The organism is Methylomonas sp. BW4-1 (assembly GCF_052474385.1).
In genome coordinates, this window is record NZ_CP184125.1 from 2350891 (window position 1) to 2408561 (window position 57671).

General features: G+C 51.6%; 49 protein-coding genes, 2 tRNA genes and 1 pseudogene (1 of these 52 running past the window's edge). 16 read left to right on the plus strand and 36 right to left on the minus strand.

Annotated features, from left to right (window positions below; all coding sequences use genetic code 11):
* The 3 genes in view from ACH5Y9_RS10890 to ACH5Y9_RS10900 are tightly spaced (each overlapping or abutting the next) and all read left to right on the plus strand, a layout consistent with a single transcriptional unit that may run on beyond the window.
* Window positions 1–1121, plus strand: partial view of an efflux transporter outer membrane subunit gene (locus tag ACH5Y9_RS10890; RefSeq protein ID WP_445369623.1) — the 3' portion only. The gene continues 310 nt to the left of window position 1, outside the view; 1121 of the gene's 1431 nt are visible here — the last part of the coding sequence; its start codon lies off the left edge, out of view; its stop codon occupies window positions 1119–1121.
* Entirely contained in the window at window positions 1121–2242 is a 1122-nt protein-coding gene (locus ACH5Y9_RS10895) for an HlyD family secretion protein (RefSeq protein ID WP_445369624.1), read from the plus strand. Before ACH5Y9_RS10890 ends, ACH5Y9_RS10895 begins: the two co-directional genes overlap by 1 nt.
* Complete coding sequence (locus ACH5Y9_RS10900; RefSeq protein WP_445369625.1) at window positions 2239–3903, plus strand: ATP-binding cassette domain-containing protein; 1665 nt, start codon at window positions 2239–2241, stop codon at window positions 3901–3903. The genes ACH5Y9_RS10895 and ACH5Y9_RS10900 overlap by 4 nt, the downstream gene beginning before the upstream one ends.
* Before the next feature lie 31 nt (window positions 3904–3934).
* Here the strand turns inward: ACH5Y9_RS10900 and ACH5Y9_RS10905 are convergent, their stop codons facing one another.
* Together ACH5Y9_RS10905 and ACH5Y9_RS10910 are read right to left on the minus strand one after the other, a co-directional pair.
* Window positions 3935–4975 (minus strand): IS481 family transposase, encoded by a 1041-nt coding sequence (locus tag ACH5Y9_RS10905; protein WP_445367679.1) that lies wholly within the window; start codon window positions 4973–4975, stop codon window positions 3935–3937.
* A 413-nt stretch (window positions 4976–5388) separates the two neighbouring features.
* On the minus strand, window positions 5389–6393 hold the full coding sequence (locus ACH5Y9_RS10910; RefSeq protein ID WP_445369626.1) for an SbmA/BacA-like family transporter: 1005 nt from the start codon (window positions 6391–6393) through the stop codon (window positions 5389–5391).
* A gap of 385 nt (window positions 6394–6778) precedes the next feature.
* Here ACH5Y9_RS10910 and ACH5Y9_RS10915 point away from each other — a divergent pair, with 385 nt between their 5' ends.
* From ACH5Y9_RS10915 to gorA, 7 genes are all read left to right on the plus strand, one after another.
* Window positions 6779–6964, plus strand: coding sequence for a CsbD family protein (locus ACH5Y9_RS10915; protein ID WP_445369627.1), 186 nt, complete (start codon window positions 6779–6781; stop codon window positions 6962–6964).
* A gap of 51 nt (window positions 6965–7015) precedes the next feature.
* Window positions 7016–7288, plus strand: coding sequence for a CsbD family protein (locus tag ACH5Y9_RS10920; RefSeq protein ID WP_445369628.1), 273 nt, complete (start codon window positions 7016–7018; stop codon window positions 7286–7288).
* A 189-nt stretch (window positions 7289–7477) separates the two neighbouring features.
* Entirely contained in the window at window positions 7478–7828 is a 351-nt protein-coding gene (locus ACH5Y9_RS10925; protein ID WP_445369629.1) for a four-helix bundle copper-binding protein, read from the plus strand.
* A 581-nt stretch (window positions 7829–8409) separates the two neighbouring features.
* A complete protein-coding gene (locus ACH5Y9_RS10930) occupies window positions 8410–8907 on the plus strand; it encodes a hypothetical protein (protein WP_445369630.1) in 498 nt (165 codons plus the stop codon).
* 45 nt (window positions 8908–8952) lie between these two features.
* On the plus strand, window positions 8953–9396 hold the full coding sequence (locus tag ACH5Y9_RS10935) for a DUF2383 domain-containing protein (RefSeq protein WP_445369631.1): 444 nt from the start codon (window positions 8953–8955) through the stop codon (window positions 9394–9396).
* Window positions 9397–9488: 92 nt separating this feature from the next.
* A complete protein-coding gene (locus tag ACH5Y9_RS10940; RefSeq protein ID WP_445369632.1) occupies window positions 9489–10016 on the plus strand; it encodes a peroxiredoxin in 528 nt (175 codons plus the stop codon).
* Window positions 10017–10026: 10 nt separating this feature from the next.
* Window positions 10027–11379 carry a glutathione-disulfide reductase gene (gorA, locus tag ACH5Y9_RS10945; RefSeq protein ID WP_445369633.1) on the plus strand — a complete coding sequence of 451 codons (1353 nt, stop codon included), beginning with the start codon at window positions 10027–10029 and terminating at the stop codon, window positions 11377–11379.
* 114 nt (window positions 11380–11493) lie between these two features.
* Here gorA and ACH5Y9_RS10950 read toward each other — a convergent pair whose 3' ends face one another.
* The 20 genes and pseudogenes from ACH5Y9_RS10950 to hemF all read right to left on the minus strand — a co-directional run bounded on the left by ACH5Y9_RS10950 (window position 11494) and on the right by hemF (window position 32436).
* Window positions 11494–12315, minus strand: coding sequence for a transglutaminase-like domain-containing protein (locus tag ACH5Y9_RS10950; RefSeq protein WP_445369634.1), 822 nt, complete (start codon window positions 12313–12315; stop codon window positions 11494–11496).
* Window positions 12316–12385: 70 nt separating this feature from the next.
* A complete protein-coding gene (locus ACH5Y9_RS10955; RefSeq protein WP_445369635.1) occupies window positions 12386–13141 on the minus strand; it encodes an N-formylglutamate amidohydrolase in 756 nt (251 codons plus the stop codon).
* A 7-nt stretch (window positions 13142–13148) separates the two neighbouring features.
* A complete protein-coding gene (locus ACH5Y9_RS10960) occupies window positions 13149–13775 on the minus strand; it encodes a peptidase (protein ID WP_445369636.1) in 627 nt (208 codons plus the stop codon).
* Between the two features lie 239 nt (window positions 13776–14014).
* Entirely contained in the window at window positions 14015–15256 is a 1242-nt protein-coding gene (locus ACH5Y9_RS10965; RefSeq protein ID WP_445369637.1) for a DUF1207 domain-containing protein, read from the minus strand.
* Window positions 15253–15861: a BON domain-containing protein gene (locus ACH5Y9_RS10970; protein WP_445369638.1), complete on the minus strand. Its 609-nt coding sequence runs from the start codon at window positions 15859–15861 to the stop codon at window positions 15253–15255. Before ACH5Y9_RS10970 ends, ACH5Y9_RS10965 begins: the two co-directional genes overlap by 4 nt.
* Before the next feature lie 461 nt (window positions 15862–16322).
* Complete coding sequence (locus tag ACH5Y9_RS10975; protein ID WP_445369639.1) at window positions 16323–18524, minus strand: EAL domain-containing protein; 2202 nt, start codon at window positions 18522–18524, stop codon at window positions 16323–16325.
* A complete protein-coding gene (locus ACH5Y9_RS10980) occupies window positions 18508–21138 on the minus strand; it encodes a chemotaxis protein CheB (protein WP_445369640.1) in 2631 nt (876 codons plus the stop codon). Before ACH5Y9_RS10980 ends, ACH5Y9_RS10975 begins: the two co-directional genes overlap by 17 nt.
* Window positions 21139–21518: 380 nt before the next feature.
* A pseudogene (locus ACH5Y9_RS10985) lies at window positions 21519–21662 on the minus strand (IS5/IS1182 family transposase); the annotation flags it as partial.
* Between the two features lie 960 nt (window positions 21663–22622).
* Window positions 22623–22699, minus strand: a tRNA-Pro gene (locus ACH5Y9_RS10990).
* 70 nt (window positions 22700–22769) lie between these two features.
* Entirely contained in the window at window positions 22770–23123 is a 354-nt protein-coding gene (locus ACH5Y9_RS10995) for a MerR family transcriptional regulator (RefSeq protein ID WP_020481982.1), read from the minus strand.
* Window positions 23107–23403 (minus strand): integration host factor subunit alpha, encoded by a 297-nt coding sequence (gene ihfA, locus ACH5Y9_RS11000; protein WP_026146839.1) that lies wholly within the window; start codon window positions 23401–23403, stop codon window positions 23107–23109. Before ihfA ends, ACH5Y9_RS10995 begins: the two co-directional genes overlap by 17 nt.
* Before the next feature lie 2 nt (window positions 23404–23405).
* Window positions 23406–25781 carry a phenylalanine--tRNA ligase subunit beta gene (pheT, locus tag ACH5Y9_RS11005; RefSeq protein WP_445369641.1) on the minus strand — a complete coding sequence of 792 codons (2376 nt, stop codon included), beginning with the start codon at window positions 25779–25781 and terminating at the stop codon, window positions 23406–23408.
* Between the two features lie 15 nt (window positions 25782–25796).
* Window positions 25797–26816: a phenylalanine--tRNA ligase subunit alpha gene (gene pheS, locus ACH5Y9_RS11010; protein WP_445369642.1), complete on the minus strand. Its 1020-nt coding sequence runs from the start codon at window positions 26814–26816 to the stop codon at window positions 25797–25799.
* Window positions 26817–26956: 140 nt separating this feature from the next.
* On the minus strand, window positions 26957–27319 hold the full coding sequence (rplT, locus tag ACH5Y9_RS11015) for a 50S ribosomal protein L20 (protein ID WP_020481986.1): 363 nt from the start codon (window positions 27317–27319) through the stop codon (window positions 26957–26959).
* A gap of 29 nt (window positions 27320–27348) precedes the next feature.
* Window positions 27349–27546, minus strand: coding sequence for a 50S ribosomal protein L35 (rpmI, locus tag ACH5Y9_RS11020; protein ID WP_033158016.1), 198 nt, complete (start codon window positions 27544–27546; stop codon window positions 27349–27351).
* Window positions 27547–27705: 159 nt separating this feature from the next.
* Window positions 27706–28230 carry a translation initiation factor IF-3 gene (infC, locus tag ACH5Y9_RS11025; protein WP_084153369.1) on the minus strand — a complete coding sequence of 175 codons (525 nt, stop codon included), beginning with the start codon at window positions 28228–28230 and terminating at the stop codon, window positions 27706–27708.
* A gap of 22 nt (window positions 28231–28252) precedes the next feature.
* Entirely contained in the window at window positions 28253–30160 is a 1908-nt protein-coding gene (thrS, locus tag ACH5Y9_RS11030) for a threonine--tRNA ligase (protein ID WP_445369643.1), read from the minus strand.
* 48 nt (window positions 30161–30208) lie between these two features.
* Window positions 30209–30285: transfer RNA gene (locus ACH5Y9_RS11035), tRNA-Val, on the minus strand.
* 74 nt (window positions 30286–30359) lie between these two features.
* Window positions 30360–31286 carry a hypothetical protein gene (locus ACH5Y9_RS11040; protein WP_445369644.1) on the minus strand — a complete coding sequence of 309 codons (927 nt, stop codon included), beginning with the start codon at window positions 31284–31286 and terminating at the stop codon, window positions 30360–30362.
* Window positions 31287–31521: 235 nt separating this feature from the next.
* Complete coding sequence (gene hemF, locus ACH5Y9_RS11045) at window positions 31522–32436, minus strand: oxygen-dependent coproporphyrinogen oxidase (protein WP_171695011.1); 915 nt, start codon at window positions 32434–32436, stop codon at window positions 31522–31524.
* A gap of 266 nt (window positions 32437–32702) precedes the next feature.
* On the opposite strand from hemF, the gene ACH5Y9_RS11050 reads away from it, so the two are divergent.
* From ACH5Y9_RS11050 to ACH5Y9_RS11075, 6 genes are all read left to right on the plus strand, one after another.
* A complete protein-coding gene (locus tag ACH5Y9_RS11050) occupies window positions 32703–33170 on the plus strand; it encodes a ProQ/FinO family protein (RefSeq protein WP_445369645.1) in 468 nt (155 codons plus the stop codon).
* Window positions 33171–33674: 504 nt separating this feature from the next.
* Window positions 33675–34421 carry a DUF5765 domain-containing protein gene (locus tag ACH5Y9_RS11055; protein ID WP_171695009.1) on the plus strand — a complete coding sequence of 249 codons (747 nt, stop codon included), beginning with the start codon at window positions 33675–33677 and terminating at the stop codon, window positions 34419–34421.
* A gap of 133 nt (window positions 34422–34554) precedes the next feature.
* A complete protein-coding gene (locus ACH5Y9_RS11060; protein ID WP_445369646.1) occupies window positions 34555–35298 on the plus strand; it encodes a TorF family putative porin in 744 nt (247 codons plus the stop codon).
* Window positions 35299–35421: 123 nt separating this feature from the next.
* On the plus strand, window positions 35422–35982 hold the full coding sequence (locus tag ACH5Y9_RS11065) for an RNA polymerase sigma factor (protein WP_205454103.1): 561 nt from the start codon (window positions 35422–35424) through the stop codon (window positions 35980–35982).
* A 4-nt stretch (window positions 35983–35986) separates the two neighbouring features.
* Window positions 35987–36694: an anti-sigma factor family protein gene (locus ACH5Y9_RS11070; protein ID WP_445369647.1), complete on the plus strand. Its 708-nt coding sequence runs from the start codon at window positions 35987–35989 to the stop codon at window positions 36692–36694.
* Window positions 36695–36700: 6 nt separating this feature from the next.
* On the plus strand, window positions 36701–37942 hold the full coding sequence (locus ACH5Y9_RS11075) for a S8 family peptidase (protein ID WP_445369648.1): 1242 nt from the start codon (window positions 36701–36703) through the stop codon (window positions 37940–37942).
* On the opposite strand, the gene ACH5Y9_RS11080 is transcribed toward ACH5Y9_RS11075, so the two are convergent.
* The 14 genes from ACH5Y9_RS11080 to ACH5Y9_RS11145 all read right to left on the minus strand — a co-directional run bounded on the left by ACH5Y9_RS11080 (window position 37936) and on the right by ACH5Y9_RS11145 (window position 57652).
* Window positions 37936–39081, minus strand: coding sequence for a glycosyltransferase family protein (locus tag ACH5Y9_RS11080; RefSeq protein WP_445369649.1), 1146 nt, complete (start codon window positions 39079–39081; stop codon window positions 37936–37938). The two genes, ACH5Y9_RS11075 and ACH5Y9_RS11080, sit on opposite strands and share 7 nt — an antisense overlap.
* Window positions 39082–39094: 13 nt before the next feature.
* A complete protein-coding gene (locus ACH5Y9_RS11085; RefSeq protein WP_445369650.1) occupies window positions 39095–40615 on the minus strand; it encodes an alginate export family protein in 1521 nt (506 codons plus the stop codon).
* 26 nt (window positions 40616–40641) lie between these two features.
* Window positions 40642–41469, minus strand: a complete 828-nt coding sequence (locus ACH5Y9_RS11090; protein ID WP_445369651.1) for a hypothetical protein — start codon at window positions 41467–41469, stop codon at window positions 40642–40644.
* Window positions 41459–42670, minus strand: coding sequence for a glycosyltransferase family protein (locus ACH5Y9_RS11095; protein ID WP_445369652.1), 1212 nt, complete (start codon window positions 42668–42670; stop codon window positions 41459–41461). Before ACH5Y9_RS11095 ends, ACH5Y9_RS11090 begins: the two co-directional genes overlap by 11 nt.
* Window positions 42667–44469 (minus strand): ABC transporter ATP-binding protein, encoded by a 1803-nt coding sequence (locus ACH5Y9_RS11100; protein ID WP_445369653.1) that lies wholly within the window; start codon window positions 44467–44469, stop codon window positions 42667–42669. Before ACH5Y9_RS11100 ends, ACH5Y9_RS11095 begins: the two co-directional genes overlap by 4 nt.
* A 20-nt stretch (window positions 44470–44489) precedes the next feature.
* Window positions 44490–45767 (minus strand): phosphotransferase family protein, encoded by a 1278-nt coding sequence (locus ACH5Y9_RS11105; protein WP_445369654.1) that lies wholly within the window; start codon window positions 45765–45767, stop codon window positions 44490–44492.
* Window positions 45764–46411 carry a histidine phosphatase family protein gene (locus ACH5Y9_RS11110; protein ID WP_445369655.1) on the minus strand — a complete coding sequence of 216 codons (648 nt, stop codon included), beginning with the start codon at window positions 46409–46411 and terminating at the stop codon, window positions 45764–45766. Before ACH5Y9_RS11110 ends, ACH5Y9_RS11105 begins: the two co-directional genes overlap by 4 nt.
* A complete protein-coding gene (locus ACH5Y9_RS11115; protein WP_445369656.1) occupies window positions 46395–47723 on the minus strand; it encodes a phosphotransferase family protein in 1329 nt (442 codons plus the stop codon). The genes ACH5Y9_RS11110 and ACH5Y9_RS11115 overlap by 17 nt, the downstream gene beginning before the upstream one ends.
* On the minus strand, window positions 47720–49852 hold the full coding sequence (locus ACH5Y9_RS11120) for an alginate lyase family protein (RefSeq protein WP_445369657.1): 2133 nt from the start codon (window positions 49850–49852) through the stop codon (window positions 47720–47722). The genes ACH5Y9_RS11115 and ACH5Y9_RS11120 overlap by 4 nt, the downstream gene beginning before the upstream one ends.
* Window positions 49853–51862 (minus strand): alginate lyase family protein, encoded by a 2010-nt coding sequence (locus ACH5Y9_RS11125; RefSeq protein ID WP_445369658.1) that lies wholly within the window; start codon window positions 51860–51862, stop codon window positions 49853–49855. It abuts the gene before it with no gap.
* The gene (locus ACH5Y9_RS11130) at window positions 51837–53192 is read right to left on the minus strand and encodes a glycosyltransferase family 4 protein (protein ID WP_445369659.1); all 1356 of its coding nucleotides are present in this window, start codon (window positions 53190–53192) and stop codon (window positions 51837–51839) included. The genes ACH5Y9_RS11125 and ACH5Y9_RS11130 overlap by 26 nt, the downstream gene beginning before the upstream one ends.
* A gap of 63 nt (window positions 53193–53255) precedes the next feature.
* Window positions 53256–54512 (minus strand): glycosyltransferase family protein, encoded by a 1257-nt coding sequence (locus ACH5Y9_RS11135; RefSeq protein WP_445369660.1) that lies wholly within the window; start codon window positions 54510–54512, stop codon window positions 53256–53258.
* A 930-nt stretch (window positions 54513–55442) separates the two neighbouring features.
* Window positions 55443–57188, minus strand: coding sequence for a M56 family metallopeptidase (locus ACH5Y9_RS11140; protein WP_445369661.1), 1746 nt, complete (start codon window positions 57186–57188; stop codon window positions 55443–55445).
* Window positions 57185–57652, minus strand: coding sequence for a hypothetical protein (locus tag ACH5Y9_RS11145; RefSeq protein ID WP_445369662.1), 468 nt, complete (start codon window positions 57650–57652; stop codon window positions 57185–57187). Before ACH5Y9_RS11145 ends, ACH5Y9_RS11140 begins: the two co-directional genes overlap by 4 nt.
* Window positions 57653–57671: the final 19 nt, after the last annotated feature.

Consider the following 57671-nt stretch of genomic DNA (forward strand, 5'->3'; position numbering starts at 1 on the left):
TTAAGGCCGGTGCGCAACGCCAGGACAACCCATTACCGGCCTTGGCGCCAGGACTTCGTTACAACATGTTCGAACTGGGTTTCGACGCGCTATGGGAAATCGACTTATTCGGCCGCCAACAACGGCGTCTGGAAGCGGCTTTGGCCGAGCTTGATGGTGCAAACGCCGGCTACCGGCAAACGCTGGTCACACTGAGCGCGGAGCTGGCCCGCGGTTACGTCGAATACCGCAGCACCCAGAACCAACTACGCATCACCACTTCTAATCTGCACACCCAGCAAGCCACGCTGTCACTCACCGAAAAATTGTTTAATGAAGGCGTGGTTGCCCGCCATGAAGTGGTGCGCGCTCGCGCGCTGACCGAAACCACGATGGCGCAAATTCCGGCCTTGCAAGCCAAACTGACCGGCTTGCTGCGGCAACTGGAACTGCTGATTGGCGCGCATCCCGGCACGCTGGCGCTTGAGTTAAGCGAGTTGGGCGCGGTACCGCAGGCAGCGGGCATAGACCTACTAACCTCACCGGCAGCAACGCTACGCAACCGGCCTGATTTGCAAATCGCCGAGCGCAAGCTGGCCGCCGCCACTGCACTGCAAGGCGCGGCTGTCGCTGAACTGTTTCCGAAAATTTCCTTGTCCGCCTTTCTGGGCCTGCGCAGCACCGACTTGGAATCCTTATTCAAATCGGCGGCTTTCTCCTATGGCACCGCCGCCAATCTACTGCAACCCTTACTCAATTTTGGCAGGGTCCGCGCCGGCATCGATCTGGCCGACGCGCGGCAACAGGAAGCTTTTCTGACCTACGAAAAAACCGTGCTTGAAGCGCTGCGCGAAACCGAAACCGTGTTGAGTAGATATTTAAATGAAGAGCAGCGCCGACAGTTACTAGCCAGTTCCACGCTGGACTTGCGCGAATCGCTGAGACTGTCGCAACTACGCTATCAGGAAGGCGTCATCTCGTTTTTGGATGTGCTGGACTCGCAACGCAGCCTGTATGCCGCCGAAATCGAACTGGCCCGCTCCGAGGCAGACACTTCCACCCATCTGATTGCGGTGTATAAAGCCCTGGGCGGCGGCCCGGATATTAGCACCGTGCAATCGCAGCTTTCCGAGGATCAATAATGGCTAGCGTAAAGGAACCGGCCAAACCGGAAACCGCAACTGCACCGCCGACGAAACCGGCTCGCTCAATACGCAAGTTCATCTTGCCGGGCCTGGCATTGCTAGCCGTAGCGATGCTGGTTTGGTGGTGGTTGCGCCCTGCCCCGCTGCCGGAAGCCATTGTCACCGGCAATGGCCGCATCGAAGCCACCGAGATTGACATTGCTACCAAAACCGCTGGGAGGATTATTGAGATTTTGCCGCATGAAGGCGATTTTGTAGCATCCGGCATGGTGCTAGCCCGGATGGACACCCAAGTATTACAAGCGCAGCAAACCGAAGCCCAAGCCCAAGTCCGCCACGCCGAAAGCGCCCGAATCACCGCCAAAGCGGTCATCGTGCAGCGCGAAAGCGAACGCAACGCCGCGTTGGCGGTGGTTGCGCAACACCAAGCCGAATTCGATGCCGCCAGTAAACGCTTGAAACGCTCGCAACGCCTGGTTGGTGAAGGCGCGACGCCGCAACAGGAAGTCGATGACGATCAGGCTAGAGTGCTGGGTATGCAGGCGGCGATCAATGCCGCGCAAGCTCAAGTCGCGGCGGCCGGTGCCGGTATCGAAGCGGCGAAATCGCAGGCGGTGGCCTCGCAAACCCTAATCGAAGCGGCCCAAGCGACCGTCAGTCGTTTACAAGCCGATATTGAAGACAGCGTATTGAAAGCACCGCGTGACGGTCGCATCCAATACCGGGTCGCCGAGCCCGGCGAAGTGTTGGCCGCCGGTGGGCGGGTGTTGAACATGGTCGATCTTGCCGACGTATATATGACCTTTTTTCTGCCTACTGAAGCGGCAGGCAAAGTCGCCTTAGGGAGTGAGATCCGGCTGGTGCTGGATGCGGTGCCGGACTTGGTGATTCCGGCCACAGCGAGTTTTGTCGCTAGCGTCGCCCAGTTCACCCCCAAAACGGTGGAAACCGAAACCGAACGCCTGAAACTGATGTTTCGGGTGCGCGCTAGACTCGATCCGGAATTGCTGAAACAACATCTCAATCAAGTCAAAACCGGTGTGCCCGGCATGGCCTATGTGAAGATAGACCCAAAAGCCGAGTGGCCGGCCAATCTGGCTATCAAACTGCCGCAATGAATACCCCAACCGCTGCCCCCGTGGTGAGCATACAAAATCTGAGCTTGCGCTACGGCGAACAGTTGGCTTTGGATAATCTGAATCTGGATTTGCCGGCCAATCAAATGCTGGGCTTGATCGGCCCGGATGGCGTCGGCAAGTCCAGCCTGATGTCCTTATTGACCGGGGCGCGGAGAATCCAACAAGGCACGATCGAAGTATTGGGCGGTGACATGGCCGATGCCAGCCATCGCCGCGCGGTGTGTCCGCGTATTGCTTATATGCCGCAAGGGCTGGGCAAAAATCTATATCTAACTTTGTCGGTGTTCGAAAACGTCGATTTCTTCGGCAGGTTGTTCGGCCAACAGCCAGCCGAACGCGAACAACGCATCGGCGAATTACTGAAAAGCACCAACCTAGAGTCCTTCCGCGACCGCCCTGCCGGGCAATTGTCCGGCGGCATGAAACAAAAACTGGGTTTGTGCTGCGCCTTGATCCACGACCCCGACCTGCTGGTGCTGGACGAGCCGACCACCGGCGTCGATCCATTGTCGCGCGCCCAGTTTTGGGAGCTGATTGCTCGCCTGCGTCAGCGCCGTGCCGGGATGAGCGTGCTGGTTTCTACGGCTTACATGGACGAAGCCGAACGCTTTGATTGGCTGGTGGCGATGGATGCCGGCAAGATTATGGCGACCGGCACCGCCGCCGAACTGCGTGCGCAAGCCAAAGCCGATAGCCTGGAAGAAGCCTTTATCTTATTGCTACCGGAAGCCAAACGCCTCGGCCACCATGCCATTGTGATTCCGCCTAGGCAAAGCAGTGACGATGATATCGCTATCGAAGCCCACGATTTAAGTATGCGCTTTGGCGAATTTCTGGCGGTGGACAATGTCAGCCTGCGCATAGCCCGAGGTGAGATTTTTGGGTTTTTGGGCTCCAACGGTTGCGGCAAATCCACCACCATGAAAATGCTCACCGGCTTGCTGCAACCTAGCTCGGGAACGGCTTTATTGTTCGGGCAGGTGGTCGATGCCGGCAATCTGGCCACCCGCAAACGGGTCGGTTATATGTCGCAAGCCTTCTCACTGTATTCCGAGCTGACGGTCCGGCAAAATCTGGAATTGCACGCCAAGCTGTTTCACCTGCCGGCGGCGGAAATTCTAGGCCGAGTTGCCGAAATGGCCCAGCGCTTCCAGCTCGATGCGGTTTTGGATACCTTACCTGACGCGCTGCCGCTGGGAATCAGGCAACGCTTGTCGCTGGCAGTAGCCATGATCCACCGACCTGATCTGTTAATTCTGGACGAGCCGACTTCCGGTGTCGATCCTATCGAACGCGACCGCTTCTGGGAAATGATGATAGAACTGTCGCGCCACGACCAGGTCACCATTTTTATTTCCACCCATTTCATGAACGAAGCCGAGCGTTGCGACCGCATCTCGCTAATGCACGCTGGCAAGGTGCTGGCCAGCGATACGCCGGCGGCGTTGGTGAAAGATAGCGGACACGCAACGCTTGAGGAAGCCTTTATCGGCTATTTGCAAAAAGCTAGCGGCGCCGAGGAAGAAGCCGAGGCACCTAGCGAAACAGCGGTGGTGGTATCGCGGCAAACCCAAGCTGCGCAAGCCGCTGCCGGCTTTAGTTTGACCCGTCTTTACTGTATTAGCTCAGACCTGATCTGACAGTTACCGTTTTTGCGGGGTGTCTGTCAGATTAGATTTGGTTCAGATTTTTTTGAGCCCAAATCTGTTTTCCATCCAGCAAGGTATCCATCGGCGTTCTGCCGTTGCACATTTTGCCCTGATGAGTTCGGTCATTGTTGTAATAAACCAGCCATTCGTCCAGATCTTTTTGGAGTTCATCCAGGTCGCTATAGAGCTTTTTGCGGAACGTGACCTGATAGAACTCCTGCAAGATGGTCTTGTGGAAGCGTTCGCAAATCCCATTGGTTTGCGGCGACATGGCCTTGGTTTTGGTATGGTCGATGTCGTTGATCGCCAGGTATAGCTGATAATCATGCTGTTCGACCTTGCCACAATATTCTGTGCCGCGATCCGTCAGAATGCGTAGAACGGGTAATGCGTTGGCTTCATAGAACGGCAATACTTTGTCATTCAGGATGTCCGCGGCAGTAATCGGCGTTTTGGTGGTGTACAGTTTGCAGTGAGCGACTTTGCTGTAGGTGTCCACGTAAGTCTGCTGGTAAATCCGCCCAACCCCTTTGAGGTTGCCAACGTAAAAGGTATCCTGCGAACCCAGGTAACCGGGATGGGCTGTTTCGATTTCGCCGCAGGCTTGATCATCCTGCTGCTTTTTCTCCAACGCCGCAATCTGCGCATCGCTCAGCATTAACCCTTCGGCGGCTACCTTGGCTTCCAGTGCTTTAAGCCTCTTTTTAAAGTTCTCCAGGTCATGCCGTAACCAGATGGAGCGAACGCCGCTGCCGGATACGAATACCCCTTGTTTACGCAGTTCATTACTGGTTCGATGCTGTCCATGCGCTGGCCACTCAACCGCATAGGCTTTCACTGCCAGCTCAATGCTTTCATCGACGCGATTCTTCAGATTCGGAGACCGGCGGTTTTTGTCGATTAAGGCATCAATGCCACCTTCGGCTACCAGCTCTTGATAACGATAAAACGTATCGCGCGAGACACCCATCACCTTGCAGGCTCTGGAGACGTTATTCAGTTCTTGGGCTAAATTTAACAGCCCCGCTTTGTGTTTAATGATCGGATTGTTTGTATGGATCATGAGAGTTACCTTTTGTGTTTTGTGTAAGGATTCGACACCCCTATCAAAACCGGTAACTCTCATCTTTTCAAGTCGATGTGTCAGATCAAGTCGTGACTAATACACCTTAAAAAAGGCACCTGGTTTTGACAAAAAGCATTGGCCGGAAAATTCTGAAAAATGGGAAGAACAACGCGAGGCACTCGGCCAGTTTTATCGAGTGAAACCACAGTTTTTATAACCACGACTAGCAACTATCGAAAAAAATCACCCTATTACTAAATCGATGGAATTTTGATTTTTTTAACGATTTACTGAGACCGCATTTCTTCCGTGTATAGCGCCTCCAAAATGCCCCCCGCCAAGTCGGACCGGGCATTCTTTTTTTGTGATTTTTGATTTCGGACGATGCGCTCTGAGCCGTATTGCTAAGCTCACTCAAGTTCAATTGAAGGCTTGGCGCAAGCGCTCTGCTGCTGTTCTAAATCATTCAAGGCCTCGACCAAGCCCAACACCCGATCAACCGAAGCATGCCATTGGGCAATCACCGGCATGTTATTAACCGGCCAGGACAAAGCCGCGGCCATTTGTTGAAAGGCCTGCACCGACTGCATCAACGCCCCCAGCGTAATACTCCCCAGAATAAAGCGCGGCGCGGTGATCAAAATGGGCAACGCCATCGATAGCACCGCGTAGCCGGAGCTAAACAGAATAATGTGCTCCCAGGCCCGGGTTTGCAGATCGTAGATCCCATTAATGTCTTGGAAAAGACTAAGAAAGCGCTTTTTTTCATGTGCTTCGCGGTTATGCACCGAAATTGCCTGAGCATTTTCCCGAGCCTTGACCAAACCGAAGCGGAAATTAGCTTCAACCGTTTGCATAGCGTTGGTGGTTAAGGTCAGTGGTCGCCCTGCCCACCAACCTAACACAGAGGCCAGTGCGGCATACAGCAAAGCCAACCAAACCAAATGTCCGGCTATCGGGAGTTGCATACCACCAAAATCCAGCATCACGGTGCCGGATAGTGTCCAGAGAATTTGGGTAAAGCTGGCCAGCAATAACAAGCTGTAAAACAGCGTGTAACAAAGATTGACGGCTTCGTCGGTGGCAATGCGAATATCTTCGGCGATGCGGCCATCCGGATTATCGTGGCCCACTGTCAGTATCTGGGCGATTTGGTAATGATGGCCTTTGTTCATCCAGCGACCTATCACGTGCGCCGTCAGCCAGGCGCGCCAACTGATTTGCAAATCCCGCTTGATTTTTAAATGTAAAACGGTAACCAGCATGCTGGCCACAAAAATTAATCCCAGATCGCGAACTTGGGTCATCAGCCCGGGCATATTGCGCTGTTCCAATGCGTCGAAAAGCGCGGCGCTCCATTGGGTAATCATCACAGCAATGATGATCTGTAACACGGTCAAAATCAGTAAATTCAAGGTCCGCCTGCAGATGCGCATTTGGTGTTCTGACCGCCAAAATGGCCCCGCCAGTTTCAAAAACTTAAAGAAAAACCCAGTTTGACCTGGCACGGTAGGTGCTCCACGGTGAAATAATTTGCGTTGGCTATATAGAAAGTTCAGGCCGTCAAACATCTTCACGATTAACCTCGAAACCGCCAGTTACAGGATGGGCTGTATAGGGTTGCAAGTCTGTACGTTAGCGTACCAACATCCCAGCCATAACAACTTGCCGTCATCACCGTCCGCTGCATCAATGTGCGTTGACGCACCGACTCCGATCAAGGTCACGAGTATGGTGGGTTCCGAGCCCTAAAAAACGCTCATTCACTTCAAAAAAATTAAAACACCACCAGGAGTCATCATGAACAGAGATCAAGTAAAAGGCCGTGTCGAAGAGACCAAAGGCAAAATCAAAGAAGTCGCCGGTAAACTAATGAACGACGACGAGTTGGAATTGGAAGGTAAGGTGCAGAAGCACGTCGGTAAAGTTCAGTCAGGCTTTGGCGATGTCAAGGACGATATTAAAAATGCTGTAGACGACGAATAACACCGGTTACATGCACACCCAAACTTTATCCAACTGACCAAAGGCAAGCTCATGAAATTTACCCAAACCGAACGCTATATTTTATCGGCCGGCGTCCTCACTGCATTGTGCTCGTTTGGCGCCTTCGCCGCAGACCATGAAGCCCCGATTAACAAAGATCAGGTAGAAGGCCGAGTCGAAGAAACCAAAGGCAAGGTCAAGGAAGCGACCGGCAAGATCATCGACGACAAAGGCATGCAAGTAGAAGGTAATGTCCAAAAAAATCTCGGCAAAGCCCAGAAAGGCTATGGCGATATCAAGCAGGATATTAAGGAAGGCAAATAAGACAAAGCAGCTAGTCGGTCGACATATCGCCCCCCTTTGGAGTTAACGTTGGCCGGCTAGCCGCTCTTACTTGAAAAATCGTTACGCATTTGAACAGAACAGTCTGACTGGTAGGCGCAAAACTAGTACTTTCCGCGTCAGCATTTGATTCTAGGACGAATTGACTCCCCCCACTAAACGGAGAATTCCATGCATCAAACATCCCAATCAGAACATGCCACACAAGCTTGTATAGCGGCATGCAGCCTTTGCCACCAGATTTGTTTACAAACCGCAATGAACCATTGCCTGGAAACCGGCGGCAAGCACGTCAAAGCCAAACATTTACGCCTGATGCTGAACTGCGCCGAGATTTGCCAGACGTCGGCAAATTTTCAACTGACCGGCTCGCATTTTTTGCATCAGCTCCACGCACTTTGTGCGGAAATATGCGAAGCCTGCGCGGCGGAATGCGATGAAATCGGCGGTATGAAGGATTGTGTTGTGGCCTGCCAACAATGCGCCGACAGTTGCCGGCAAATGCTTAGCACTCAACATTAAACGGCTCCTCCGCCCTGATACGACCTAGATTTCTATTATCGGCGGTGGTGATTGCGACGGTACTGTCAGCCTGTGCGTCGTCCATTAAGTCCTGCCGCTTGGTCAGACAACCACGCGGCCAATAGAGCCTTACTCGACAAAATCAACTGCCGCGCCAGCCTGCATCCAGTCTGCTGTTGAGACAAGCACAAGCTTTTCGATTGCCTAAAAACCACAGATAGCCAACCCACATAAAGACCAACTTAATAACAACCTTCTTGCGTTTTTGAAATCCTGAATTGTCAAAAATTGATGCCGGAGAAAACACTCCCAATAATGAGTTATGGCGTTTTACTAGATCTCTATTTTTTATTTACCGCGAGTGTGTGACAGCGTACTGACTCAAATATAATTTAACTGTATCTTCAAGTCACAACACAAGATATTTAATAAAAAATATTCAATATCTTAGTGCTCAATAAATAAATCATTAATAGCCAGAAGACTTCAGAGATAAGTCTTTGGTTATTAATGAAATCGCCGTAAATATTCATCCAGATAGCAGCTACAAATTAGCTGTTATTCAGATCGAAGAGACTATTATGTATAAACCTGTTTTTTGCATCTGCCAAAATATCGGTCAGACAGCCGCTATTGTTAATAATCTTAAAATGGCGGGGTTTTCTAACACTGAAATATCCCTGTTATTTCCGGATAACGCCACCCTCCCCTCTCGCCAACAAAACGCCGACGAAAAAGTGGATGCTGCCGAAAACGACAGCTACGGCCTGGAATGGACCAGCAAAATCGATAGCCTGGATATTCCGGGCGTCGGCCGCTTCATTGCCGCCGGGCCGATTATGGTTGAATTATGTCGCACACCTGAAAAAGACCAGGTTGCCGATTTAATTGCCGCCTTAATTGGCGTCGGCATTCCGGCGCATGAAGCCAAGCACTACCAAGAAAAAATCAAAGCCGGACGAACGCTGATCGCTGTGAATACGGCAACGGCGGAGACCCGTGATACCGCAAACACGATTTTCCAACAGGCTGAAGCCGCAGACATTTCTTCATCGGAAGAAGTATCGCCGATTGTTTGATCCGCCTTTACCACACCACAAAAACCCACCACACAGGACTTTATTATGCACAGCATTGAAACGATAGACGGTTTACTGATTGACGAACTTGCCGCCACTGAGACTTACAGTCAGGTGTTAAAAAAACTTAAGGAAGAGGTTTCGCTCGGTGAATCGGAGTTACTGCTGCCGATTTACGAAGCGCATAAAGCCGCCGTTTCCAGTTTACAAACTCAAATTCGCGAGCTGGGCGGTACACCGGCCAAGGACTCCGGCGCATGGGGCTCTTGGTCCAGCGTCGTACAAGGCGGCGCCAACGCCTTCGGTAAGCAAGCCGCGCTGAAAGTATTGCAGGAAGGCGAAAAGAGCGGTCTGGGAGACTATGAAAAAGCGCTGTTAGATCAAAAACTCGGTTCCAATATCCGTAGCTTGATCCTACTCAAACTGCTCCCCGCACAACACGCCCATATCGATGCCTTAGATCAAATGATGAGCTCACTGGCCGCTTAGCGACATCCGTAGCGTTCCTTTAAGTTTAATCCAGCAAACAAGGGCAGTGTTTATCGCGCTGCCCTTGTCATAGTTTCCAGGAGTTCCACACCATGCTTACCACTATTCCCGACGTAATCTTTAAAACCCGGGTTCGCGATGAAAGTATCCCCGGCGAAAATCCATTTCGTTGGCAGGATGTCAGCAGCGACGAGATTTTCAAAGGTCAATCCATCGTGATTTTTGCCTTACCCGGCGCCTACACGCCCACTTGTTCGAACAAGCATCTACCGGGCTATGATGCCAAATACCAAGAGCTTAAGGCTCATGGCATTGATGAAGTCTATTGCCTGAGTGTCAACGATGCGTTTGTGATGTATCAATGGAGTCAGTATCTAAAAATCACCAACGTAAAAATTCTGCCGGACGGCAATGGCGAATTTACCGAAGCCATGGGCATGCTGGTGAAAAAACACAATGTGGGGTTCGGCAGCCGGTCCTGGCGCTATTCGATGTTGGTCGAAGACAAAAAAGTTCTGCAACTTTTTAGCGAACCCGGCCAAATCGATAACTGCCCGGACGATCCGTTTACCCTCAGTGATGTGGATACCATGTTGGCTTATCTGCAGAAACAAAAATGAGCCTATTCCTATGACTGCGTATGACTATGATCTATTCGTGGTGGGTGCCGGCTCCGGCGGCGTGCGCGCCGCCAATGCCGCAGCCAATCAGGGCGCGCGGGTTGCAATAGCGGAAGTTGGCCATTTTGGCGGCACCTGCGTGAACCTGGGCTGCGTACCGAAAAAACTGTTGGTCTACGCCGCGCAATTTAAAGACGACTTTGCCGCTGCGGTCGGGTTCGGCTGGACCCTGGACAACGCGTCCTTCGATTGGCCCAGCCTAATCGCCAACAAAAACCGGGAAATCGACCGCCTGCAGGCGGTCTACCAACACCACTTGCAGGAATCCCGCGTGACCATCTTCAATGGTAAAGCGCAATTGCTGGATGCCCACACCGTCGCGGTCGCCGGCAGCCAGTGCACGGCTAAACGCATTATGCTGGCCACCGGCGGCTGGCCGTTTGTGCCCGATATTGCCGGTAAGCAGTACATCGTTACTTCCAACGAACTATTTTCCCTGGATAAGTTACCGGAGCGCATCGTGATTGTCGGTGGCGGCTACATCGCGGTGGAATTTGCCAGCATTCTTAACGGCCTGGGTGTCGATACGACTATTTGTCAACGCGGCGAAAAACTGCTGGAAGGCTTTGACGAGGATATTCGCGACTTTCTGGCCGTAGCCATGCGTAAGCAAGGCATCAAGATTCTGTTGAATTGCGATGTCCAAGCCATTACGCCGGACGGTAATGCCTATAGCGTCAGCTTGCTGGACGGCAACACCATGACGACCGACTTGGTGATGTATGCCACCGGCAGAACGCCAAATTCAAGCGGATTCGGCCTGGAACAACTGGGGGTGGCGTTGGACGACAACGGCGCGATCATTGTCGATAGCCACTATCAAACCAATCTGCCGTCCATCTATGCACTAGGCGATGTTACCGACCGGATCAATTTGACGCCGGTAGCGATAGCCGAAGGCGAAGCGCTTGTGAGCAATTTTTTTACCAAGCAGCCGCGACCGGTAAATTACGACAACATCCCCACCGCCGTATTTTGCCAACCCAATATCGCCAGCGTCGGCTTGACCGAAGCACAGGCGCGGCAAAAATATCCGAATATCGATATTTATAAAACCGAATTCAAGCCCATCAAAAACACGCTATCGGGTAAGGACGAAAAAACCTTGATGAAAATGATCGTGGAGCGCGAGACGGACCGAGTGATTGGCCTGCATATGATAGGTGCTGATGCACCGGAAATTATTCAGGGCATGGCTGTGGCGCTGCGTGCCGGCGCGACCAAAGCCTTGTTCGATTCGACTCTCGGCATCCACCCTACTGCTGCCGAAGAGTTTGTTAACCTGCATAAAGCCAACACCTAAAGTAGGCTTAAGGCTGTAAAACGCCAAACGTTATCTGTATTAGTCTCAACTTGGTCTAATACACAATACAGATCCGGATTAATTCTCGCCTCAGGGACTTCTGACATAAATTTTTCAAGCGGATCCGGCATCCGCCAACTGATCGGTGAACACTTTAAAGCTGATCAGAGTGTTGGGGCCAAAGCTGCAACTGATAGGCACATCGGCCGCATCTCGACCGCGGGCGATTAATATTCGGCCGATTCTGGGAATGTTATTGCGCGCATCGAAGGTGTACCAATTGCCGTCCAAATAAGCCTCAAACCAGCCGGCGAAATCCATCGGCCCGTAAGGTGGGGGCATGCCAATGTCACCGAGATAGCCGGTGCAGTATCTGGCCGGAATGTTCATACAACGGCACAGGGTAATCGCCAAATGCGCATAATCGCGGCAAACCCCAGTTCGCTCCTGAAACGCCTCCCAAGCAGTTTTAGTGAATCTAGCGTGCTGGTAACCGAACTCAATATGCCGATTAACATAGTCACAAATAGCCTGTACGTGTGCCCAGCCCGTTGGCGCATTTTCGAATAGCTGCCAAGCAATTTCAGACAATCGATCTGTTTCGCAGTAACGGCTACCCAATAAATAGACCAAAGTATCATCCGGCAATTGTTCCACTGGCGTTTGTCTAGCCTGCGAAATACTCCTATCTGGCACACCAGTGTCTCTAACCACGCCTTGGGCGGACAGAGTGAGCCGGCCTCTGGGCGCCACAATCCGACTGCACCAATTGCCGAAACTGTCACGGTAGGGCCGGATGGGGATCACGGGATTGGTGATCAGATAGTCCGGTGCAATTATGTCTGAGGCGCGCGTGAAGTGTACACTGAGCGTCAATAGCATCGGTGTGAGCTGCGGACAATCGTAAATCAGTTCATAACCGATGGCGATCTTCATGTTATTTCTCCTAGTTGGTACCGGCTGGCTTTGCCTAAATCCGGCGCTGGTAGAATTTGGATTTGCCTATCTAGCTGTAACACCGGTCCAGTGCTTCACGGAGAGAATCGACAACCGACTGACGCAGGCATACCCAATGCTCACTGGCCTCTAATATGTGCTTCTGGTTGATTTCCAATTCAATGCCCAAATAACTGGCACCGGGTAACAACCGGCGAAACCATCGGGGTTGCCCATCACCTTTTCCGGCATAGGGATAATTGCGGCGGACTTTCAGTTCAGGTAGTTTGGCAGTTAGGGTCTGCTGCCAATATTTACAGAGTGCTACTTCGTCCGCGCGGGATGGGTCATAAAGCAAGCCTATGTCGGCATTCCGTGACCTACCGTCCAATTCCGGGGTAAAGCTGTGCGATGACACATGGATTACCTGCCCGTGAGTGGCGATAGCATTCCTAAGCAACCGGTCAACCTGTTCGCGATAGGGTAAATAGTAGCGCTGCAAAATGCGATTGCGCTCGGGCTTCGACAGTTGGTGTACGGTTTTGAAATGCAGATTCGGATGCGTCGGCGACCGGTTAAGATCGACCAGCAAACGGCTAACCCTGGAATATACTAGCGGCGCCATTAACGCTGTGGCCAGGCTTTTTGCCATGCTCAACGCCCCAACATCGAAACCACGGTGAGAATCAAGCAGGGCCTGGTGATCGTAAAACAGCCGTTTATAACAAGTCGGAATTCGGCTGCCACCGTGCTCGCAAGTGATCACTAATCCATATTTGCCGGGATTCGGTAGAGGCTGTTCGGCAATTAGTCGCTTGCTTTCCACGCCTCTTTCACCAGTCCAGGTTGGGCAAATGATCAAACACCTGCCGGGTGCCCTTGGTCCATTGCTCACCGAGTGCAGTGAAATAAGTATCACCAACGTCAAAGTGCCTGAGCATTGTTACCTTCAAACTATCGCGCTGATAGCACAACAGATCGATCGGCATACCCACCGATAAATTGCTGCACATGGTCGAATCAAAGGAAACAAGCACGCACTTTGCCGCATTATTCAATGATGTCGAGCGGGTAATGACTCTGTCTATAATGGGTTTTCCGTATTTTGTTTCACCGGTTTGAAAATAGGCGGTTACCGTGCTGGCTTCGATAAAGGTACCTTCGGCATATATCCGGAATAACCGCTGTGATTCAGTACCGATCTGACCACCCAAAATAAAAGAAGCGTTGAAACGAATATGGCTGGCGGCCAGATGCGGGCTGTCACGCTGGTCAACTTCGCGCATCGCATCCGACACCAGCATTGCCGCATCAAACATCGATTCTGCGTTCCACAGATTGGGAATGCCGGACTTAGCGTTTCTTTGCGTTAACCGGCTGATGACCGCTTGTGTCCCGGCAAGATTACCGGAACTCAGAAGCACTATCACGCGTTCACCCGCTCTTTCGAACACAGTCATTTTGCAAAAACTGGCTACATTGTCTACACCGGCGTTGGTTCGCGAATCCGACGCAAACACCAATCCGGTATCCAGCATAATCCCTACACAGTAAGTCATGATTGCATCCCGCCAGACTACCCGCATATTGAAGGTGGCCAGCGGAAAGCCCAATTTTCCGCTCCCTGTTGATTGCGTAATGGCCGCCGGCGCGACGGCGAACAGCGGCGTATTTTGGAGGCTTTAACTGTTGTCGGCATTTAAAAATGGTAATGCGCACCCAAACCGACATATTCCACTTTGTCTTTATAAAACTGGCCGCTGGGCGAGTAGCCGTTGAAATATTCAACCATCAGCTGTAGTTTGCGTCCTAGGACTTTGGAATTGTCGAACTCCACACCGGCTCTGGCCGAAATATCGGTGCTCCAGTTGTTTTGGTCGTAATTCTTGATGTCGGCGGCAATGATCGGCCGCATGGATGCAAAATCTAGACGCCATGGGCTTCTGAACTCGATACCGTATTGCGCAGACCATTTTTTCAATGCGGTAGGTTCTCTATGGAACAAGCCGCCGCCACCGCCATAAATACGCACGCCGTAGGGCAACTCGTACGATAGTTTAAGGTCCACACCCTCGTAACTCAGATTTACCCGCTCGAATGCAGTGTTGACCTTGCGCAGCAAAAACTCGTCGCCCAGATGCGAACTCTGGTGATACAAGCGACCGAACGCGGAAAATTGACCCACGCGGGCGCTGGAGTAAATCGAAGCGATAAAATCGGTATTCACCAGATCGGATGACGCGGCATCCAGGTTGAAGTCGCTAAACACCCCGGCCTGCAAGCCGGCTTCCCATTGCGCCGTGGAATTGCCGATATTGGCCCGATAAAACGGTATGGTTTCGCCGAAGCTTACCGAGGCTATATCGCGACCGTCGAAGTTGTTACTCTGGTAATTCCGATAAGCTGCGGAAAAATGCGCCCAACGCGGATCGGCCAGTAACGGTTTAAACAAATGTCCCGACGGCAGCAAGCCAGTGGGCATGATCAGCGTATCGGCAGCGGTCACCGCCGAGCCCTCTCCTGCCAACGCAGCGGTTTCCCGGGATTGCTCTTTGGTAGTTTCGGCGATTTTTACCGCGCTCACCCCGGGTATCTCGGACAATACCTTGGACGCTGACGAGCGTTCCGCGTTTGTAAGGTTGGCGGCCGGCAAGGTGACTACCCCATCCTTTACTCGCAAGGCCGGCATATCGAGCTTTAAGTCGTGTTTCAGCGCGGCAGCGGCATAGCCGGCGATATAGGCATCATCCGCAGGAGTGGCCTGCGCCAACGGCGCCAAACTCAGCAACACACCCGCCATTAAACCGACCTGAATGTTTACTGACTTTTCACTCCGGCGTAGTCTGTCGTAGCCTGGGACTTTATGACTTTCTATGGACTCAGGGCAACAGGTTCTAATAGATCGAGTAGATAAGTAACTCAGCGTTGGATAAGTCATCATTGTTTACTCGGCACGCTGGTTTTGACCCGCAGTTCATTTTGCACTGACTTGACATGTTCTTGGCTATTCGCCAGGCCGATCGCACGGCCTACCAGTTGTTCCGAGTCAACAGCGCCGCTTAATTTGACGATACCGTTTACCGTTGTCACGTCAATGGGCGCCAGCTTCAGAAAGTCGTCGGCTAGCAACGTTGCTTTGATCTTAGTGGTGATCATCGAGTCGTCCAAGTATTCACCGGTTGCTTTGGAAGTATCAACGACAGAATCCTTGGCGGCGTCCACGCGTTTTTCGGAATTGCTGATGGCTTGATCGATTTGTTTTTTGGCTTTTTCCAGGGCGTCGTTAGAGGACTCAGCCGCTTTATCGATCGATGCACCGGCTTTTTCAGACTGTTGTTCTACCGACTCTTTAGCGGCTTCAATTTTCTGCTCGGTTTTCTCTGTGGTTTGATCAATCTTTTGGCCGACGTTTTCAATGGCTTTATCGACCTTTTTCCCGGCTTTTTCCGCCTGGCCTTCCGGCTGGCAGGCGGCAAGTCCAAGCACAGCGGCTAAGCAGCTAGCCGCTAAGATCTTATTTGTGGAGTAATCTGGTTGGGTTTTCATGGTTGATTCCTTAACGGATGGTGTCTATGGGAAATGTGCCGAATCTGGCGGAACTGCGTGCGTTAGCGAAAAGCTGCTCGTGATTAGGCAACCCGGCAGTTTAAAAAACTTGTTCTGATTTTAGGGACGAGACCTTGCGCGGTCTGTACGCTGGCGAACATAAGGCTGCGGCCGACTGCGTAGATATGAATTTAGCCGTGCTGTGCGACTAAATCGACGTATGAAGAGCCTGTGTAGGGAACAGCTGCTCGCCTCTATCACAGAACTTAGAGTATAAGTTGCTGATTTAATTTTCTTATCCTGACCCGCTCCTTTAGGCCCGGAGGCAAAGAAGGCGAAGCAGCGTTTTTCAGTTAAGTCATTGCCCTAGCTGCTAACGCCGAGAATTGGCGTTGATCTTGAAGAGCGGCACAGCCGGGCAAATTTAACGGCCGCTATTGCAGGGTTTAGCTATTTTCAAATTAAAACAACTTTTCAAACGCCTCCGCCGTCACCGCTTCCGAGAACAAGAAACCTTGCCCATAATCGCAACCGGCGTTTAACAACAAATCGCGCTGCTCCTCGGTCTCCACGCCTTCGGCAATGACTTTCATGCCCAGGATATGCGCCATCATGATAATGGCTTGGCACAGGGACATATCGGTGGAATTGGCAGTGAGGTTGGACACAAAAGCTTGGTCGATTTTTAAAAAGTCGATGTGGTATTTTTTTAAGTAAGACAGCGACGAATAGCCGGTACCGAAATCGTCCAACGAGGTCTGCATCCCGGCTTTTTTAAACGCCAGCAATTTCTCGGAAACGACAGTCGAGCCATCCAATAACAGCCCCTCGGTAATTTCCACCGCGATACAACCGCCGGGCAAGCCCAAGCGCTGTAAATGCTCAAACCAGTCGGTCATTTTGTCGCTGTTATTGTGAAATTGCGCCGGCGATTTATTGATACTGATCTGAAACTGATCATGATGGTTAATACGCCAATTGGAAACCTGGTCGGCGACCTGATGAAACACCCAGGCGCCTATTTCGTTGATCAGGCCGGTTTCTTCAGCGATGGGGATAAATTCGGCGGGCTCAATCAGACCGCGGCTGGGATGCTGCCAGCGCACTAAGGCTTCGGCTTTCCGGATTTCGCCGGTCGCCAATTCCACGATCGGTTGATAGGCCACCCAGAGTTGTTTATCGGCCAGAGCATGGCGCAAATCGTTGGTTAACCGCAAACGGCTTTCCGCGCCAGCCTGCATTGCCGGGGTAAAATAGCAAAAACGGCCACGGCCCAATTTCTTGGCAGCATACATAGCCTGATCGGCTTTTTTTAATAACTCCTCCATGGTCTCGGCGTCATCCGGATACAGGGCAATACCAATACTAACCGACACATAGCAGCACTCGTCTTTCAGCTGGAATGGCGTCATCATTGTTCGCAACAGAGCTTGGGCAACCCGCTCAATACTATTTAAGTCATTCAGCTCGCCCATGATCAGGGTGAATTCATCGCCACCCGGCCGCGCCAAGGTATCGGTCTCGCGGATGTAACCCAGCAAACGTTGAGTGGTTTCCTGCAACAAGCGATCGCCGACATTGTGTCCCAAGGTATCGTTGATGTCTTTGAAATGGTCCAAGTCCAGAAACATCAACGCCAGTTTTTGATGGGCGCGATGGGATTTATTGATGGCCCGCTGCAAGCGGTCCAGGAATAGGCGCCGGTTCGGCAAACCGGTAAGCGGGTCAATATTGGCTTGTCTGTTGATGATTTCTTCGGCTCGGCGTTGTTCGGTAATGTCGGAAGACATCGCCACCCGCCGGATCGCTTGGCCATTTTCGTTATACACCGTGCTGATCGATAAACGCGCTAGAAATTCCTCGCCATTTTTCCGCCGGTTCCAGATCTCGCCTTGCCATTGGCCGGTATTATTCAGTTGTTTCCACATGTTCTGAAAAAAGGCAGCGTCTTGTCGGCCGGATTTCAGAAGGCTGGTGTTTTGGCCAATGGCTTCCTCGGCAGCATATCCGCTCAGTTTGCTGAATGCCGGATTGATCGCCACAATACGGTTGTCGGTATCGGCCACCATAATCGCTTCTTCTATGGCTAGATAGACAGTAGCGGCCAATTGCAGTTCTTGCTCCGATTGTTTACGTTCGCTGATATCCACCATCGCCGCCAAACAAGTATTACGAGCGGCATCGGCAATCGCCTCGATCGACACCCAACGGCGCTTTCCACTGGGCTCCAGCACGATCTCGCAACGCTGTGCACCAGGATTGAAAAACACATTTTCGATAAAGCGGTTAAAAACCGGCCGATGCTCGCTGGCAACAACATTGGCAAAGTAACGTCCGACCAAGCTAGATCTGGCAGCACCCAAAAGGCGTTCGCCATTGAAATTAGTCTGCTGAATGCTGCCGTCATTTCCCAGGGTAAAGTAGGCAATCGGCGCAAAGTCGAACAGTTCGGCATAGCGTTCTAAAGCATGCTCTGCAGAGGCTCGCGCTTCTTGCAAGGCCTCGTTTTGCATCTCCAGCTCAATCTGATGTACTTGTAATTCGTGCAGCAATCGGTGTTGTTTCGGGTCAACCGATTTGTCCGGCTCTTCCTTGATCAACTTTTGTTCGGCACACTGGCGTAGTGCCCTTTTATTGGAAATAGCGTTATTCCAATTTTTCATGGCTGTTCCTTAATTCGGCTTCCAGCTTTTTGGTTTCAGAAATGTCTATAAAGGTAATCACCACGCCGTCGATCAAATTGTCCTGAGTCCGGTAGGGCATGATCCGCACCTTGAACCAACGTTGGTCGCGTGCTGTTACCTGCTTTTCCACGAAAATCAGCGTACGCAGGACACCCTGAGCATCCTGTTGCAGTTCCGGATAGTCCAGATCGGTGACGATGTCGGATAACGGCCGGCCAACATCGGTGGCGATTACTTTGAACAAATGGCTGATGTGGCTGGTAAAACGGCGGATATTCAAAGCGCTGTCCAGAAACACCGTGGCGATTTCCATGCTATTCAATAAATTATTCATGTCGTTGCTGGCCCGCGATAGGTCTTCGACTTTGACCTGCAACTCGGCATTGACGGTTTGCAATTCCTCGTTCAGGGACTGCATTTCTTCCTTGGAGGTAGTCAGTTCCTCGTTGGTGGACTGCAATTCTTCATTGGTCGATTGCAATTCTTCGTTAGCCGATTTCAGTTCTTCTTGCGACGTATGCATTTCTTCACGCAGGGTTTGTAAATCTTCGCGGCTTTGTCGTAATTCGGCCTCCAGCAGTTTCTGCGCGGCGTTGGGCGATTTACGCGAGGCTTTGCCAACCGGCGGTGTCGCTATATCGGTAAATACCACGATAGCCATGCCGAATAAGGCTTCGGGTTTGGCTATGGTCTGCACCGTCAGGTTAATGGCCTGGCTGCCGCCATTGGTACCCACCAGCAGGCCTGGCACGTGCACTGCTTCGGTTTGACCGCGGGCTTTTTTAAGCGCACCGATCAGCTCATGCCGCAAGCCTTCGCGGGCCATGGCGTGGATATTCCAGTTGGCCTTGCCGGCGGCAGGTTCCAGATATTTACCGGTACGACCGCTAATGTAAAGAATATCGCCTTCGGCATTGACCAAAACTGCTGCCGGGGCGAAATGTTGTAGCAAAAGCTGATCTGCCAAGGCTTGTAGATTGGGGATAGGCGGGTTCTTTTCGGATTCTTCGGCCATGGTTGTAACTGGAAAATATTTGGTAGGGAAATCGATATCCAATGGAAAAGGATTGCCAATGCGTCTATAAAGCCGAGATTTGTTGTCAATCTCACTAAACAAATGACCGGCGTTGCCTATGGTTTCGGCGTTACCCAGCAACATAATGCCGTAATTGGCAAGCGTGTAGTGAAACAACAAAATCAGTTTTTTCTGCAATTCCTGGCTTAGGTAAATCAATAGATTGCGGCAGCAGAGCAGGTCCAACTTGGTAAACGGCGGATCCATGATCACGTTATGCGGTGCGAAAATCACCATCTCGCGAATTTCCTTATTAATGCGATAGCCGCCGCCGTCTGCGCTAAAGAAACGGCTCAAGCGTTCGGCGGATACGTCCCCAGCGATATTGGCCGGATACAGCCCTTGCCGCGCTTTGTCGATGGCATCCTGATCCAGATCGGTTGCAAAAATCTGTAGTTTAAACGGCTGCGGACATTGGCTGGCTGCCAATGCTTCCTTAAAGACAATGGCCAGCGAATACGCTTCCTCGCCGGTCGAACAGGCTGGCACCCAGGCCCGCAAGGCCTTACCGGCCGGATATTCCGCCAGTAACGCCGGAATCGCATTTGCCTTCAGAGATTCCCAGACCGGCGGATCGCGAAAAAAATTGGTAACGCCGATCAACAGTTCCTTGAACAACAAGTCCTGTTCCTGGGGATTCTCACGCAGATAACGTACATAATGGGCTATCGCGTCGATTTGGTGCAACCCCATGCGCCGTTCGATCCGCCGATAAATGGTATTTTTTTTATACAGCGAGAAATCGTTGCCGGTGCGCTCGCGCAGCAGAATGACGATTTGCTCCAGCGCGCTTTGGTTTTTTAGTTCCACGCCCATGTCCGGCACGGGATGCAAACCGCGCGGATTGTGCTTGAGATAAGCCAGTATCTTGCCCCACAGTTCCACTGGGGGAGCAACAATATCGGCCAAACCGGCATTGACAGCACTACGCGGCATCGAATCGAATTGTGCCGACTCCGGCGCTTGCACCACTGCCAAGCCGGCGTTTTCCTTGATGGCGCGCAGCCCCAGAGTGCCGTCCGAGCCCATGCCCGACAGGATCACGCCGGTCGCCCGTTCATGCTGGTCGTCGGCCAACGCCCGGAAAAACGAATCGATCGGCAAGCGCAAACCTCGCGGGGCAAGCGGTTCAAGTAGATGCAGTTTGCCATGCAGAATGGATAAATCTTTATTGGGCGGAATGACATATATCCAATCAGCCTGAACTTTCATCCGATCGCCGGTCTGAATAACGGTCAACGGCGTGACCCGCTGTAATAATTCCGGCAACATACCTTGATGGTCGGGGTCGAGATGCTGTATCACCACAAAGGCCACGCCGCAGGCGGGCGGAACATGCGTAAAGAACTGTTCCAAGGCCTCCAAGCCGCCGGCCGATGCGCCTATCGCAATAATCGGCGGCGTATTCTCAGAATCGGTACTTGTTTTGCCGGTATTTAGAATTTTGGGTACAGGGTCAGAGAGACCGGCAACCGCCAAAGAATTGGAGCCTACACTGTCCTCGCGGGATATAACCATTTTTCAGCTCACTTAGAGTTTAATGGAAGGCAGAAAATCACTTCATCATATTTCGCCATCCCTTAACGTTCATACTTTTTTAAAGATTCATAGAGAACATTCGCAATCGGTTAATCCAAAATTTTTTAAACAGGAATCTTTGTCGGCGGCTAAGTACCTCCGCCAGCAGTTTAAAGGTAACTCTTCCATAGGCTTAAGTCGGTGCGCTAACGCACATGAGTTTTAGACAGAGCGAGTCTGACCAATTGAATCGTGGGCAATTAGTGGATGAAGATATCAGTCCGCAGGCAACGTAACCATCCATGTTAAGCGGGGTCAGCGAAAGGTATTTGCCGAAGACAAAGACGCCTTTATGCCGATCACTTTGCTAGATAGTGTCGTCATAAGATAGAGACCCAAAGAGCAATGCATCGAATATGTACGGCGGCCAAGAATGAAGCGGTATTTTTGGCATATCGCGTAGCAATACCTCTCCATCGTTTCAAGTGCAAAAACGCGTTTTCCACTAAATGACGAAGACGGTACCCACCTAGCCTGAACACCGTCCAAAGACGGTTTCAGGTGAATAAAAAGCCCTTGAAATAGGAATAAAAGCGTTGAAACTCAACTTCAAAACCGATTTCAACGCAAAAAATCATGGCAACCGTGGGTAAGGGGAAATATGGGCGGGTTTTTCACCAGCCTGTTAGTGCGCGAAATTTTGGTGGTTTTCGACCACTGAATTTAGAGAGAGGGCATCCAACATAAAGATTACAACTATCGGTATTGATTCTGAAAAAGACGTTTTTCAGGTTCATGGTGTTGATGTACAAGGGACAGTTCTGATCAAACAGCTGATTCATCAGCAGGAGATGCTTAAATTTTTCGTCAATTCGCCGGCATGTTTGATCGGCAGGAAGGCATATGGCGAAACACATTGCTGAGACCAAGCGCTAACGAAGTTGGTGCATACGGTCAAATTGATAACGCCGCAGTTCGTTAAGCCCTATTTGAAAAAGATCGCCGCGCAAACGATTTTTACCTTTGCGGCTCATAACCTGACGCGACTGGGTGCCATTTTCGGTTGGCGTACCGTAACGCCAGCGGTCGTGCGCCCGATATCCGCAAAAAGGCGGATACCTCCGTTCGGGGCGAATATCAGGAAGAAATGGGTTTTTGAGGGTTTATGAAGCTTCCAAGGCTGCTAAAGCCGCGGAAAAGAGCGTCGAAAAAGGTATATAAGAATTTTCAACTGCCTGTTAGCGACCCTTCATTCTTACCAAGACAAGTGGTTGGATTGAAAAACTAAAGGTGCACACCCCAAAATCCTAGCAAGGCTATCAATTCTAACTTTTGGAAAATGTTGGCAAATCAACAATATGAATATATTATAGATCATTCAGACATACAAAAAACAACCCATGGCCCTACTACAAATCTCCTACATTGCAATAGAACTAATAAAGCTCAACAACCCCTTATCTGATTGAATTTATTATAGAAATTGGTCGGGACGGCGGGATTCGAACCCACGACCCCTTGTCCCCCAGACAAGTGCGCTACCAGGCTGCGCTACGCCCCGAAGTTTATCATTAAACCAATGCCCACCTAGGAGAGCAAGCCGGACATAATATCATATTATTTGGGAAACGCTATTTCAGCAGCTCCAAAATATCTTCCAGCTCGCCAATCATCTGATGAATAAGTTGTTTGGTGCGTAAACTGTCTTCCTTCGCGCTACCACTCGCCAGATGAGCACGCGCACCACCTATTGTGTAACCTTGCTCGTATAACAAAGCGCGAATTTGTCGAATCAACAACACGTCATGACGCTGATAATAACGGCGATTTCCTCGGCGTTTTACCGGACTAAGCTCGGTGAACTCTTGTTCCCAATAGCGCAATACATGGGGCTTTACCGCGCAGAGGTCGCTAACTTCGCCAATCGTAAAATACCGCTTGGCCGGAATAACCGGTAATTCGTTATTATTACTGGGTTCCAGCATACGCTTCTACTCGAGCTTTCAATTTTTGCCCTGTTCTAAAAGTGACCACACGCCGCGGAGTGATGGGAATTTCTTCACCTGTTTTGGGATTTCTACCCGGCCGACCACTTTTGTCGCGCAATTCAAACTTACCAAACCCGGAAATCTTCACTTGCTCGCCGCTTTCCAGACTTTTTTTAATTTCGTCAAAAAACAACTCTACGATTTCTTTGGCTTCTCGCTTGTTTAAACCGAGGTCTTCAAACAACTTCTCTGCAATATCTGCTTTGGTTAATGCCACAATCACTCCCTCAATTTTGCATTCAGTTTAGCCGTTAAAGTGTCCAGCACTTTGCGAAATATAGCATCAATTTCTGTATCGGTAAGCGTTTGCGTAAAATCCTGCAAGAGTAAAGCTAACGCGACACTCTTATAACCTTCGGCAACGCCCGGTCCGCGATAAACGTCGAAGATCGATATTTCACGTATCGCCGTCTCCATGCATTCTTCAATTACACTGGTGATTGCGGCAGCCGATACAGCCTCGTCCACCAATAAAGCCAGATCGCGGCGCACCGAAGGGTATTTGGATAACGTACTAAATTTAGGCACGTTACGCTCCAAGACCGCATCCTGTTCGAGTTCAAACAAGAATACCGGACTATCGAAACCCAATTGTTTTTCGAGCGTTGGGTGCAGCATGCCCAATAAACCTATCACTTCGCCACGTTGGTTTTTGATTTGCGCGGTTTGGCCAGGGTGTAACGCCGGATGTTGATAGGCGACGAAATCAGCACAAACTCCTGCTAAACCAAACAAAGCTTCAATATCAGCTTTCACATCGAAGAAATCCAGCTTTCTGGCTTTTTCGCCCCACTGTTCGGGATTAACGGTACCCAAGGCCAAACCGGATAACATTTTTCGCTGTTGAATTTGCCCATCTTGATAGAAAAACCGCAAGCCGGCTTCGAATAAGCGCACTCGACTCTGTTGGCGGTTGATATTATACAAAGCCGCATTCAACAAACCGCACCACAGCGTAGTGCGCATCACGGCAAGTTCTGAGGATATAGGGTTTTGAATCCGGATAAATTCTTCGCCCGGAGCGACGGCATTTTGCATTGCCTCATCGACAAAGCTGTAGGTAATCACTTCCTGATAACCGCGATCTACCAAGCAATCCTGCAATCTCCCCAATGGCAACTGCGCCTCGGGCGCTTTACCAAGCTCAGAGCGCATCAACAAACTGCTGCTAGGCAGATTGTTATATCCATAGATTCTGCCGATTTCTTCCAGCAAATCTTCTTCGATGGCAATATCGAAACGAAAGCCGGGCGGGGTAATTTCCCAGCCGTTCTCGACTACTTGAACCTGCATACCCAAGCCTTCGAACAGCGCATGCACTTCATCGTCGCCAAATTGAATGCCCAACACCTTTGTAATACGTTGGCTACGCAGCTTTACCGGCATTCTGGCGGGCAGTTCGGCAGTGGAAATAACCTCTTGAACCGGCCCAGGACTACCGCCGGCTATTTGTAGAATCAATTGCGTGGCGCGTTCGATCGCCCGGCGTTGCAAGTTAAAATCCACACCTCTTTCGAAGCGGTGCGAGGAATCGGTATGCAAACCAAAATGGCGGGCCTTGCCGGCGACATCAATGGGCGTAAAAAACGCACATTCCAGGAATATATCGCGGGTTTCGCCAAATACGGCGCTGTCCTTACCCCCCATCACGCCGGCCAAGGCCAAGGCTTGCCGTAGATCGGCTATGACCAGTGCCTCGCCGTCCAGCTCTATGGTTTGGTCATTCAATAAAGCCAAGGACTCGCCGGCCCGGCTACGTCTGACCACGATAGGCGCACTCAGTTTATCGGCATCGAAAGCATGCAGCGGTTGGCCCAATTCGATCAACACATAGTTGGTAACATCAACAACCGGGCTTAAACTTCTAATACCGCAACGGCGCAGACGCTCCTGCATCCACAGTGGCGTCACTGCGGCGGAATTGATATTTTTGATCAAACGCCCCAGATAAACCGGGCAAGCTTCCGTGGCTTCGACTTTAACTTCCAGGGTTTCCGTGTGCTGCGGTTCGACAGTAGTAAACGCCGTAGCCTGGAACGGCAGATTGTTCAAAACCGCCACTTCCCTGGCCACACCTTCGACGCTCAGGCAATCCGCGCGATTTGGCGTTAAGCCCAATTCGATCACATTATCGTTCAGCGCCAAATAGTCGCGAATATCGATACCGACCGGCGCGTCAGCGGGCAACTCCATCAAGCCTTCGGAACTAACCGCCAAACCCAATTCCTTTTCCGAACACAGCATGCCGAACGACAATTCGCCACGCAGCTTGGATTCCTTTATTTTGAAATCGCCGGGCAATATCGCACCGATCAATGCTGCCGGAATTTTCAACCCGGGCCTGACATTACTGGCACCGCAAACGATTTGCAGGGGCTCAGCTTGGCCGACGTTGACCTGACAAACTCTAAGTTTATCGGCGTTTGGATGTTGAATAGTGGAAAGTACCTCACCCACCACCACACCGGAAAATTCGGCTGCAACAGGCGTCACGGCGTCAACTTCCAGACCGGCCATGGTCAGTTGCGCGACTAATTCGGCGGTGGCGACAGGCGGATTGACCAGTTCTCTTAACCAGGCTTCACTGACTTGCATGATGACTATCCACCGTTACCTAAACTGTTGTAAAAATTTCAGATCGTTTTCGAAAAACATCCGCAAGTCGTTGATGCCATATTTCATCATCGCCAGACGTTCGACTCCGGTTCCGAAGGCAAAGCCTGAATACACTTGATTATCGATCCCGACCGATTTGAATACTTCCGGGTGAATCATGCCGCAACCGCCTACTTCCAGCCAGCCGGTTTGTTTGCAGACGCGGCAACCTTTGCCGTCGCACATTACGCAAGACACATCGAATTCGGCGGAAGGTTCTGTGAATGGAAAATAAGAAGGACGAAAGCGCACGTTGACTTCTTTTTCGAAAAAGGCGCGCAGAAATTCAAAAATGACACCCTTCAGGTCACCAAAACTAACGTCAGTATCGACCAAGAAGCCTTCGACCTGATGAAACATGGGTGAATGGGTCATGTCCGAATCACAACGGTACACGCGGCCCGGCGCGATGATTTTCAAGGGCGGCTTTTCGGATTCCATCACCCGAATCTGTACCGGCGAAGTGTGAGTTCTTAACACGGTGTGGGCATCGAAATAGAAGGTATCGTGCATCGCCCGCGCGGGATGATGCTCGGGAATATTCAAGGCGCCAAAGTTGTGGTAATCATCTTCGATTTCCGGGCCCTCGACGATATTAAAGCCGGCTTCAGCAAAAATTTTGGCAATCCGCCGCAAAGTAATCGTGACAGGATGCAATCCGGATACGGTTTGGCCGCGCCCCGGCAGGGTAACGTCGATACATTCGCTAGCCAGACGCGCCGCCAATTCTGCATTTTCCAAAGTCGATTTCCGAGCCTCTAACGCCTCTTGGAAAGTATTTTTGGCATCGTTGATAATTTGCCCGACACTGCGCCGCTGTTCGGGATCCAGACTACCCAGCTCTTTCATATGCTGAGTAAATAAGCCTTTTTTGCCTAGATAATTGACTCTGACCTGATCCAGTTGGCTAAGGTCTTGTGCATGTGCAAGCTCTTGTAATGCCTGCGTAACAATATCTTCGATACTAGCCGACACGACTCAGCTCACTTTTGTCTGCAATTGAGGGAAATTCCAAAACGATAGGTTTCCGCCAACGAGATTTGGCGGAAAACTCCCCGTCAAAAACGGGGAGTCGAGCAATTAAACCGCTCTTTCAAAGCGGCTTAATGTTTTCCTTACGGTTTGCTTTGGTTTGCTATAGCCACTTTCGCAATCGCGCCGAAAGCGTCGATGTCGCGTACAGCCAAGTCGGCCAATACTTTGCGGTCGATCGCAACATTGGCTTTATTTAGACCGTTGATCAAACGGCTATAGGAGATACCGTACAAACGTGCGGCAGCGTTGATACGCACGATCCATAAGGCGCGGAATTGGCGTTTTTTCTGTTTACGGTCGCGATAAGCGTATTGACCGGCCTTGATGACCGCCTGCTTGGCGACGCGGTAAACCCGGCTACGGGCACCGTAGTAACCTTTTGCCAATTTTAAAATCTTTTTGTGTCTTGCTCTAGCGGTGACGCCGCGTTTAACTCTAGCCATGTTCTACTCTCTTCAATATCAATGATAAATCAACTGTACGGCAGCATACGCGCAACCAATGGCGTATCCGACGGATGAAGAATGGCTGTTTTACGCAGTTGTCTTTTACGTTTGGTGGTTTTTTTAGTCAAAATATGACGTTTATGCGATTGTTTGCATTTAAAACCGCCGCTTCCAACTTTCTTGAAGCGCTTGCCGGCACCACTATGGCTTTTCATTTTTGGCATTTGTTTTCTCCAATGATTAAAAGTAAAGTCCCTGAGACAAAACCCAGTGAGGCAAAATGCTTGGCCCCATTGAATTTCCGGACACAAAAGCATCCTTTAACCGATTCGTTCCTGAATCGCCTTGCCGTTTTAAAAAACGGCTAAAACCGTGTGATTGAGTTATTTCTTTTTCTTCGGCCCCATCACCATGACCATTTGCCGGCCTTCCAATTTCGGAAATTGCTCGACTATGGCCATTTCTTCCAGATCGGTTTCGATACGTTTCAACAAGTCCATGCCCAACTCACGATGAGTCAGCTCACGACCTTTAAAACGCACAGTGATCTTGGTTTTGTCGCCTTCGTTTAGAAATTTGATCAGGCTGCGCAGCTTGACCTGGTAATCGCCTTCTTCGGTACCGGGCCTAAACTTGATTTCCTTGATCTGGATTTGTTTTTGCTTTTTCTTGGCGGCTTGCAGTTTTTTGTTTTGCTCAAACTGGTATTTGCCAAAGTCCATGACTTTGCAAACCGGAGGATCTGCATTGGGCGATATTTCGACCAGATCCATGTTTGCATCGTAGGCGAGCTGTAACGCTTCGTTTATTGAAACAACCCCGACTTGTTCACCTTCAGCGCCTACTACCCGAACCCGCCTGGCGGTAATCTCGGTATTTAAGCGCGTTGCATCTTTTTTAGAGCTGATACCCTAATCCTCCAAGTTGTTATTATTTTCGATCCGCAATCTGGTTCCTCAAGCGTTCGCCAAGTTCGCCAATTGACAGACTTCCTAGATCCTCGCCCTGTTGTGTGCGTACACTAACAGTCCGAGTTTCTAATTCCTTGTCGCCGATAATCAAAAGATACGGCACTCGCTGCATGGAATGCTCACGGATTTTAAAGCCTATCTTCTCGTTTCTCAAGTCAATTTTGACTCTAAGACCTTGTTTTTCAAGTTCTCGCCGTATCTGCTCGGCATAATCGGCATGGCGGTCGGTGATATTCATCACCATCACCTGCACTGGCGCCAGCCACAGCGGGAAGGTGCCAGCATATTGCTCGATCAAAATTCCGATGAAGCGCTCCAAGGAGCCCAGGATCGCCCGATGCAACATTACCGGCACATGCCTGGCGCTGTCTTCGCCTATGTAAGAAGCATCCAATCTTTCCGGCATCGAGAAATCGACTTGTATGGTACCGCATTGCCAGACTCGACCTATACAGTCTTTTAAGGAAAATTCGATTTTAGGGCCGTAGAAGGCGCCTTCGCCCGGCTGCAATTGCCAATCCAGGCCTTTATTATTCAAGGCCAATTCCAGCGCACTTTCAGCCTTATCCCAGACCGCATCGTCACCCACTCGATTTTCCGGACGGGTCGACAGCTTGATAATCACTTCCTCGAAACCGAAATCCTTGTAAACCTCAAACAACAGATCGATAAACGTGGAAACTTCGGATTGAATCTGATCTTCGGTACAGAAGATATGCGCATCGTCCTGCACAAAATTCCGGACCCGCATCAAGCCATGCAGAGTGCCGGATGGCTCGTTGCGGTGGCAGGAACCGAATTCAGCTAGGCGCACCGGCAAATCCCGGTAGCTTTTAATACCTTGATTGTAAATCTGAATATGGCAAGGACAGTTCATCGGCTTCACCGCATAATCGCGGCTTTCCGAATGCGTGGTGAACATCATCGCACTGAATTTATCCCAGTGACCAGATTTTTCCCACAGCGTGCGATCAACGATTTGCGGGGTTTTGACTTCGCCATAGCCATTGACGCGCAATTTCTCGCGCACGTATTGCTCGATCTGCTGATATATGGTCCAACCCTTGTCGTGCCAGAACACCATGCCCGGCGCTTCTTCCTGGGTATGAAACAAATCCAGGGCCTTGCCGATTTTACGATGATCGCGCTTTTCAGCTTCTTCCAGACGATGCAGATAAGCGGCTAATTCCTTAGCATCGCCCCAGGCAGTACCATAAATGCGTTGCAGCATTTCGTTCTTGGAATCGCCGCGCCAATAGGCGCCGGCAATTTTCATCAATTTAAACGCTTTTAATTTGCCGGTGCTGGGCACATGCGGACCGCGGCACAAGTCGGTAAAGTCGCCTTGTTGGTATAAAGACAAATCTTCATTGGCAGGAATCGAAGCGATAATTTCAGCTTTGTATTTCTCGCCTAAACCTTCAAAAAACTTTACGGCTTCGTCGCGCGACAACAGCGAACGGCTAATGGCAATATCTTGCGCAACCAGTTCCGCCATTCTCTTTTCGATAGCCGTCAGATCTTCAGGCGTAAAGGAACGCTCAAAGGCAAAGTCGTAATAGAAACCGTTTTCTATCACTGGACCGATGGTTACCTGCGCTGAGGGGAATAACTGTTTGACAGCCTGAGCCAGCAAATGCGCTGTGGAGTGGCGGATCACATCAACACCCTCCTCGTCCTTGGCAGTGACGATTTGCAAACTCGCATCGGAATCGATCAACGTGCTGGCATCTACCAATTTGCCATTTACTTTACCTGCCAACGTCGCTTTAGCCAGACCCGTACCAATAGATAGGGCCACATCCATTACAGATACCGCTTGGTCGAATTGACGCTGAGAGCCGTCGGGCAAAGTGATTACAGGCATTTTCGATTCCACAATAAAAAAAGCACCGTCATGCGGTGCTTTATGTTTTGGTAGGCGCGAGTGGACTCGAACCACCGACCCCCACCATGTCAAGGTGGTGCTCTAACCAACTGAGCTACGCGCCTAAAGTCTATCGTTCGAGCCGCGCATTATAACGACCTAAACCGTTTATGCAAGCTTTTTCTATAGCAACAACGGTTCAAGCTGTAGCAGTTAAGATAGATCCCTTGGCACCAGAGGCCGGAGTGTTACTCTCACGATTACCTGACAACTTGTTTAAAAACTCCAACAAAGTCGGTTTTTTACCATTCGCCGGAGCTCCCAACACGTTCACTAAATCGTTAAAACTATCTTGCAATTCTTTATATTTGCCACCAGTTTGACCAGTAGCATCACCCAAAGCCGCGATCAAATTTTGCAAATTATCGGTGAATTTACCATAGCCATTTCGACCTACCGCTTTGTCGCCATGCCGACTGTCATCGTCGGAGCCGTGACGACGATCAGCACTGTATTTCAAAGCCTGACGCAAATCGTGCAAGAAGCTGTGCAACGCTTGGCGTACATCGGCAACAGTTGCGCGTGGCGCGGCAGTAGGTGTGGTCGTTGCTTGCGTACCCGCATTATTCGTTACGCTAGTTGCCGGTGTCGCAGCCGTTGTTTGTCCAGTTTGAGTCGTACTCGTTGTTGCAGGCGTCGATGTAGTCGCGGCCGATGCGACCTGCCTTGGCGGCGTTTGAGCGGCACTTGCATCGCCTTGCGCCGCTGTAGCTGGTTGCTGCACACCGCTTTGTTTCAATACCTGCCTTAAATCCTGCAAAAAGGTCTGCAACAATTGCCCAAGATTGGATGAATTATTTTGACTGCCGCCAGCGTTGCTCTCAGTAGTGTCATCGGCGGCAGAATCACTATTACCACCAGGAATATTCAATCCAAAACTTTGCAATGTTTGTATGACATTGCGCATGAACGCCCCACCACTATGATGATGCCCATGCTTGTCCCCTCTCCCGCTTACCGCCGGACGCTCTTGATCGTCATCGTTGTGCGTACTTTTGGTGCTGGATATGCTGATGGTGGTTTGCGATACATACAATGATGTTGTCAATGAATTGATCGTAGTCATTAGATTCACCTTGACGCTGCATAAAAACAAATGGCGGATAGCCAAAGACAGGACAGATTCAAATCACTTCCTATATTTTGGCGATTACAACCATGCCGTTTCTTTTAGCGGCAGAAATTTTGTGAACTTTAGCTAACTATCCAAAAAAAAGACCCAACACGCTTGACTGAAAAGAAAACCTTGCAAACAAATCTTGCTAAGACATTCCGAAGCACTGTTACTAACCAATTTCCGCCTAAATTCCCAGCCAGTTTTGTGGGCGTAAAAATGTGTCGTATAACCGGGCTTCCGGACTACCTGATTCAGGCTGCCAATTGTATTGCCAGTGCGCGACCGGAGGCATGGACATCAAAATCGATTCGGTCCGCCCGCCAGATTGCAGCCCGAATAGAGTCCCCCTGTCGTACACCAAATTAAACTCGACATAACGCCCACGCCGATACAATTGAAAATTACGCTCCCGCTCGCCATAGACTGTGTCTTTACGTTTTTGCACAATAGGCAAATAGGCATCCAGGTAATGGTCACCTACGCTCTGCATAAATGCAAAAGCTTGAGCAAAATCAGGCTCGTTCAAATCGTCGAAAAACAACCCGCCGACGCCACGAGTTTCGTTGCGGTGCTTTAAAAAGAAATAGTCGTCGCACCATTTTTTATAGCGCGGATAAACATCCTCACCAAACGGCAGACAAGCCTGACGCGCCACTTGATGCCAATGCAACACGTCTTCTTGGAAAGGATAAAACGGCGTCAAATCGAAACCACCACCAAACCACCAAATAGCCGGTTCACCGTCTTTTTTGGCGATAAAAAACCGCACATTGGCGTGCGAGGTCGGCACATAAGGATTGCGAGGATGCATCACCAGGGACACGCCCATCGCTTCAAATTGCCGATTGGCTAGCTCGGGACGTTTGGCGGTTGCCGATGGCGGCAGATGACTGCCAAACACGTGCGAAAAATTAACCCCGCCTTGCTCAAATACCTCACCATTCGCCAACACCCGCGAACGCCCGCCACCACCTTCGGCGCGTTCCCAGGCATCTTCAACGAAGCGCGCGGTGGGTTCTTCCGCTTCTAAAGCAGTGCAAATTCGATCTTGCAACTTCAGCAAATACGTTTTAACTGCGGATATATCGTTCTCAATCATGATAAAGCACTGTCCCGTCGATAGTAATTTTACTCAGCAACCGCTATGCGGCAGCCCTCTGAGCGCAAATTACCACAATAAGCATTCCGCAAACACTTAAGTCGGTTCTCCGGAAAACCCCGGCAGCACCCGATAAAGTGCGGAACGCTATGTTATTTATCTAAGAAATTGTTAGCCGAGCGCACCAAAATTCGATTGCACTATTGGCTTGATGTTTCCCGATGTACAATCTGCTTTTTATTCCTTGATAAAAGTGTGGATACATTATGGGATTTGAAGAACTAGCAGCGCTTAGAGATGAACTTGTCAAGCAAGCAGCCGCCAATAAACCGGTAAAACGAGAAAAAAAGATAGCGGAGAAATCGCCTATCAAAAAGACCGGCAAAGCTGACGCGCTAGTCGCCATTATCGGCTTGCTGCAAAAGAATTTTCCCTTGGCGTTTCCCAAAAAACCCGCTGCCAAACTGCCCTTAAAAATAGGCATCCACAAAGACATCCTGGCCCATGCCGATCAACTCGGTGCAGATAAAAACCAACTCCGCAACGCACTGAAGGCCTGGTGTTGGGGACATCGATACTGGGATTGCCTGACAGAAGATGCCGTCAGAGTGGATTTGCAAGGAATGCCGGCCGGCCAAGTAACAAAAGCAGATGCCGAACAGGCAAGCAAATTAAAAGCGCAACGGCGGAAACAGCCAGAAGCCGTCGAAGCATTACCTACAGGGTCAGCATAAGTTTTTCTCATAAAGAGATTGCACACACCAGGAAAGCACGACTTCAAGCTATTGATTTTACAATACTTTAAAGCACGTATAACCACCGAAACAAGTTATTTCCAAAGCCTGCTTGCCGATGCGACAGCCCGTCCCCATCCAAAACTCAGAACCAATCGATACGCGCTTAGCACCCAAAGTTAACTCAGGTGCTTACCGACCTTGTCAGTTCCCGGAAAATTTTTGCCGTAATCTCTCAATAAATCATTAGAATGAGCAAAGAATCTACAAAACCATTGTGGAATCACAACTTATCGACTACAACATTTGCGTCGTTTTCTTCGCGCGATCACGCCTTAGGTTAACCCCCCAAGGCAACCTTCACGACCAAGCCCAAAAAGCTAAAGTCGGCAACACAGAGCCTTAAAGCCCCTCGGCATCTGCCAGGCGTTACTCTTATACCCTTTTCAAACTCCGACACTGGATCGCAGTTTACCCGATCCTAGATTATTCCCAGGGGGAATTATGTGTTGGAGTGGCGAGGCATCGGCCGCGCTTGCCTTAACCGGCTTTGCGAGCACTGCTTTTTTTTATCGGCGCGGCGAATCCCAGGTCTTATGCCTGGCACTGGCCTACTTTTCCCTGATGGAATTACTACAGGCCTATACCTATTCGGTGATAGACCAATGCCTAAATCCGAACAACCAGATTGCTACGTTTTTGGGATATATGCACATTGCGTTTCAACCGTTTTTTGTCAACGCAGTAAGCATGCATTTCATCCCGGAACCGTCACGAAAACGCATCGCGCCGTTTGTCTATATCTTGTGCTTTGCAGCGGCCACTGTTTTTATGATGCGAATTTATCCGTTCCAATGGAGCAGTTTTTGTTTTGACCACTACTATCAATTTCTACCGGGTACTCAACTCAAATTCTTAATGCCCTTTTGCGGCACGGAAATTTGCTCAACATCCGGACAATGGCATATTGCCTGGGCCATACCGGCCAGCGGCAGTATTCAGATGGCTAACAGTTACGTATACGCTGCCTTTTTGATGCCATTGCTTTACGGCTCATGGAAACTGGTGTTGTATCATTTCACGACCGGCCCGCTGTTGGCCTATTTGACTACCAACGATATGAACGAATGGGCTGCCGTATGGTGTCTATATTCGATAGGGCTGCTGCTATTGTTAATTAAAACACCCATCCGACACTATCTGTATGTAACCAACTGGTACGGTTGCCGGTATCCGCAGTTTTTTAAATAAGTTGATCAATTCACCACACATCCCTCAAGTTTGTTGAAGGTTCAAGCCGACTAGGAAATAATGCACAAAAGGGTAGTTCTATACTGACAGCCAATCACTGACAATGCCCGCATAAATCTCAAACTACCCAGCCATGGACACAGATAAAATCTTCCGCAAAGGCGTGTTTGCAATCTCCATAGGAATTTTCGGCGTATCCTCGGTTTTAACTTGCGCTCAAGCGGAATGGCATGGCGAACTAACGTTTCTCAGCGATTACTTATACAGGGGCTATTCCAAGAATCGCGGCAACCCGCTGGCTCAGGCGCATATCGATTACCAGGACGCTATGGGCTGGTTCGGCGGCGTAGGCGTTTCACAAATCAGCTTCGACGACCGTCGCTATAAAAACCATGCCGATGTCGAAATCAAACCCTATCTGGGTTGGAACTTGCCGTTAAATCGCGACTGGCGTACTGAACTCTCAGTAACCGGCTATCTGTTCGACGGCAAGATTTTTGGGAAATATGCCGATTACGCCGAATTTTACGCATCCCTACACTATCAGGACTGGCTCAGCGGCACCGTGTCCGTTGCGCCTAACGCCTATCGCCGCGACGCCACTGTGCTGAATTACGAACTCAAATATCGCCGCGACATTCTCGACAACCTACAATTTTCAACGGGATTGGGCTACTACCAAGCCAACAAACTATTGGATGAGGATTATTTTTATTGGAATGCCGGGGTCTCCTGGTTCATCACCCACAATCTGGCACTAGACTTACGCTACGCTGACGTTCATCTGGACAATCATCACGCAGATACCCATCACCACGAGTTTTATCCGCGCTTACAGGACAACAAGTTTTTAATCTCCGTGACCGCCGGATTTTAAATAAATTTCCCGCCTTTGAACCTTCCGGCTTCGCGGCGGAATACACTCGCACACCACGCTAAAATCACCGGAACCCAGGTTTGAGCCATGCTGCGTTTAGTCCCTAACTTACATCGACCACCCATGCCCGAACAGCCCCAAATCGGCCCGGACGAATACGCCCTGCTGCAACGTATCGGCGAAGGCGATACCGCCGCATTCGAAGCCTTCTACAAAAATTACTATCCAAGGTTGTTTCGTTTCATCTTGCGCATGACGCGCCAACCCGAAGCGGTGGAGGAATTGATACAGGAGACCTTGCTGGTGGTTTGGGAAAAACCGCACGGCTTCAATCATGAAAGCAAAATTTCCACCTGGGTATTCGGCATCGCCTATCACAAAACCTTGAAAGCCATGGCCAAAAGCGCCCGGCGGGACAAGGATGTCGATATCGACTTCTTGATAGAAACTATCGGCGATCCAAGCGCAAATCCAGCGAATAATTGGGAAAACCAAGATTGCTTAAACTATGCATTAGCCACTTTACCGCCGGACCAACGCGCCGTCATCGAATTAACCTTTTACCACGGCTTGTCTTATCAGGATGTCGCCAGAATCCTGGATTGCCCGGAAAATACCGTCAAAACCCGCATGTTTCATGCCCGCAGGAAACTGCAGGTTTTTGCCGACGCACAGGAGAAATAAGGCCATGAACTCACCGACTTCCTCACCCAGCACATCCCATTCGGACATCGTTTTGTTACTGCCCTGGTATGTCAATCAAAGCCTGACAGTTAACGAACGCCAACAGGTAGACCAACATTTAAAAAGCTGCCTAGTCTGCAGACGCGAACTGCTAACTTTGCAAAAACTTGCGGCAGCCGTGCAACAAGCGGCCGATCTGGATGTGGCCGCCGAAGCTTCTTTTGCCGGCCTGCGTGCCAAAATGCAAACAGCCAGTCAACTCCCGCGCAGCAAACAGATAGACATTCCACGCGAACAACTGGGTGGCAGCAATGTAAAACCCTTCAGACCGGGCATGGGATTTTGGCGAATCGCCAGCAATACCGGAAAAGGTCTGGCCATTGCCGCGACATTGCTATTGGTCACGCTACCGGCTGCCGTCCAATACCTACGGCCGGCCAACACCTCCGATTATCACACGCTGTCAGCGGCCAAACCGGACGCCGGTGCGACCGGTCAGATACGTGTGGTATTTGCAAAGAATCTGATGGAAAAAGACATAGACGCCGCGCTTAGCCAAATTGACGGGATACGGGTAGATGGACCGAACAGCGTCGGCGCCTATACTGTCAAAATCGCCACCGGCAAGCCCGATGCCGACATGGCCGGCGCGTTGGCGGCGCTCCGCGGCCGACAGGATGTGATCCTGGCTGAACCGATTTTACAACCGTAATCGATCATGAAATTAGTGCGCCTAAATCTGTTTATCTGCTTGGTGGGCCTGCTTGGCGCCTGCGCGAGTAGCAGTGATATATCGCGGCTGGGCGACAGTAAAACCGTGGAAGAGCGGCGTCTGCTGGTCACCTTTACCGACCACAGTATTAACCGGGCACTACCGGCCAATCCCTTGGACGGATACCGTTTGCGCGGCCAATACGGCAATTCCGGCGGGAGCGAACACATTGCCCGGGAACTGGCCGAGCGCCATCATTTGCAGTTTGTCGCCCAGTGGCCGGTGACCACATTAGGCGTCAGCTGCGTGGTGTACGAGGTACCGGACACCCTGCCCGTGCAACAGGCGATAGCGGAGTTACAACAAGACAGCGTGGTGTCGTCCGTCCAACAAATGCATAGTTTTCAGGTATTGGGTAAGCAAGCTGCGCCGGCTCAGACATATAGCGACCCGTATCTGCATTTACAAACCGGTTTTAACGCGTTGCGGATAGCAGATCTGCACCGCACCACCACCGGCCAAGGCGTGCGTATTGCCGTCATTGACACCGGCGTGGATACCGAACACCCGGACTTACGGGGCCGAATCAAGTACTCGGAAAACACCGCCCCGGAACCCAGCGATCACAATTTAGCCGATATTCACGGCACGGCGGTAGCCGGCGTATTATCCGCCCATCCCAACAACGGCATAGGTATTGCCGGCATAGCCCCCGAGGCGGAAATCTTGGCATTTCGGGCTTGCTGGCCGGAGAAACCCAATGCCTTGGCGGCGCATTGCAACAGTTTTACCTTGGCATTGGCCTTGAATCAGGCCGTCAGAATGAATAGCCATATCATCAATCTGAGCCTGAGCGGACCCGAAGATCCGTTAGTGCGGCAGTTAATCGAGAAAGCGTTGACCAAGGGCGTTATTGTGGTCGCGGCAGTCCCTAGCCAGAACCAAAGCGGTGGCTTCCCCGCCAACATCACCGGCGTAATAGCCGTTGGGCAGGAAAACAACGGCAACAATCAGCACATCGCCGCGCCTGGTAAAGACATTCTGACCACCGTACCGCACCAAGCCTACGACTTTATGAACGGCAGTTCCTTCGCCACGCCGCACGTGGCCGGCATGGCCGCTTTGCTGTTGCAATTGCATCCGGACTGGAAAACGGCGGACATCAAACACCGGCTAGGCAACGACGCCTCGACCGCTAATTTGCTGGATTCGAGCACCGCCCTCGCCGTTCCCGAGCGCGCTCACTGATCTTTACAAACGCCGCCGTCAAGGATTTCCCTTATCCGCCGGCTGGTTTCCGCCGCACCGTTAATCGCTATGGCCTGTGGCGGATAGGCCTGATTTATCGTTTCTCTGATCTTGATACTAAGCCGTTCCGGCGGCAGATCGTTGTCGGTTAACGGAAACACAAACCCTTTGCTGGCCAGTTTTTCAATCCGCAGCCCTTGCTCGCTATTGCCGGCGTAAGGATACGCCAACGCTGGCGTGCGGGTGCTGATCACGTCCATCAATGTATTGTCGCCGCCCAGACTGATCGACAACGCGGCGGATTGTAAATTTTCCTGAAAGTCATTCAAGAACGACACGACTTGGACATTAGGACTGCTGACCAGCGCTTGCAATTCAGCGATTTCGGTTGCCGAAGCTCGGGAGCTGGTAATCACTAAAAATTGATATTCCGGCAGCAGCGGCGCGGTCCGGATCGCGGCGCGCAACAGCGATTTACCGATTTCGCCGCCGCCCTGGCTGACCACTATCCGGTTTCGTCGTACTGGCCAGCTTGTTGGCGGTGGCGGGCTGACGTAGCCCACGTAAACCAAACGGTCGGCAATTTCGGTGGTCAGGCTAAAGGTTTCCTCGAAGCGGACAATGTTCGGGTCGCCGCGCACGAACACAGTGTGAATGTGTTCCCGCACCAGTTTCATCATGCGCCTTTCGGCGTCCAGCGGCGCCGGCACCAGGATTTCCCGCACAAAACAAAAAATCGGAATCGCGCCGCAACGCTGTCTGACCTTAGCAAATAAACCCAGAATTTCTTGTTTCAAGCGGCGCCGGCCGAACGGGAAAAATTCGACTATTACCGCATCGTAAGGCCAGCTTACAAACTGCTCGATAGCCGCCGCCCGTTCGGCCCAGATACGTTCGATGGGCTCATCGCTGTCCGGCGCATAAAGTTCGTCGTTGGTGCTATCGATCAAAATGGTCGGCAAACGCAGATGCCGAAATCCCGGCAATTCCGGCATCTGCTGTAGGCCTTGGCCGCCGTGGATCAAGTCCACATCGGCGTAAGCCGATAACTCACGGATCACCAGAAGGCTGCTGGTCAAATGCCCCAGGCCAACCAGGCTTTGGCAATAAAACAGAATTTTGCGGCGCTTTGCGAGCATGGCAAACAAGCCGCTAAAAGCTGTATTTAAAGGTCAAATCGAGCTGAAAGGAATTATTGCCTTCCAACGCGCCAAAAGCCGGACCGGCCATGAAGACAGAACCGGCAAATTGCACCTGCAAATGTTTCCATTCGTCCAGAGACAATACCAGATCGAACTCGTCGCCCAGCGTGCCGCTGCGGCCGTCGGGCGTGGCGCGAATTCGCGAATCGCGAATCGCCGACGACGGCGTGGCCTGTTCGTAGTGGTGGTAGAGCAAATCGATAGAGCTTTGCTCGGAGATCGGAAAGCCCAGCGCCGCAGTCATGATGTTCAAATTCGATAACTCCGGTCGAAACAGTTCGCCGTAATAACGAAAGCGCTGGCTGCCGGATAATTTGATTTTGTTGTTATGGATCCCGGATTGCCGATAAGCATTATCGGTACCGTCGTTGGGATTGCTGTCGCCCGAGCCATAGGCGTAACCCAGGGTCAGGTAAGGCTCCAGGAACAGATTGGTGTACCAGGTGATGCCGGCATCCATGCCCCAGGCTGCGACGTGCTTGGGTGTTTGCGCTCTAACCCGAGAGACATTGGCGTTAATGTCGGTAAAGGTTTGGGTAGTCTCTTCACCAAACACGAATGCCGAATCCAGCCAATAGCCGATTTTGCCAACGTGCTCGATTTTGAATTTACCCATCGCCCGGCCACCGAACCAATTTAAATCGCCGTCGCTGCTGTCTTTACGATTGGCGCGGATCAAGTCGCCGGGGCGTTGGTTATCGGAATTGTCGAACTGGCTGAGAAAAAACAAGGATAAATTTTGCTTCGGGTCCCATTGCCAGACCATGTCGCCCATCAGCCGCACCACCCGGTCGCTGACCGGATCGATGAAATCCTGATCCGACTGCTTGGAGCCCAGCTCCTTGGCAATCGCCAATTCGGCAAACAACGTATTCTCGCCGTAATAAATTCGCGCCGCATCCAGCTCGTCGTTCCACCACCATTGGCGTTTGTCGGCGATGCGTTGCCTGCCGACTTGTAAACTATATTCGGAATCGAACAGTTGATGGACGAACAACCAGGCCTGGGTCAGTTTGATGCCGGCCTCGTATTGATCCAGACCGCTTTCGGTGTAAACCTCCGGGTCGTAATACACATCGGACTGCACAAAAAACGATACCGATTTCGACCACTGGTAAAACAACTCCAGCTTCAAATCTTGATAGACATTGGCCACGTCGTCATCGCGGCGCGGGTCTAGCCGTCGGTCTTCCACGTAGCGCGGTTCCAGTTCGTAAGCGCCGCCGATAGTCAGCGGGTGACCGAACACATCGACCTTGAACTGGTCAGCCGGCCGTTTGTCGCCGGGGTTGATGCGCAAAGGCTCTTTGCGGACAGCGTCGCCGTTGTCTTGGCGGAAGGCATTGTCATTAGATTTGTTGGCGGCCACCTGCCCGGTAGTGGTCTGTGCAAACACGGATAAACTCAGCAACGCGCCGCCGGCCATTAATGCCGTTTTTCCGGTTTTTAGTATGAAGGAATTAAAACTCATGAACGCAGGGTAAATCAATTGGGTGGTTAATTGAGATAGGAACGCATAGCTGCCAGCACAGCGTGAGACTCAAGCGAACACGCAGACAACCGCGCATCTTGCGCTTTCGCGTCGTCTAACAATTCGCGCATCAAGCGGCAGCGCGTATTGGGATGTTCGCGGAATAACTGCAATAAGGCTTGCAGATGCTCAAGGTCGTCACCGTCCATCACGGCGTGGTGCAACATGATGCCCAGTGGTACCGAATGCGGCGGGTGCAATGAATCAGCTATGGCTTGACCAAGCGCAATCCAGGGTTGAGCGGATTTGATTCTGATCCCGCACCAGTCGATAGCGACTGGAATTTCCAATAATCTTCCGGTATGCAGCGGCGCGGCGCCTCGATTGCGCGACAGGGCTTGAAAACCCAGTTTGATCAGGCTGTCAGCCGTGGCTTGGCTGCAACGGTTCCAGGGCGGCGTGAAGATGCTGTCCAGTGCCGACCCGAACAGGCGCTCAAGCTGTTGTTTACCAGCCACCAAATCCTTAAATTGCCGCTCTTCGCTGCGGCTGATGCCGAATTCGCATTTGCGGCCTTGGCTTTCATGGTTGTGATGGCTGTAGCCATGTTGATGTAAGCCCAACATAAATGAATTTCGCCGCCAATGGCCCAGCACCGCTTCGGCCAGATTTTCGCTGATGGCCTGCGGAATAACGGCCAGATCGATCGGCACCTGGCAGGCTTGAAAGCAATCGAGTAGGTCGAACAGCCGGCCGTCATCCCAGCCGGCATCGTCGTCGCGAAAGAAAATCTCCAGCCGCCTCTCTCTGGCATCCAATGCCGCGCGGACCGGAACCAGCCAATCAGCAGGCATGGGCGGCCTCCTTCGGCTGCGACTTGGCGATCAAATTGTTTTTGCCGGCCAGCAATTCTTGGATCAGCCGCACGGTATTGTCGGCACCGGCCAGATTCAGGCCGGAAGGATTAGGGGAAAAATCCCGCAGCTGCCTAATCCGTTCGGCCAAGCGTTGGCCGGTAAGTTCGGTTGGATTAAGCATTTCAACCAAGCCCAATTCGGCTAACTTCTGCGCCCTTTGGATCTGCTCGTCTTCCTGACCGCGCACGAACGGCACCACCAGCGCTGGGGTACGCGACTCCAGAATGTCCATCACCGTGTTGTAACCGCATTGACTCACCGACAGGCTGTGCGCCTCCAGCAAAGGCTGCATCGCCGGTACCGAGTGTCGTAACGTGAGACCGGCCATGCCTTTGCTTTGCGCGACTAAATCCTGCCAATCTGCTTCCGGTAAAAACGGCCCGGCGACGATGGTCATCGGTAGTTTTTCCTTAGCCCAATTGATGGCATGAGCCTGAAGCGCTGCTTGAAACAACGGTGCACCGACCATGCCGCCACCAGCCGACACCAACACGCCGCGCCGTGGCGGTTTGATCGCGCCCGGCACGCGACCGGGAGCGACAAAACCGGTGTACAGCAGCGGAGTTTGCAAGGGATGGCGCGGCTTAAAACTGTCTTCCAAACGGGCAAACCGGGGATCGGCATGCACCAGCAGGCCGTCGAAATAGCGGTCGGTGATCCAGCGGGCGCGTTCGTCGTGACGGCTTTGATCCTTGCGGGCGTTGACCATGATGTCGCGCAGACTGCACAACACTAGCGGCCGGGCCTGCGTATCCCGGTGCGCGGCCTTTAACAGCGGCAGCAACTCGCCGGCCAATTTCTTGCGGCCGAACGGGAATAATTCAATCAATACCACTTCCGGCCTGAGTAATGTATAGGTATCCAGTATCAATTGCCGGCGCATCGCCAGTGCTTCCTTAACGCTGTAACGGTCATCCTGACTATACAACTGATGATCCTCGCCCATGCCCAGTGGCGGCAGATTCAGCATATCCAAATCGCCGGCCGTGGCCTGATGATCGGGAACCCGTCCGCCGTTCAGAAATGTCACCCAAAATTCGCGGCTCAAGGCATTGGCCAAAGTCATCGCTCTGACCCAATGGCCCATGCCCAGTGAATGCTGGCAATACAGCAATAAGCGTGGTTTGTAGTGGTTCATGCGGCACGCAACCCGTGTTGGAGTTTATACAGTTCGTGATAATGGCCACCCATCTGCATCAAAGCTTCATGACTGCCTTGCTCGACAATCACGCCTTGCTTGAGCACTAAAATCCGGTCGAAATGGCGGATGGTGTGAAATTGATGAGCGATCACCAGCACGGTTTTGCCACCATGCAGCTGATCAATGGCATCGCGGATCAAGGCCTGGGATTGGGCATCGACTGCCGAGGTGGGCTCGTCCAGAATCAGAATCGAGGATCGGCGCAATAAGGCCCGCGCCAGACACAGCCGTTGTTTTTGGCCGCCGGACAGATTGCCGCCGCTCTCGCCCAACACCATGTCGTAACCGTTCGGTAGATTGCGGATGAATTCGTCGGCGTGCACCAGACGCGCTGTGGCTTCGATGTCGTCAATCGTGGCATCCGGGCTGCCGTAGCCGATGTTCTCGCGAATGCTGGTGCCGAACAGTATCGAATCCTGCAATACCACGCCGATTTCCCGCCGCAACGCCGCCCGCTGGTAACGATCAACTTCGATGCCGTCGATGCGCACAACGCCCTGTTGCGGATCGTAAAGCCGAATCAGCAAGCGGGCGATGGTGGATTTGCCGGCCCCGGAAGCGCCAACCAATGCCACCCGTTCGCCAGGTTGAATATGAAATGACATATCCCGCAGGATGGGTTTGCCGGTCGAATAGCCGAACGAAACATTGCTAAACTCGATTTCGCCGCGCAAGCCGCTGGGCACTATGGCATCCGGTGGGTCCTGAATGTCCGGCTCGGTATCGAGAATTTCGCTGATGCGCTCGATGCTGACGCTGGCCTTGGAAAATCGCGTCGACAAGCGGGTGATTTGCCGAATCGGTTGATACATTTGGGCGATGTACGAGCTGAACACCAGCACATCGCCCGGCGTCAGCACCCCGTCGAACACTTGCAAACAGCCAAATAGCACCACGATACCGGTGCCGATGGCGCTGATGATTTCGATCATCCGTGTCGCCCCGGCCTCGATGCGCGCGGTACGCACGCTTTCGGTCATCGATTGGCTGCTTTCCACATCAAAGCGCTCGCGCTCGACATCTTCCATGCCGTAGGTTTGCACCAGCGGCACCGCGTTCAACAGTTCGCTGACCCGCGACGCCAAGCGGCCTTCATTATGGCGTTGCTTGCGCGCCGAGCGCTTGACCCGGCGATAAATCAGCACGATAGCCAGACACAGCAGCGGAAAACTGGCCAGCACGATCAAACTCAGTTTCACGCTCAGGCTGAACATAATGGCGAACATGCCCAACACGGTCAGCACGTGGGTGGTAAAGGTCAAAGCCGAGTCGGCGTAGACGTCCTTCAAGGTATTGGTATCGCTAGTCAGTTTATTCAGCAACTCGCCTGACGGCGTGCTACTGTGAAATGCCAGCGACAAGCGTTGCAAATGGTCGAACAACTCGCTGCGCAAGGTGTAGACCAATAAATAGCCGATGCGGGAGGTCAGGAACAGTTGGTAGTAGGAGAAAACTCCCTTGAACAAAGCAATCAGCACCATGCTGCCGCAGAGTATCCACAGCGCCTGCTCGCTGCCGCCGTAGAGCAGGGGTTGCGCGGCGGCCAGATGGGCCGGCAACGGATGATTCAGCAACACATGATCGAAAATCAGCTTCAGCGGCCACGGCACGATCAGGCTGGTCAGGGTGGAACCGAGAATGCAGACAATCGCCGCGACGATACTGCCACGGACCCGGCGCAGATGCGCCCACACGATTTGTCTGAAACGGCTGTTCGATTGAGTGGGGTTGGTCATGAACGGTTTTCCCGGTGAATTCAGTCGGCCAGCGGCCAGGGACGCAAAGCCAGCGCAATAAAATCAGCGACCCGTTGCGGCGCCGCGGGTTTTTGCTGGATGAAGCAACGGTAAGCGCGGGTCAGTAACTGGCCGCGCAGATGCCAGGCAAAGCGTTGCGGGTCGGTTGGGTTGTGGCTGGCGGCTGAGTAGGCTGTAAACAGTGTTTGAACGAGCAGGTCTATCAAGGCAATCGGATAGGGATAGTTGTATAAATCCGCCGCGAAATTGGCCAAATCCTGCAACGAGTCGCCCAGCGCCAATTCGTCGTAATCGAACAGCGCCAAGCGGCCGTCCGCCAACACCAATAATTGATCGATATGAAAATCGCCGTGGATCAGGCCTAACACTTCAAACTCTGGGCAATCTTGGCGTAACTCGTTGAGTAACCCAGTCAGCGCCGGTTGAATGGTGGGATAGGCATGGCTCAATTTATCGGCTTTCTTGAGCCACTCTTTTAGCTGTTGCTGCGAGGTGATGACCGGCAGAGGCGGTGGTGTGACTTGGTGAAAAGCGGCAAGTGCGTTAGCTAAGGCCGGGATTTTCTCTGCGACATCGACTGTAAAATCCAACTCGGTTAGCATGTGGCCCTGCAAGCCTTCTAACCATAAAGTGTGGCGATCGGCGTCGTAAGCTAAGGCTTCAGGCATGACAAAGGCTACGGCCGATTGGCGTTGCAGCGCCCGCAGGTTGGTATAGACCGCCCGACCTTGTTCATCGGCATACGTTTTGCCATAAACCACACGCGCCGGCGCTGCGTCGCTGGCAGCAAAGCAATATCGCGCCGTGCAGCGAATTTCCGGCCGGTAATTGACGATCTCGATAGCCGATATTGGCCGTTGTCCCAACTCGGCAATCTGCCGACTATCCATCAACTCCGCCAGCCAGGGCATCGCCGGATCGTCCGGAAAGCGCCAGCCGACCATGTCCAGCTCTGCAAGATGTATCGCCCGCTCGCCGTTGGCTTGCGCTTCGGTGTAGGCCTGCTGGCTGCGGTTGCCTAAATAGGCGCGGGCGTAGAGTATGCGCTGCTCGACGGCCGTTGCCGCAGGATGGCGGCCGCGCAGATGGTAAACCAGCGATAAAAACGAGCGCTCGCGGTTTTCGGCCAGCCGATAGGTCTTGTAACGCGGATGCTGAATCTCGCAGCCGGTCACCTGCCAGTTGCCGGCTTGGCATTCGGGCAAATGCTGTTGCAGCGCTACGGTCATCAAATCGGCATCCAGCAAGGGAGCAAACTGCGCCAAGGGGTTAATCATGTGCGCAACCCTGCATAGCGCCGGCCATGCTGTTCGCCGCCCAAGCGTATGGTCATCACTTCCGCGTTGCTGCGTAAATCGATGGCGTACAGGTATTTATTTTTGACGTTGATCTCGGCTACGCCGGCAAAATCGGCGCCTAACAACTGGTTCAAGATGATTTCGTTGGTGTTGCGATGGGCGACGATCAATATCGCCTCACCACCGCCAGCCAATATGGCTTGCAGGCTGCTCAGCACCCGCGCGCTAAAATCCGCATACGCCTCGCAACCGGGTACGCTGAAGCCATATTTATCCTGTTCCCGCGCCGCCCATAACCGGCTGGCTTCCGGGTCGCGTTCGTCAACATGCCGACCTTCCAGGATACCCAGACCAATTTCCCGCAGACCCGCCAAAGTCTTGATGGGCAAGCTCTGCAAGGCTGCGGTGGGCGCGGCGGTTTGTATGGCGCGGGTCAGGCTGCTACTGTAAACCGTGTTCAAAGTTTCCTGTTTCAGCACGTCAGCCAGGGCTTCGGCTTGCTGTAGGCCTTTGGCGGATAATTTCGCATCGGCTTGGCCGGAAATTCGTTGTTGCAAATTCAATTCGCTCTGGCCGTGACGAGCCAAATAAATCCGCCGTGGCTGATCAGATGAGTACATCATCCGCTCCGGTAGCCAGTCCACACAGCGCCGCGTAGATATCGCTCAGCGCCAGATAGCGTTTGATTTGTTTGAGGCGTGTTTCGTCCAGTTGGCGCAAACTACGGCGCACCACTTCGTGTATCAACGCAGCGGCAACCTGCCAACGTAATTCCGCCAGATTCAGCACTTGCCGGCGGTGGCGTTGGTAACTCAATGCCAAGCGATTGACCAGCGGATGGATGGATTCAATCGAAGCCGCATCGCGGATGCCGTTTAGATAAATATTGGCGATCAGGCTGGCCAAATCCAGCAGAGGGTCGCCGAGGCATACGCAGTCCATATCGATCAAGCCCAAGCGTTGACCGTCATATAAAAAGTTATTCAGTTTCAAGTCGTGGTGCAGCGTTGCCGGCGCGGATGATTGCTGACGTGGCGCTTGCGCCAACAAGCTGTTTACCGAACGGGCAATACGGCCGGCCCATTCGGGGCGAACTTGCTCGGCCAGGGTTGGCGTGGCCAACAGGCTTTGTACTACATCGGATTGCGTGTAACGTCTTGGTGTATCGATACGACAGGCGTGCAAAGCCGCTACACACTGTCCGATCTTATCGGCCAGCGTCCCATCCATGTCCGCCCGCAACGCCGCCCATGTCAAAGCCTGACCGGGCAGATGGGCTTGCCAAAGTGTCAACGTGTCCGCGTCAAAAGCCAAAGCTTTGGCACCCCAGCTAAATGGTCCGTTAAGCTGGCGCATCACGGCGAAGGTTTCTCGACCCGCATCATCCGCATAATTTTTGGCGTACACCAGCCGCGGCTGCGTTGATTCGGCAGGTTGCACGCTGTAACGAATCATGCAGGAACGCTCGGCAAGATAATGCAACACCTCGGAGTGCAAACCTTCTACAGGCGTGCCAAGCAAGTCGGCTGCTTGCAGGCGGACCGCCACCGCCGCGTGGTCCAGCAACGTGGGCAGATGGCGCAGTTTGCGATCATACGGAAACGCCCATACCAGCATGGCCGGATGTTGTATCAGCATCAGCGCGCCTTTTGCCAAGTCCGGCCGTTTAGCGAGTTCCCGTTCAAACTCGCGATTAACCTCGGCAGGCGAGCATAAGCGCCCGGTGGCAAAGCGGGTGTGCGGATGGCCGGATTGACCTACCCACCGATACCCCACCAACAGGCTATTCCCCGGTTTGTAACGTTTTTCGCCGATCTGCCAGCCGCATCCGGACGCTGGATTATCCGCATCGTCCAGCAGCCAATTTAGCAAAGGGCCCATCAAGGTCGGATTCAATGCCGTCGGCATCTGCGGAAATTGCGGGTCTTGATTCATGCCGCGCACTCCCAAGCTGCTGATGGTGCTGGATTGGTCGGGCTTTGCCGATAATTCAATACAACCGGTTTGTCGAGGCTGTCTAATAGCGTGCGGCCGGCAATGCTCAGACTTTCGGCGGCATCGGCTTGCAAGCTGACGATCTCCCCCAGCGGATTGCGACGTACGAACAATAGCCGCGCCCGGCAGACAATATCCGCAAAGCGGTATTCCGCTGTTTCGTTGAGATGGCTAACAAAAAAACAGTCGCGATAAACCGTGTCGGCGGTCTTTAAGCTAATACTCAAAGCCAAGGCCTGCATCGGCGTTGCCAGATGTCGCGATTGGCTGACCGGCAAGCTGTCGATCCGGATGTCCGGCGCGTCATCCCGATAGGGGTACAGCAGGGTATGAAACCAGCAGATACCGTCGCCATCTTGGCTGAAACTCAGCACCGGCGCGGCGTGTTTGACGCCGTACTCCGGCGAAAACCAGCCGGATTCAATGCGCATCTCCACCTCGGCACGCGGTGCTTGCGCGATTACGAGGTTAGGCAGACAAACGCCCTGACCTTGCTGACTGTTCAGCTGTTGGATTGGCGCTGACGCTGACGCCGACAGATGAAAAAATTGTTGGTAGCAATGGCTGGTACAGCCGCTTAGCAGATCACTGACAATCCAATACTCGTTTTCGGCAAAGAAGATGCTGCGCTGATGATCGACTTCGTAACGCGGGCTGAGTGCGCGGCCATGCACAAAATCAAAGCCTTGATTCGATTCAAAACGGATTACCGCAGCATGGGGTTGCGGGCCGACCGGTTCATGGCACTGGTAGGCCATTTGATCTTTGCCATCGACCATGACGGTGTTGTGCGCGGCGGTGCCTTTAAACGCATACCGCCAATTGACATCGTCGCTTTGGTGTTCGTGATAGGTAAACCGGCCCGGATCGACTACCAAGGAACGGCCGAAAGCGGCCATTTCAAAACTTAATAAGTCGTAATGGCCGTGGCTGCCAAAACCCAAATCGCCGCAATCGAAAAACAGGTAACGGCCGTCCGCATAAGGCTGCTCCGCCCAGTCGCTGCGCAGGATGCAATAACCGCTGTCGGCAAACAGCCGCGAGCGTTGCGCCGGCGGCTGGCCTTGCTTACCTTGGCTGAGCACATAGCGCAGCGCGTCGCTGGGGTAATAGCGTTCGGCTTTTCCCAGCAGAGACAAGTAGCTGTTGACGTCGCCGTCGTTGATGGCCGGTAACCAACCGTCGGGTTTATGGGCGTAAATCGAAAATTCCAGGGCTTTTTCGATGACTGCATCGAATGGCTCGGGCAAGGTCACGCGGTTTAAATCCGCCAGTTCGCGGACCCGTAAAAAGTTCTTCAATACGGTGTGGTGATAGTCGGTGGACAGCTCTTTTTGCACGCCGTCGGCCAGGAAATCCTGACGCAAGTTGACCAGCAGTTCGCGTTGGGCAAAGGCCAGCAAGTCAGCCGAGGCGCTGAGCTCCGGAAATAAAATCGCAACCGTGAAAATCGCTGAGAGCTCGATGGTGCGGTGATTGCCTTCCGGGGTGAGATTGCGGCTAAGAAATAGTGCCTGCGACTGTAGCGAGTGCAAAAATGCCAGCAAAAATTCGGCGCTTATCGCTTGGCAGTGCCGGCCCGGCACGAAATAATGGTAAGCCAGCAGCCATTGCTGCAAGCGGCGTCCCGTTACCTGGCTGTTCACGAAACCGTCCGGCACTTGCTTGATCCAGGAATCGACCAACGCCACCCAATTGTCGGCATAACCTTCGTCGCCGCTATAGTCGTAGGCCAAGGCCAGATCGCGGGCGTAATAAAACTTGTGCAGCAGAATCAGCCATTCCAGATCGGCGCTGGGGTTGTGCAACCAGTCAAATCCGTTGCCTAAACGGTGAGTCTCGTTATTCAGAGTAAATTCATTGTCGAGTATCGGCGCCGCGCTGGCGACATGTTTGGCTTTTCCGGGTTTGAGCGGAAAGTAGTTGTCCACTGCGCGCTGGCGAAAATGCGCTAACAACTCGGCGGGTGAGCAAGTATCGAACGGCGGCAGCAATAACGCAGCTTTATCGGCGCCTGGGTTGCCTGACAGGATTGAACTATCCATCGCGCGAAATTCGGGTTTCATCATTTATTCCCTTGCCGCCGCAGCCGATTCGGTATGCCACGCCATCACCCGGCCCAGACTATCCTGACGGCGGAATACGAACGCGCTATTGGTATTTAGATCAGCAAACGTATAACTGCCGCCTTTGCGGTGCGCCAGAAATAGAGTGTCGAGATAGTCCCCGTGCGCCTGTTGGCTGTGAATCCGCAGGGCACTGGCTATGGTATTGCCCACCGATTGACCGTGTTGGCTGACCGGCAGCTGTGCAAGCGTCAGCCGAGGAGGCGTCGATTGATAAGGAAACAGCACCGTCAAAAAGCAATAGTCGGCGGCATGCGCGGCAAACTTGACGACCGGCGCCGGGTATTTGACACCGTAGCTGGGCGAGACAAAGCCGGGCTCCAGCGTTAATTGGGTATCCGGTTGCGGGAGTTGCAGCATGAGCAGATTCGGCGAATCGACGCGCAAGCCGGCGGCATCGACTCGGGTGGTCGTACGTTGCAGAGCTAGCGCATCCAGATGAAACCGCAGTTCGTAGTCGTGGTTTTGCTTCGCGCGCAGCAAATCACAGATCAGCCAGTATTCGCCGGCGATGAACAGGATTTTGCGCTCGTGAATCACCGGATATTCATGGCTGGCGGCGATGCCGTGCAGATAGTCAAATCCCGGCCGGTGCAGCGCGCATTTAAATTCGCGCGCCGGTTCCGGGCCTTGAATCTTGTATTTGCGAATGTGCGGCGCATAAAGCGTCTGATTTTTGCCGTCCACCTGCACGGTGTTGTGGTAGCCCGTGCCGCGAAACACTACCCGCCAGTTGGTGTCGCCGGATTCGTCGTAGGTATAACGGCCCGGATCGACAATCAACGAGCGACCGTAAGCGGCCATTTCGATATTCAGTAAATCCAGATGGCCGTGGTTGCCGGCCCCCAGTGGCGCGCAATCGAAAAACAAATAGCGTTCGTCCTGATACGCTTCGCCTTGATCGCCCCAGCCGCTGCGCAAGATGCTGTAGCCGCTGGCGGTAAAGGTTTTCGAAGGCTCCGCTGGCGCTTGACCTTGTTGGCCGGCCATGGCGACATACAGCATCGCCTGATCTTGATACAGTGCATGGCCTTGGCGCAGCAAGTCCAGAAAATTGGCGCTGTCACCGTCGCTGATGGCCGGGATAAAACCGTCGGGTTTATGCGCATGCAGGCAAAAGTTCAGGGATTTTTTGATGGCTGTATCCATGTCGGCCGGCAGCGCGATGTCGTTCAGCATCGCCAACTGCTTAATCCCCAGAAAGTTGCGCAGGACAATGTGGTGGTAATCGGTCGATAACTCGCAATGCACACCGTCGGCGAGCAAGTCGGTTTGCAGGTTGCGCTGCAATTCGGCAATCGAAAATTTCAACCATTCATCGGCACCGCGCAATTCCGGAAACACCACCGCCGCCAGAAAAATCGCGTAAAGCTCCAGGGTGCGGTGATTGCGGGCCGGGGTCAGGTTGTCGCACAGATAAGCCACTTGTTGTTGCAGCGAGGCCAGAAAATCCAGATGAAATTGCGCATCAATGGCCGGTTGGGTGGCCGCCGAGACGAAATAACGGTAGGCAAAAATCCAGTTTTGCACGCGGCGGCCGGTCACATCGCTGGACAGAAAATCGATGGGTACGCTAGCTATCCAACGGCGGGTTAGCGCTTGCCATTTATCGCGGTAGCGCCTATCGCCGGTCTCTGCAAAGCGCCGGCCCAATCCGACTGCATAATAAAACTTGTGCAAAAGAATCTGCCATTCGACATCAGCGCTGGGGTTGCTCAGCCAATCGAAATCATCAGCAAGCTGATAAGGCTCGTGGTTGAAATCAAAGCGATTGCGCAATATGCCGTCCAGTTTTTCCGGGGTATTTTGCTCTTCGTCGATCACCGAAAAATAGCTGACATGCTGGCGGCTATGGAAATACGCCAGCAAGTCAGCCGGCGTCATATCGCAATACGGCGCTGCCAGTGCCTGCAGACGCGGGTCGGTATTAAGAGTGTTCAGCACAGCAGACATGCGCTTCCACCATTTCACCTGCCAAGCAGGCGTCGAACAGGTTTTTCAAGGCTACCGTGGTGTGGCGGGAGTTGAAATCCCGGCAGACGGTTTGCCGCGCGGCTTGGCCCAGGCGCTGGCGCAGAGCCTGATCTTTTAACAAGCGTTCGATGGCATCGGCCATGGCTGCGGCATTTTTCTCCGGCACCAGCAGGCCGTTGACTTGGTCTTGAATCAGTTCCGGGATGCCGGAAATGTCGGTGGAGATGACCGGCATTTCCATCGCCATGGCTTCGACCAAGACGTTGGGAATGCCATCGCGGTCGCCGTTGTCCACCACCAGACAAGGCAGGGCAAACACGCTGCCTTGCTGATAAATGCCACGCAATTCTTCTTGCGTGACCGCGCCGGGCAGGCTGACCAGATCTTGTAAATCCAGATCGGCGATCAGTTGTTTGATCACCTGCGCGTATTTATCGGCCCCTCCGACGATGCGGCAGTTAAATTTAACGCCACGGTCGCGCAGCATCGCGCAGGCTTTGACCAGATAATCGAAGCCTTTTTTCTCGACCAGCCGCCCAACTGACAGAATGGTTGGAACAGAATCAGCGACGGATTGCTCGCGCGGTTCCGGCACAAACAAATCGGTGTTCAGGCCGTGATAAATCCGGTGCACGGCAATATCGCTGCCTTTGCAGGCGTCCAGATGTTGCTGATTGGCGCCGGTGCAGGTCACGGCAAATTTAGCGCGGCGCATTTTGATTTGCAGCAAATCGCCGGGATTCAATTCCTTTAGGTAAATATCCTTGGCGTGGGCGGTAAAGCTGAACGGCAGGCCGCTGATCCGGCTAGCGAACATCGCCACCGTCGTGGCGCCGTGGCAGAAATGCGCATGCAAATGACGAATGGCCGGATTCTGCAATACCGCTTCGGCGATAGTGCCGGCTTGCAGAAATTCCTTGATGAAAACGGTGCGAGGCCAATCCAGCCAGCTTTCGCGGTATTTAATCGACATACTGAAACACTCCAGCAAAGCGCCGAGATAGGCGATTGGCCGCTTCAGGAACAACCGGCCGTGGCTGGGTATGAATTTCGGCAGGTTTTCCCTCAGCCAGACCCAAAAGCTGCGGCCGGTCAAATCGTCGGCTTGCGGCAGATAAGTCACTGGCGCTTTGATCTGGTCAACCACGGCATGGTGCTTTTGGCCCTCGAGTTGCTTGATCGAAAAGATCGACAGTTTGAGGCCTAAGGTTTCCAACAAGTGGATTTCATTGGTGATAAAGGTTTCCGAGGTGCGCGGAAAGCCTTTGAGGATGTAGGCGACTTGCGCCTGGTTGTCGTGTTTTTGCATGGTGTAATCCATAAGGGGCCGTTCGGCGTTGCACGCGCCGAGTGATGTATTCGGCAAATTGAGTTAGTCGGCGCTGGCGCTGCGAGTCGAAGCCCTGATCGTTGCCGGCAGGTTTGCCGGGCAGTCGTAAAGCAGGTCGCTGATCGACTGGCTGATGCGCGGCAAGCCGCCCATGTCGATTTGATACATCCGGCTGTGGTGGACGTTGGTGCGGCGCAATTCCTCGCGGACGGTATCCATCAGCAATTTGGGCGTCAGATTGTTGGGGTGAATGGCGCGCACCAAACCTTGCAGGGCCAGGCGTTCCGCGCGTATCCATTGCTCCTGCGAAGGTTTGACGCGCGGTACCAAAATCGCGCGCTTACGTAAGGTCAATAGCTCGCAGGTGGAGTTATAACCGCCCATGCTGACCACCAAATCAGCGGCTTCCATACAGGCCATCATGTCGGTGTTAAATTCCTGAATCACCACGTTACGACAGCCGCGAGCCAAAACTTCGAGCTGGTGGCGGCGGCTTTCCGACATTTCCGGGCCGCAAATCATCAGGGTCATGGTGTTGTCGCCCAGATCTTGCCGATTCAAGCCTTCCAGATAGCTATGCAGCAATTGGTAGCCGTCTTCACCGCCACCCGCTGTCACCAACACCAGTCGTTCCTGGGTGCAGCCGATTTGCTGCCGAATCTCACCGGCGCGTTTGTCGCTGCGTTCGCGGGCGATGTAGCCGCAGAAGTCGACTTTTTCATGGCTGGCGTCGGGAAACTCGTATTCCTTGCGCATGTCGTAAATCTCCGGCGAACCGACCACCAGCACCTTGTCGTAATGGGATTGAATGGCGTCGTGATAGCCGTTTTTCTTCCACACGGGTATCGTGCTTTCCGGACTGTCGAGGATGTCTCGCAACAACAAGACCAACTTGGCACGGTGCCCGCGGCGTTGCATCAGATTGAGAGCCGCGCCCAATTCGTCGCTGACGCCGTAGGGCTTTTTATCGACCAAAATCAAATCGGGGTCGAAATCCAGCACTGCGCTGAGGATGATGTTGCTGCGCAGTGTGAGCAATTGGGCGTATTCCATGTCCAGAAACTTCACCGAATAATCGCCTTTCACGCTACGCGACAGACACGGCAATTTGATGTAATCGATGCGGTCCGGAATCCGGAAGGCGTGCAACATCGGCGAACCGGACAAAATCAGCACCGAGACATTCGGGTCGGCATCCACCAATGATTTAGAAATGGCCAACATCCGCCGGATATTGCCCAGACCGAAGGTATCGTGGGAATACACAATGATTCTTTTGGATTGTTTGCTAAGCGTCATGGCCCGGATTCCTTTTGCTGCATCGTCACTATGCGGGCGCCATTAGTTTCCAGTGAGGATAATCTGACGCCCGGTTCAATTTCGGTAACCAGACAAAACCGTGGTTACGTGCAGCGTTTATTCCTGGGTAAACCAGCAAGGTTCATTCAAATCGGCATTTTCATCAAACTTTAATGTGGCGATGTTACTCAGCCTGCCCACAGGCGCATGAACCGGTTTTTTGGGACAGCCTGCCTTAAACAAGGCGGGAATAGATTGAGAAGTCCGAAATCCGGGGTTATGAAGCGCTTCGGGAATGTTGCGCCAACGGTTTTGGCGATACGCGAGTCGGCATCGCCCTGCCTACTTTGCCTTCGAACAGCGTAGCGGAATTAAGAGGTTTTTAAGCAAAAAGGCGAACAATCCGCTGCGACTGAAACAATCCCACAAAGGAGGATATATGTTCAGGCTTACAACGATATTGTTAATCGGCGTGTTATGGTCCGGAACAGCTTTGGCGCATGGAGATGATTGGGGACGTGGCCACCATAGGCGGCATCATCACCATCACGGGCATGCTTACCGGCCATATTTTAGGATGCATGGCCCAGCAAGATTGGGCTATTACCCTCCCCCGCCGCCGCGCTATTTCGCGCGGCCGCCGCTGGACTATTACGGCTATCCGCCGCGGCCGATGCCCCGATATGATTACCGGGAGCGCTGGTGATTGGACGCTTGCCGGGAGTTCAAACGATTGGTTGTTTTGACTCAGGATTAGAGATACCAGCCATGTGCATTTGGGGTTGCTTGGCACTTCCGAGCATCTGGCTTCAATCGGCCATTAACGGACGACGGTGTGTGGTTTTGAGTGACAGCAATTTAGTCAGTAGCTGACTTCAGCTTAGTTGTAAATGCCAGATTGAAGGAGTTTCCGCAATTTCATTATTAGTATCACGGTGCATCATACGGGCGTGCTAAAAGCCACGCCGGCTCATCAGTCCTCCCTCTACGAATACCAGGGATCAAAAAAATCACACAAAAAATAATTGCAGCCAAAGTATGAAATAAAAACATAAAAAAATAACCGTTATATTCAGTAAAAAAAGGGCTAAATTTACCTACAGCATGTGTTAGTTTATGAATATCATAGAATCCAAGGCGGCCACAGGTGACCACAACAAATCCAAACGAAAGGTTAAAACTCATGTACCCCAACCATAGCGAGCTTATATAAAGCACACGGGGCCGGTTTGCGCTATTTGTCCACGGAGCGACAATAAAAACAAAACTACTTATCCATAAAAAATTAATCAGTTGGCACGCAGGTGGTAGTATAGTGCTTATAGAAAATAGTTCATGAATGGAAAACCAGTTTGCGATGGTATTGGCATCTAGATCAATATTAGATACTGAAAGCTTATTAGCCATATAACTTCCTAAATATGCGAAAAATATTGGGAGTGGCAATTTCCCAATTAACTCAAAATAATTTTCCCTCTTGAATCGTGAAGATAAAGAAGATGTCAATGAAAGTTTGGAAAAATCAATTACTACCAGAGATGACAAGATTGCGAAAAACAGTGAGAATATTAATAAAGTGATGAGCTCTTCCTTACTATAATCGGTAATTTTGAACTTACTCGTTGTAGAGACAAAAAACTTTGCAGTAGAACCCACAAAGTTTCCTGAAAATGTCAACATAAGCTGCATCATGACACCGAACAAAAATGCATCAATTGATCGAAGGCGAGACATCTCGTTAAGTGGTTGTTTTATGAACTTAAGGCGATCGAAGGCGGAGGGATGAAATCTTGACGTTATTGATGTCAAAAACTTTGATTTCTTATTCCTGACCTCGGCCTTTTTTTCAAATATTTCAACCAATGATTTATATGAACCAGTCTGACATGCTTTGTAATCTGCATAATTCTCTCGATCTCTCACCAATAAAAACCATTCCACAGTTATTAGCAATAAAGTGGGCATGAAAACAATAATATAGTTAAGGTTTTGCAGAAACCTAAACATATTTTCTGAAATGTAGAAAAAGGGATTTTGCCAAAAAAAATTGGTATCCCAGTTGATGCACATTATTTCATAAATAAATTTTATGCCACTTATCAGCGGAATTGAAATAAAGATTATTGTCAAAGCATATAAAATCGATCTTGAAGCATATGCCTTGAATACATCTTTATTTTTGATGTGACTGAGTTCATGTAAAACTACCGCGTCAAAATAGGCCGGCTTTCTCCTAAATACTGAAATCAAACCGTTATTTATTAGGATGTTTTTTGGATTTCCAGCGCCGAATGCTTGAGCGTCTTGTAATGGGTTATATGATATATATACATTTGGTGGACTGATATTTAATAGCTTGGAAAGACGAACTACTCCTTCTACAATAGCCTGATGTTCTTGTTGATTTGCCCGCTCAAGTTGCCTTTTTCCAATTATCAAGATTGGCAATAAAAAATAAAATATGGCAGAAATTACTAAGAATCCAATTATTGTATATATACGCCACGTGACATCCGGGATATCAAGAGATGTATTAATAAAAATTTCTAACGATTTTTTAATTGTATCGCTTACATCGTAAACGATTAAAATGCTAATTATACCTATACTATTAAATCTATTAGCCGTCCTGCTGGGCAATGAATCTACATTCAGACTAGTTTGATTGATATTCATTCTTTATTTTCAAGTATGCGTTTTATAATAAATTTTGAGAGATATGTAATTTCTTCTGGGTCTTGAAGATGTTTTTGTATTACATCGACCACAAGTGCATTCAGGGCGTCTGTATCTTGATTTGAAAGGAGAATAATACCCTGAGACTTCTCTTTTCTATACTTCGCCAATCTATTTTTAATTTCATCCTTGGCTATTTCTACCCCAGTGTCAGCGATTTTTCCGAGTAAATATCCTAATGCTGCCCACATGGCATTGAGAACGACAGGTGTAAATAATGAGACAATGTCGCCCAATCCAAATGCCAGCAAGTCCGAATTTTTCATCTGATGCCTTTCAGCGATATAATCTTCAAAATACATAATTTCTTCTGGAGCGATTTCTAAAATAACTTCCCTAGACAATTCAATCGTTGTTGTTCTGATTTCATCATAAAGGGGGTATTTTGAATTATCAAATTTCATATTTTTATATCCTATTTTT

What these genes read in the sequence shown, in the direction of transcription:
- ACH5Y9_RS10895 (WP_445369624.1), top strand. Translation starts at nt 1,121, where the DNA reads ATGGCTAGCGTAAAGGAACCGGCCAAACCGGAAACCGCAACTGCACCG.
- ACH5Y9_RS10900 (WP_445369625.1), top strand. Translation starts at nt 2,239, where the DNA reads ATGAATACCCCAACCGCTGCCCCCGTGGTGAGCATACAAAATCTGAGC.
- ACH5Y9_RS10905 (WP_445367679.1), bottom strand. Translation starts at nt 4,975, where the DNA reads ATGATCCATACAAACAATCCGATCATTAAACACAAAGCGGGGCTGTTA.
- ACH5Y9_RS10915 (WP_445369627.1), top strand. Translation starts at nt 6,779, where the DNA reads ATGAACAGAGATCAAGTAAAAGGCCGTGTCGAAGAGACCAAAGGCAAA.
- ACH5Y9_RS10920 (WP_445369628.1), top strand. Translation starts at nt 7,016, where the DNA reads ATGAAATTTACCCAAACCGAACGCTATATTTTATCGGCCGGCGTCCTC.
- ACH5Y9_RS10925 (WP_445369629.1), top strand. Translation starts at nt 7,478, where the DNA reads ATGCATCAAACATCCCAATCAGAACATGCCACACAAGCTTGTATAGCG.
- ACH5Y9_RS10930 (WP_445369630.1), top strand. Translation starts at nt 8,410, where the DNA reads ATGTATAAACCTGTTTTTTGCATCTGCCAAAATATCGGTCAGACAGCC.
- ACH5Y9_RS10935 (WP_445369631.1), top strand. Translation starts at nt 8,953, where the DNA reads ATGCACAGCATTGAAACGATAGACGGTTTACTGATTGACGAACTTGCC.
- ACH5Y9_RS10940 (WP_445369632.1), top strand. Translation starts at nt 9,489, where the DNA reads ATGCTTACCACTATTCCCGACGTAATCTTTAAAACCCGGGTTCGCGAT.
- gorA (WP_445369633.1), top strand. Translation starts at nt 10,027, where the DNA reads ATGACTGCGTATGACTATGATCTATTCGTGGTGGGTGCCGGCTCCGGC.
- ACH5Y9_RS10950 (WP_445369634.1), bottom strand. Translation starts at nt 12,315, where the DNA reads ATGAAGATCGCCATCGGTTATGAACTGATTTACGATTGTCCGCAGCTC.
- ACH5Y9_RS10960 (WP_445369636.1), bottom strand. Translation starts at nt 13,775, where the DNA reads ATGACTGTGTTCGAAAGAGCGGGTGAACGCGTGATAGTGCTTCTGAGT.
- ACH5Y9_RS10965 (WP_445369637.1), bottom strand. Translation starts at nt 15,256, where the DNA reads ATGATGACTTATCCAACGCTGAGTTACTTATCTACTCGATCTATTAGA.
- ACH5Y9_RS10970 (WP_445369638.1), bottom strand. Translation starts at nt 15,861, where the DNA reads ATGAAAACCCAACCAGATTACTCCACAAATAAGATCTTAGCGGCTAGC.
- ACH5Y9_RS10975 (WP_445369639.1), bottom strand. Translation starts at nt 18,524, where the DNA reads ATGAAAAATTGGAATAACGCTATTTCCAATAAAAGGGCACTACGCCAG.
- ACH5Y9_RS10980 (WP_445369640.1), bottom strand. Translation starts at nt 21,138, where the DNA reads ATGGTTATATCCCGCGAGGACAGTGTAGGCTCCAATTCTTTGGCGGTT.
- ACH5Y9_RS10995 (WP_020481982.1), bottom strand. Translation starts at nt 23,123, where the DNA reads ATGCTGGAACCCAGTAATAATAACGAATTACCGGTTATTCCGGCCAAG.
- pheT (WP_445369641.1), bottom strand. Translation starts at nt 25,781, where the DNA reads ATGCAAGTCAGTGAAGCCTGGTTAAGAGAACTGGTCAATCCGCCTGTC.
- rplT (WP_020481986.1), bottom strand. Translation starts at nt 27,319, where the DNA reads ATGGCTAGAGTTAAACGCGGCGTCACCGCTAGAGCAAGACACAAAAAG.
- rpmI (WP_033158016.1), bottom strand. Translation starts at nt 27,546, where the DNA reads ATGCCAAAAATGAAAAGCCATAGTGGTGCCGGCAAGCGCTTCAAGAAA.
- thrS (WP_445369643.1), bottom strand. Translation starts at nt 30,160, where the DNA reads ATGCCTGTAATCACTTTGCCCGACGGCTCTCAGCGTCAATTCGACCAA.
- ACH5Y9_RS11040 (WP_445369644.1), bottom strand. Translation starts at nt 31,286, where the DNA reads ATGACTACGATCAATTCATTGACAACATCATTGTATGTATCGCAAACC.
- hemF (WP_171695011.1), bottom strand. Translation starts at nt 32,436, where the DNA reads ATGATTGAGAACGATATATCCGCAGTTAAAACGTATTTGCTGAAGTTG.
- ACH5Y9_RS11050 (WP_445369645.1), top strand. Translation starts at nt 32,703, where the DNA reads ATGGGATTTGAAGAACTAGCAGCGCTTAGAGATGAACTTGTCAAGCAA.
- ACH5Y9_RS11055 (WP_171695009.1), top strand. Translation starts at nt 33,675, where the DNA reads ATGTGTTGGAGTGGCGAGGCATCGGCCGCGCTTGCCTTAACCGGCTTT.
- ACH5Y9_RS11060 (WP_445369646.1), top strand. Translation starts at nt 34,555, where the DNA reads ATGGACACAGATAAAATCTTCCGCAAAGGCGTGTTTGCAATCTCCATA.
- ACH5Y9_RS11065 (WP_205454103.1), top strand. Translation starts at nt 35,422, where the DNA reads ATGCCCGAACAGCCCCAAATCGGCCCGGACGAATACGCCCTGCTGCAA.
- ACH5Y9_RS11070 (WP_445369647.1), top strand. Translation starts at nt 35,987, where the DNA reads ATGAACTCACCGACTTCCTCACCCAGCACATCCCATTCGGACATCGTT.
- ACH5Y9_RS11075 (WP_445369648.1), top strand. Translation starts at nt 36,701, where the DNA reads ATGAAATTAGTGCGCCTAAATCTGTTTATCTGCTTGGTGGGCCTGCTT.
- ACH5Y9_RS11080 (WP_445369649.1), bottom strand. Translation starts at nt 39,081, where the DNA reads ATGCTCGCAAAGCGCCGCAAAATTCTGTTTTATTGCCAAAGCCTGGTT.
- ACH5Y9_RS11085 (WP_445369650.1), bottom strand. Translation starts at nt 40,615, where the DNA reads ATGAGTTTTAATTCCTTCATACTAAAAACCGGAAAAACGGCATTAATG.
- ACH5Y9_RS11090 (WP_445369651.1), bottom strand. Translation starts at nt 41,469, where the DNA reads ATGCCTGCTGATTGGCTGGTTCCGGTCCGCGCGGCATTGGATGCCAGA.
- ACH5Y9_RS11095 (WP_445369652.1), bottom strand. Translation starts at nt 42,670, where the DNA reads ATGAACCACTACAAACCACGCTTATTGCTGTATTGCCAGCATTCACTG.
- ACH5Y9_RS11100 (WP_445369653.1), bottom strand. Translation starts at nt 44,469, where the DNA reads ATGACCAACCCCACTCAATCGAACAGCCGTTTCAGACAAATCGTGTGG.
- ACH5Y9_RS11105 (WP_445369654.1), bottom strand. Translation starts at nt 45,767, where the DNA reads ATGATTAACCCCTTGGCGCAGTTTGCTCCCTTGCTGGATGCCGATTTG.
- ACH5Y9_RS11110 (WP_445369655.1), bottom strand. Translation starts at nt 46,411, where the DNA reads ATGATGTACTCATCTGATCAGCCACGGCGGATTTATTTGGCTCGTCAC.
- ACH5Y9_RS11115 (WP_445369656.1), bottom strand. Translation starts at nt 47,723, where the DNA reads ATGAATCAAGACCCGCAATTTCCGCAGATGCCGACGGCATTGAATCCG.
- ACH5Y9_RS11120 (WP_445369657.1), bottom strand. Translation starts at nt 49,852, where the DNA reads ATGATGAAACCCGAATTTCGCGCGATGGATAGTTCAATCCTGTCAGGC.
- ACH5Y9_RS11125 (WP_445369658.1), bottom strand. Translation starts at nt 51,862, where the DNA reads ATGTCTGCTGTGCTGAACACTCTTAATACCGACCCGCGTCTGCAGGCA.
- ACH5Y9_RS11130 (WP_445369659.1), bottom strand. Translation starts at nt 53,192, where the DNA reads ATGCAAAAACACGACAACCAGGCGCAAGTCGCCTACATCCTCAAAGGC.
- ACH5Y9_RS11135 (WP_445369660.1), bottom strand. Translation starts at nt 54,512, where the DNA reads ATGACGCTTAGCAAACAATCCAAAAGAATCATTGTGTATTCCCACGAT.
- ACH5Y9_RS11140 (WP_445369661.1), bottom strand. Translation starts at nt 57,188, where the DNA reads ATGAATATCAATCAAACTAGTCTGAATGTAGATTCATTGCCCAGCAGG.
- ACH5Y9_RS11145 (WP_445369662.1), bottom strand. Translation starts at nt 57,652, where the DNA reads ATGAAATTTGATAATTCAAAATACCCCCTTTATGATGAAATCAGAACA.